Origin of the sequence: Rosenbergiella sp. YN46 (genome assembly GCF_036620675.1) — a bacterium.
In the GTDB taxonomy this organism is placed as follows: domain Bacteria; phylum Pseudomonadota; class Gammaproteobacteria; order Enterobacterales; family Enterobacteriaceae; genus Jejubacter.
Map to the genome: position 1 here is coordinate 1 of NZ_JAZHEE010000033.1, position 45,863 is coordinate 45,863.

Below are 45,863 nucleotides of genomic sequence, written 5' to 3' on the forward strand. Positions count from 1 at the left end.
CATAATGTCACCTGTTTTTGTCTATGAGGCGATGATATCACCTCTGTTCAGGTGGCCAGATTAACTATGCCACTACACTCCTTCTTACCGGCGTAGGTCTTAATAAAGTAAGAGAAGAACAGCGCAGGGTCTGCCGCGATCTGTTTTTCAGCAATATCGCCAAAGCTGAAGTAGCCAAAGTGCCATCCCAGACCTGGGCCATCAGGTGTGTAGCCGGGGTAGGTAAACATCGCCTTATCCGGAATCGGGGAATCCATAAATACCACTTTCTTAATATAACCCTGGTTGTTTGCGACCAGCGGATAAGAAGCGGAATTGCCCAGGTCGTGGCTGACAAAATAGATGGGTTCGTTGCCGACAATTTGCTTAATGGCCGTCAGCAGAATGCGTGAAACGTTTTCCGCTGAATAGTCGTCACCGCTAATGGACGATGATTGGCCAAGACCAGGTAAATCGATGGCAATAACTTTATGGTCAGCCTGGAATTTTTCCATCACCGGCTCCCACATTTTCCAGGTGGAGCCAAAACCGTGCAGAAAGACTATTGGAGTACCATGGGTTCCACCTTCAACATAGTGCAGACGAACCCCGTCCACGTTGATGAAGTTGCTGTGCAGGGTTTTGGCATACGCGTACTGGCCGCGTTTTTCCTGTTTGACTTTATCAAACTGCTGTTGCGATACGGCAGGCGGTGTATCGATAGATTTCAGGTTAGGATCGAATTCAGCATGTGCGGCACTAAGCGCCCCAACATTCAGTGCTGCTGCTATTATGGCAGCCAGTAAGCGATTCTTTTGGTTCATTGCGGTAGCCTTTGTACGTTTCATATTTGCTGAAAAAATAGGTTCAGCGTTGTTTTTACTGCAAATATTAAAGCCATTGGGAAGGGGATGCGCCGTGTGTGCGATATTCCCTCTGGTTTCTGTATTGAATGATATAGAATGTGATATTTTGGCGCCAATGATTTTTGTATCAATCGATAAAAATGGTGGGTTATGCACAGAGGTACAGTTCAGAAGGGAAGACCCCGGGACTTTGACAGAGACGTTGCCTTAGAAAAAGCGATGGAGACGTTCTGGCTTTATGGCTATGAAGGCACTTCGCTGTCTCAACTGACCAGCGCGATGGATATCCGTCCACCCAGCCTGTATGCGGCGTTTGGTAGTAAAGAAAAACTCTTTCTGGAGTCGGTAAACCTGTATCTTCAGCGTTATGGGGCTTATCGCGAAACGGCATTAGCGCACTCGGCGACGGCAAAAGAGGGCATAGAGGTGCTGTTCGAACGCACTATTCAGCAATTTTTCGCCGGTCGCGATCATAAAGGCTGTTTTGTCGTGCTGACCGCCCTGAGCGGCTCTCAGGATAGTTCCGAAGTGCAGCAGTTCCTTAGCGCGGAGCGGCGCCGTACGGTACAGCTCTTTAAGGCGCGCCTGGAACAGGGAAAAGTGGCGGGTGATATCGCTGCGCAGACGGATGTTGATGCGCTGGCCGAGTATTTTACCGCGCTACTGTTTGGACTCACTATCCAGATCAGGGATGGCCTGGATGAAGCATCGGCCAGATCCCTGGTCGCGGTGGCACTTTCGGTACTGTAACCCTTTATTATCCGGCGGGTGAGGTGTTATTCCGCGCTGTCATCCGTGGTTAGCCAACTCTGCGCGGGGCTGTTCGTCTTCCCGGGAGCCACGCCGCCGGATCGGGATATGAGCAGGGCGGCCAGCAACCAGAGTCCGCAGGTTATCGTGGACGATAACATCCTGGTGACCGGCGTGCGCGCCCATCTGCGCTTTGTGATGGACTACCTGCGAATCCGGGATAACGCCGCACCGGGCGCGTAAACGGTAAGCGGCCGGGGAAGGCTGGCCGCTGCTTTCCTTTTTCTACCGTCCTGCCATCAGAGTGCTATGATATCCGCCTCTTCTTCATGGTTTGCCTGAGCGGTAAACAACGGACCTTCCCGCGGCCCGCCCAGGTGGATGTTTTTAAGGTCACTCAGATGAGCACAGGAACAAAAAACAGCGACGCCCCTTTTGGCACGCTGTTGGGCTATGCCCCTGGCGGCGTGGCGATTTACTCTTCCAATTACAGCAACCTGACGCCTGCGCAGCGCCGAGATAAGACGGCGTTTCACAGCTATATCGGCAATGAGTACATGGGCCACAAGTGGCAGTGCGTGGAATTTTCGCGCCGCTTCCTGTTCCTGACCTATGGCATGGTGTTTACCGATGTCGGCATGGCCTGGGAGATCTTCTCGCTGCGCTTTTTACGCGAAGTGGTTAACGACAATATTCTGCCGCTGCAGGCGTTCGCTAACGGCTCCCGGCGTCCGCCGGAAGCCGGTTCGCTGCTTATCTGGGCGCAGGGCGGGGAATTCGATGAAACCGGCCATGTAGCGGTAATCACCCAACTGGTGGGTAATAAGGTGCGTATCGCCGAGCAGAATGTGATTCACCATCCGCTGCCGCCCGGCCAGCAGTGGACCCGCGAGCTGACGCTGGTGGTGGAAGAGGGCCATTACACCATTCGGGATACCTTTGACGACACCACCATTCTTGGCTGGATGATTCAGACCGCCGATACTCGCTACAGCCTGCCACAGCCGGCGCTGGCGGCACCGGAAATGGCTATCCGCGGCGCGCGTCTGGAAAATCGCGGCCAGTTCGACGGCCCCTGGCTTAACGAGCAGGATCCGCTGCAGCGCGCTTACGTACACGCCAATGGGCAGACCATCAATCAGGATCCGTATCACTACTATCAGATTTCTGAAAGTGCGGAGCAGGAACTGATAAAGGCCACCAACGAAACGCATCTGATGTATCTGCACGCCACCGACAAGGTACTGAAAGATGACAGCCTGCTGGCGTTGTTCGATATCCCGAAAATTCTCTGGCCGCGCCTGCGTCTGTCGTGGCAGAGGCGGCGCCACCATATGGTAACCGGTCGCCTGGACTTCTGTATGGATGAGCGCGGCCTGAAGGTTTACGAATACAACGCCGATTCCGCCTCCTGCCATACCGAAGCCGGGCTGATTCTGGAACAGTGGGTCAAAGCGGGCGGCTGTGCCACGGGCTATAACCCGGCCCAGGGACTGCTGGACGAACTGGCGGACGCCTGGCAGCACAGCCGGGCGCGCTCCTTTGTCCACATCATGCAGGATAAAGATCCGGAAGAGGATTACCACGCGCAGTTTATGCAGCGGTCGCTGGCGCAGGCCGGTTTTGACAGCAAGATTCTGTATGGCCTGGACGAACTGGCCTGGAACGCCACCGGCCAGCTTATCGACGGCGACGGGCGGCTGGTGAACTGCGTCTGGAAGACCTGGGCCTGGGAGACGGCGCTGGAGCAGGTGCGTGAAGTCAGCGAGCAGGAGTATGCCGCGGTACCGATCCGCACCGGGCATCCGCGCAACGAGGTGCGGCTGATCGACGTTCTGCTGCGCCCGGAGGTGCTGGTGTTCGAACCGCTGTGGACGGTGATCCCGGGCAACAAGGCGATCCTGCCGGTGCTCTGGTCGCTGTTCCCCAACCACCGCTATCTGCTGGATACCGACTTCGAAGTGAACGGCGAACTGGCGCAGACCGGCTATGCGGTGAAGCCGATCTCCGGGCGCTGCGGCAATAATATCGATCTGATCAGCCGCCACGAAGAGCTACTGGATAAAACCAGCGGTAAGTTCAGCGATCGCAAAAATATCTATCAGCAGCTCTGGTGCCTGCCGAAGGTCGACGGTAAATATATTCAGGTTTGCACCTTCACCGTGGGCGGCAGCTACGGCGGCGCCTGCCTGCGCGGCGATACCTCTATGGTTATCAAGAAAGAGAGCGATATCGAACCGTTGGTGGTGGTGAAGGACCGGGCCTTTTTCCGGAATTAACCATGCTCCTTACCGAAGAGCAGCAGCCGTTACGCTTTTCGCGTAACGGCTTTTTTATCGCCCTGGCGACAGTACTGCTTAAGCAGTCCGATATGTTGCGTCTGCGCCTGGTAGCGGTAGAGGGGTCGGCCGGTAGCACCGTAGTGGATGGTGGTCTCCAGAATATGAATCTGCGCCAGCCAGATCAGATACTTACGGCAGGAAACCCGGGATATACCCACCGCGTTTGCCAGCTCGTCGGTTGAAAATTCAGTCTGGGGATGGGCGTCGATCCACTGGCACAGGGTACTCAGGGTCTGAGCCGTTAGCCCCTTTGGCAACTGCCGGCTGTTGGTGGCCTCCGGCGCGTTGCCGTGCAGCAGGCGATCGATATCCGCCTGCTCGTAGTAGTCGTGGTTCTTCATCTGGTTTTTGCGAACCCGCCAGGCGGTCAGCGCCTCTTCAAAGCGCGGAAACTGGAAGGGTTTAATCAGATAGTCCACCACTCCGTAGTGCAGTGAAGTCTGGATTGTGGCGCTGTCGGAAGCCGATGAAATCATGATCACATCGATAGGGCGGCCGCTGGCGCGGATAGCTGGCAGTAGCTCCAGTCCGCTGTCTTGCTGCATATACACGTCCAGCAGCACCAGATCAACGGGCAGGGTGGGATCGTTGAGCATCTCCCGCGCCTGGGCAAGCGTGGCGGCGACTCTGCAGCAGTGAAAACCCTGGACTCTGGCGACGTAGCAGCGGTTCAGCTCCGCCACCATAGCGTCATCATCGACGATTAAAACATTTATCACCTACTGCTCCTTGCTCCGTCCCAGGGGATACGGGCGAAAAACTGGGTAAAGACGCCAGGCTCAGATTCCACGCTCAGGCTACCGCCCAGGTTTTCCAGCTGCTGGCGGGCCAGAAACAGCCCCAGACCGCGGTTATGGCCTTTGGTTGAGTAGCCTTTATCGAAGATAGCGTTGGTATGCTGCGGCGCGATGCCGGAGCCGTCATCGCTGACTTCGCAGTTCAGCCAGCCGTTCTGGTCGTGCAGCAGCAGGCTGATTTCGCCTTCCGGCTGGTCGGCCATGGCGTCCAGCGCATTTTCGATCAGATTGCCGAGCACGGTCACCAGCGCGGCTACCTGCTGTTCGTTGGGATTATCCGGCACCCGACTCTCTTCCGCCAGCGTCAGGCTGTGCCCGGCGTCGCGGGCACGGCCTGTTTTGCCCAGCAGGAATCCGGCCACGACCGGCGAGCGGATCTGGCGCTGAATGGCGCCGATATCGGTCTGATAGTGGCTGGCGGTCTGAATCACGTACTGCTCCAGTTTGTCGTAACGCTTCATGTTCAGCAGGCCAAGAATCACATGTAGTTTATTCATAAATTCGTGGGAGTGAGCACGCAATGCGTCTATGTAGTTGACCATGCCGTCCAGTCGCCGGGTCAGTTGGTCGATCTCGGTTTTGTCGCGAAAGGTGCAGATGGCGCCGATAATTCGGTTGTTGCTGCGCACCGGTACGGTATTGCAGAGCAGCAGGCGGCCGTAGTCGTTGACTTCGCGATCCTGGTGGGGCAGGCCGCTTTTCAGTACCTCGTTCAGGCCATCCAGCAGCGGAGCATGATCGCCATTGCCGGCGCTGGCGGACTGCAGCATCCGGCGGGCGGCATGGTTGAATAGCGTGACCCGGCCCCGGGCGTCGATAGCGATAACTCCTTCCTTCAGGGAATGCAGCATCGCCTGGCGCTGTTCGAACAGGCGGGAGATCTCGTAAGGCTCCAGCCCGAACAGAATGCGTTTAAGCACCCGTACCAGTGCCTGGATGCCCAGCGCTCCCACCAGGATACAGAACAGCAGCGCCCACAGAATATTCCAGCGGCTGTGGTTGATCTGCTCAGCGATGCCGCTCAGGGAAAGGCCGACAATCACCACGCCGAGCTGGCGGTGGTGCTCATCATAGACCGGGGTAAAAGCGCGCAGCGCCTGGGCCAGGACGCCGCGGTTTACTGCGATATTCTCTTTACCCTGAAGCGCCGGCGCCAGATCCTCGCCGATAAAAGCTTTGCCGATGAGTTCAGGATTGGGATGTGAATAGCGAATGCCGCGCATATCGGTGACGATTGCATAGAGCAGGCCGTTGCGTTGCGCCACCCGGTGCGCCAGGGGCGGAATGCTATTGCGGTTCGGGGACTGGCTCAGGCCACGCCTGACCTCCGGCGCGTCGGCCAGGGTTCGGGCGACGGCAAGGGCGGTTTCCTTTACGCCGTCATAAGTGGCCCGGCTAATCTGAATAAAGTAGAGCGTGAACACCACCAACAGTACCGGGATCACCACGCTACAGACCATGAGCGTAACCGCCGTGCTGAGCTTCATCGGACGCTGCTGCTGGAGTTGTTGTAAATCGCTCATCGACGCTCCGGCGGACAATATAAAAGGCTAATTATACCGCCAGCGGGGCGCACTGAAAGTCGAACAGGAAATCGCTGATTGGGATTCAGCCTGTGCACCAGCCCGCAAATGGTGCGGAAAGGGCTAAGTATTCGTGACCGAATTCGCATGTCGATATAAGGAAATTCTTTATAGTGAAGGGCAGTTACGACTAAAGGAGGGGTTATGAACAACAGTCTGAACGATAAGGTTACGGAAAGACGCAATGCCAGGACGGCGGATATCGACAGACTGTCCACCGGGGAGATGCTGGCGGTTATCCATCAGGAAGATATGCAGATCGCCAGCGCTATCGCCCCCTGTATTCCTGACATTACGCGATTAGTGGATAACGCCGTTGCGGCCGTGAGCCGGGGCGGGCGTCTGGTACTGGTGGGCGCTGGCGCATCAGGCCGTCAGGGCATGCTGGCGGCGGCGGAGTACGCGCCCGGCGCGGAGACTCAGATCGTGGCTCTGCTGGCTGGCGGCCCGGATGCCATGCTGAATACGTCGACCGAGGCGGCTATGGACTATGAGCGTGGCGCGCTGGATCTGGAAGCTATCGGTTTTAACCAGCGCGATATGCTGGTGGGCCTGACCGTGAGCGGCAGAACCCCCTGGGTCTGGGGCGCCCTGCGTCACGCCTGGTCGCAGGGCGCGCCGGTGGCGGTGATTAGCGGAACACATCAGAGCGAAGCCGCCCAACTGGCGGAGATCGTCGTGGTGCCGGAAGTCGGGCCGGAAGTGGTGGCGGGATTTGGCAATCCGAAAGCGCTTATCGCCCAGAAGCTGGTGCTGAATATGGTGACTACCGGGTTGGCGGTGCGTAGCGGCCGGGTTTACGGCAACCTGCGGGTCGATCTGGAGCCGACGGGCGAGCATTGTAGCGAGCGTCAGATTGCGATTGTCATGGAAGCCGCCGACTGTTCGCGTACGGCGGCCAAAGCGGCGCTGGCGGCCTGCAACAATCACTGCAAGACCGCTATTCTGATGGCGCTGACCGGGCTGGACGCCTGGCGGGCGGGCGATCTGTTGAACCGCAATCACGGTTATCTGCGTCGGGCGACGAGGGATGTGGCGCTGGCGGGATGAGGGTTAACCCGGCCCTTTCTCGCAGGAAGAGGGGAAACCAGCCACAGCCCGCGAGTCTCCCCTTTTTTATTTGGGGCATGGGGAAACGACATTGTTTACAAATTTCGCCTTGCCCGCTCAGATGGCTTATTTCTATTCTTAACGCCATGACAACCTCCAGTCCTTCACGCTTTCAGCGACGACGCCAGCTTAAAGCGCTGGCGTTTCTGATGCTGGCCGGCATAGCGATGATGATTTGCCTGACCCAGCGCGCCGGCGCGCTGCGCGATCTGCAAATCACTGCGGTGAGGGTTATTCATATTGCCGGGCCCCATGCGGATAAACAGCCGCTCTCTGCGGCGCTTTCACCCTGTCAGCTTAGCGCCCACTCGCTGCTTTCGGCATCGCCGCTGTTTTTTGACGCCATAGTGCCATTGCCTGGCCTGCTGGCGCTGCTGCTTCCCGCTCCGCTCGCGCGCCGGGTGCAGCTTGTCTATGATTCGTTCCTCCTGTGGCCGCTACGGCGAATACATCTGACAAACTGTGTATTTCGGGAATAACTGACGCTGAGGTAATGATGAATAACGATCCCCCCTATGCGTAAGTTCCGTGAAGGAGAAGCAATGAACAAATTTATCGCCGCGGCAGGCGCGATGCTGATGGGCGCAAACGCCCTGGCCGCGACTCCGTCGCTGCCCAAACCGGTGCAGCAGTTTGAAAAGCAGGGTATCCAGATTATTAAGCCCTTTACCGCCCCAGGCGGCGTGGAAGGCTGGCTGGGGAAATATCAGGATACCGGCGTCACTATCTTTCTGACTCCGGATAAGAAACACGCTATTTCCGGCTATATCTACGATGCGCAGGGCAATAACCTGAGCGAGAAGATCATTAATGATGAAATTTATATCCCGGCCGGGCGCGAGATGTGGAAGCGGCTTCAGGCCGCGCCGGGTCTGGTGGAAGGCAGTAAATCCGCCGCCTGCCAGGTGGTGGTGTTCGCCGATCCCTTCTGTCCCTACTGCAATAAGTTCTGGCATCAGGTTCAGCCCTGGGTCAAACAGCAGAAAATCAGCATCAAGACTCAACTGGTGGGGGTGATCCGTCAGGACAGCGCCCTGCATGCGGCGGCGATCCTGGCGGCGAAGGATCCTGACAAGGCCTGGCGTGATTTTGAAAATTCGAACGGTAAGGTAAAACCGCCGAAGCTGGAACAGACGCCGCGACCCGTTTTTAATCAGATTCAGCATAATCAGCAGTTAATGGATGCGCTGGGCGCCAATGGAACCCCGGCAATCTACTACCTGAATAAGGATCGCGTGTTGCAGCAGATTGTGGGGCTGCCGGATGAGCAGCAGATGAAGAATCTGGTGGCCTGCCAGTAACCGGATTTGGCCGCGTCTGTGGCGCGGCCAAAAAACCCATCGTGGATGAGCGTGAAGCTGAAGCCAATTGGGAACGGCGCCTTAATAAGACGGGTTGTTGTCAGCTTAACCTGTGATTAATGGTTGTACCTTGTATGGCGAGAATATGCTGGATACTCACACAATGAGGAAACGTTCACTAACTTGTGGTTGGGAATGTAAGAATCCGAGGTTATGCTTAAGTGGGTGACAATTTAATGAATGGAGACGTTTTTATCCCTCTGCGTGGAATCAGATGAGCCCGGAATACCAAAGGGCGATTTCTTGATTTTCCGGGACATATAAGCCGACTACTTACCCGAGTGACAAAAAGCTTAACTCTGCAGAGAGTCTTATGCGTGAATTGAGACGCTGCGATGGTAGCTGAAAGGTTGACTATTCGCTCTCGATGTCCACGCACATCATTACTGGTAGTACAAAGCCCTGAATCAGTAACGCGTTTTCCTTTATCCTGGACATATAAAAGTAGTTTATGCTATCCAGCATCATTTCGCTGACGATATTGGGCGGCGCGGTATCGTCCGGAGTTTTGGACATTTTTTTCTCAGCAATATAATAGATATTGCTACCTTTAAGTTTATCAACCTTGATCTGAAGGTTTCGGTCAACAAGCCAGATGCGATCGGCGCTTTTGAGTATTCCTTTATGAATAACCGTGATTAAATGGGGGGCATTGAATAAAAAAAAGGTGGAGACCTTGAGTTCATCAATGTCCCCATTCGAGCGAGTTTTGCTGATGCTGACATCGGACTGACATTGGAAATTCTGATTCTGTTCGCTATGGGGATAAAGCATAATTATCCCGGCGATCAGAACGATAAGCGTCATGACGGTGCTGATGATAATGTATTTTTTAAACATGACTTAACTCCCTGTCAGCGTCTTAAGGGATAGGCAGTTACTGTATTTTGCTGCATCCTGCGGAGCATAGCAGACGCCAAGAAAATAATTCTGGTATTGCGATTTGTTAAATTGTGAAAAGTAGATATCGGCCGGTTGACTGTCGCAGTCAACGCGCCAGCTATGCATTTCCTGTTTGATCCGCTTCAGATAAAACGAGGCGGGCTCATACATATTCTTATCGACCAGGTAGATTGTACACTGGCGCTCTTTGCCTATCATGTGAATATCAGAGATATCTAGTCGATCAAATGCTTGTCCTTTTAGCTCGATGAACAGGAATGCAGCAGCGGCGATGATAAGCACTACCAGTAATGTTACGGGTAACAAGACGATCCCTTTTTCTTTATTGGGATAAATATTGTCACTCGCTTCCTGAAGATACGGTGCTGGCGATTCAGTCGGAGGCCGGGAAACTGGCGGTCGAATAGTATGATGCTCAATATGTGCGGCAAGGCTGAACCCCTTGCCACGCACGGTTTTTATGAGGCCAGGATCGCGCCCAAGATTGCGGAACGCCTTACGAATTTCGCTTATTGCAACATTAAGACTTACTGACGAACCTGAGAAGCCATGATCCTCCCAAACCTTTTTGATTAAATCGTCGCGTTCCAGAATGCGGCCATTATTAATGATAAGTTCATACAGCAGGCGTGATGCCTGATTAGATAAACGCAATGAAGATTCCTCTTCACCATGGATCATAATAATACCGGTGTCAACTTCATAAAGCATTTTTAGATCAATGAGATACTTCATAGCTTCCATCTTAGTTTTATAAGAATCCACATTAATAGTGGGCAGTATCGATTTTATATAATTGTGGGTCAAGGGGAGTAAAGTTATTCAATTTGTTGCAATAGAAAATTCCATTGAAAATAATTTATTAAAACATTAAACATGCTGGATACAAAACTCGCCAAAAGATTAAATTCCTTACTTTATCATTATGACAAGATTATAATCTTTAAATTTCGTTTAAATCAGAATAATGTTTTGTTATGTCTTTTTTTGCGGCATTATGGTGTCGTTGACCAGTGAATCCTCTGAGAGATTCATCCGAGTTGTTGGTTAAAATTCTTTAGTAGAGCTGAGTGCTGAATGTGAAACATATGTAATTGGCTGGTAATCATACAGCCCTGGTATGACGCACATTCGACGCATTGTAGCGTGAATGGAGACGCGATCGCGGTTAACAGGAAAGGCTTCAATTAAAGCAGTAAAGCTATTCAATTCTTCTGTAGGTCTGAGGGAACAGCCGTAATGTTAATGGCATCCTTCAGGGAAAATATGTCATTTATTATATATAGGTAATGGAGTTTATTATGATGAAACAATTCGCCTCTCTCTCGGTGCTGGCCGCTGCGCTGGTTTCAGGTAATGCACTGGCTGCCGATAACGTCGCGGGTGGCGTTATTAACTTTACCGGTGCGATCACCGATACTACCTGTACGATTAACGGCGGTAAAAGCGCGGACTTTACTGTTGCACTGTCTCCTATTTCCGTGACTGACGCCGGAACGACAGTGGGGCCAATCACTAAGAATAAGAAATCTTTCTCGATGACATTTTCCGGCTGCTCTCCTGCAGCGGGTACGGACGGTCAGAAGTTAAAGATCTATTTCTCGTCTGCCGATAATGTTTCCACCGATGGGAAATATCTGTTGAATAATTCCGTTAACGAAAATGATGCCAGCGTGGCGCGTAATGTTGGTTTCTCGCTGGCGAAGCCGGGATCGTCCACGCCGATTCAGCTGGGTCAGCCCCTTATTACTGATATTCTGGGTAATAAAGCCGCACCGGACTCTGAAACCCTGACGCTGGATGTTTATTACTATAAAACCAATGCGGAAGCCGCCAAAGTTGGCGAGTTAAGCTCTAACGTTACCTACACCATCTCCTATCTGTAATATATTACCGGGCCCGGTCTCGGGCCCGGTTACAGGGTTGCGTCATGAAAAATTGCATTTATCTGGTCGCATTATTACTGGCGACGGGCTCGTCATGGGCAAATATCGTGATTAATGGCACCCGGGTTATTTATCCGGAAAAAAGCAAGGAAGCGATCGTTCAGTTAGTCAATAACGGCGATGACCCCTCGCTGGTTCAGGCCTGGATCGACGACGGAGACATTAATTCTACGCCGGAAACTGCACGGGTGCCTTTTTTACTTTCGCCGCCGGTGGTGAAAGTATCCGGACACAACGGCCAGCAGTTGCGGATAAAAAAACTACCGGCGTCGTTACCAGGCGATCGTGAATCGGTTTTTTATCTGAACGTTCTGGATATCCCGCCAGTACCGGAAAATCTGAAAAACCAGAATACCGTACAGCTGGCGATTAAGTCGCGCATCAAGCTGTTTTATCGCCCGTCGTCGCTGAGCGGCTCGCTGGACGGCGCGGTGGCGCAGATGGCGCTACAGGCCAAAGGCCGGGAAATCCGACTGGTGAATAACAGCCCGTTCCATATCACTATCGCCAATATTGAAACTTCAGGGAAAGAGCTGCTCCTGAACGATGCCGTGATGGTTAACCCCTTCAGTCAGGCCAGCGCCAGCGTTAAGCGCCCGGTCACGAAAGGGCAGACCATGCAGGTGAAGTACGTCGATGACTTAGGCGCTTATAAATCTAAATCCTTTGTGGCCCGCTGACTGGAATAGCTCGTCATGGAATGGAAACACAACAGACTCTGTCTGCTGGCCGTTTGTTCGCTGCTGCTTGCGCAGAAATCTGGTGCGGTAACGTTTGATACCAGCCTGTTGGCCGGTATGTCGGGGGAGTCCGATCTGTCGCGCTTTTATGAGAATAACGATATTCCTGCCGGAACTCAGGAGATGGATATCTACGTAAACAGCAACTGGAAAGGGCGCTATGCCGTGATTTTCGGTGAAAAGCGCGATGATATTCGGCTGGCCTGGAAAGATGCTTCGCTGTTAGGGATTGATACAGCCAGGCTTTCCGACGCCAAAAAACCGCAGCGGCAGGTTAGGCTGCACGATCTGGTGCAGGGCGGCAAAGTGGATGTGGAAGCCAGTACCCTGAGTATTCGTCTGACGGTGCCTCAGGCGTACGTTTCGCACATGGAAGCAGGTTATGTCGCGCCTCAGTTCTGGGATGAAGGGCTACCTGCGCTCATGCTCTCTTATAACCTGACTTACTATAACACCCGTGCCAAAACCGGAAATAAAGAGAGCGATGATGACTTTTATGCGGGGCTGGAATCTGGCGCTAACCTGTTCGGCTGGCAGTTTCGCGATAGCAGTTCGTGGCGTAAAACTTCAGGGCAGAGCGGTGAATGGCAGAATAACACCCGCTATCTGCGTCGTCCTGTCGCCGCGATTAAATCCAATCTGACCATTGGCGACTTCTATACGCCCGGAGATCTGTTCGACTCGCTGCGTATCCGCGGTGTGGCGCTTTCTACCGAAATGAAGATGCGCCCTAACTCCCAGCAGGGGTTTTCGCCGATCGTTCGCGGCGTTGCTCGTACTAATGCCCTGGTGAAGGTTATTCAGAACGGCAATATCATTTATCAGGAAAACGTGCCGCCCGGGCAGTTCACGCTGGATAATATTCAGCCTACCGGATCGGCGGGGGATCTGCTGGTGGTGGTTCGCGAGGCGGATGGATCCGAGCAGTCCTTTAGCGTTCCTTTCTCGGCGGTGCCCGGTATGTTGAAAGAGGGGGTGAGCGAATACAGCGTGATGGCCGGTAAGGTGCATCAAACGACCATTGATGACGACCCCGCCTTTGTTCAGGGGACCCTGCGCTACGGCTTTAATAACCTGGTGACCGGTTATGTGGGCTCCATTGTCAGCGATAACTACCAGGCCGGGCTACTGGGGGCGGGCTGGAACCTGCCCGTCGGCGCGATTTCCGTGGATGTGACCCACGCCCGCACGCAGCTTCAGGATCACAGCGACAGCGGTCAGAGTTTTCGCATTGCTTACAGTAAATTCGTGGATGTCACTTCCACTAACTTTACGCTGGCGGCTTATCGCTATTCTACCAAAGGTTATTACACCTTTAGCGACGCGCTCTATTCACGGGAAGGCTATCAGCGTCTGCATAAACAGTACGATGATTATCGCGATCGGTTTGGTGAAATGCCAGCCTTGGATCTCAACGCCTGGGATGCGCTGCGCGCTGCGCGCCCGAAAAATACCTTTACGCTTAACCTGAACCAGCGGCTGACCGGCGGCTGGGGAACCGTTTTCTTTTCCGGCACCCAGCGCGATTACTGGAGTACCAGCCAGAGCAGCCGTGAGTATCAGCTGGGCTACTCTAACGGGCTGGGGCGCGCCAGCTATACGCTATCCGCAAGCAGGGTCAGAAACAGTGAACGTGACGAAGAGACGCGTTTTTACGTCTCGCTCAATCTGCCGTTTTCGATGTTCGACAACAGCGCCTGGCTGACGACCAGCCTGACGGCCACTGACTCTCACTACGAACAGAGCAATATTGCGCTAAGCGGTAACGCCCTGGACTCGAATCGCTTGAGCTATTCACTTTCCGGCAGTAACCAGCGTGGCGGCAGCAACATGGCGAGTGTTAATACCGCCTATCGTGCCAGCTTCTCAACTCTGGGCGCCTCTTATAGCGAATCCTCCGACTATCGCCAGGCCGGCCTGAGCAGTCGCGGCAGTCTGGTGGCGATTCCCTGGCATCTGCTGACGTCGAACGAGATCGGCAGCACCATGACGGTGGTCGAAGCGCCGAAGGCTCGCGGTCTGATGGTCAACGGTGATGAAAGCATTGTGACCAATAGCGATGGCCTGGCGCTGGTGCCTTATGCCACGCCATATCGTAAGAATTCAGTGACGCTGACTAAAACGGATAACAGCAGCGGCGCGGAGATTCTGGGCAATATGGCCAACAGCGTGCCTTATGATGGCGCGGTGAATTATCTGCGTTTTGAAACGGATAACCGCAGTGCATGGCAACTGCGCGCCACCGCAGCGGACGGCAAACCGCTGCCATTTGGCAGTGAGGTCTTTAATCAGCGTGGCGATTCCGTGGGGTTTGTGGGGCAGGCCAGCACGCTCTACATCCGGGCGGACGCGCAGCCGACGCAGCTTAAGGTCCGGTTACGCAACGGCAGCTGTACGATAAACCATCCACAGTACGGGCTGAACAACGCCACATCTTACTGCCAGTAAAAACGGGATAGCATCATGATAAGGTTATTGATTTTAGTGCTGCTGGCGGGCTTTAGCGCTTCCAGCTACGCCACCTGCGCCAGCGGGAGCATCCAGTATGCCGCACCGATTAATGTCGATCTTTCCGATAAGCTGAGTCCGGCGACGCCGGAGTGGACGGGCACCTATAGCACCCAATATTCCGGGAGCTTTAACTGTACAACGGGTAACAGTCAGTTCGCTTATACGCCGATTCTCTCAACGGACAGCAGCTACGCGACCATACTGGGATTTAGCAATAATAAGTACAGTGTTCGGGCCGAAATTACCGACGAGCATCCCAATGTCACTCTGGATAAAGGCGGCAGCCATAGCGCGTCAGAGCTGAACACCAGTTTTACCGTGCGCTTCACTCTGGTGAGCAAACAGGGCACGGCGCTAACCGGAGATACGGCGACCCTGAACGATGTTTTGTTTGTCAGCGATATGAGCGGATTGTCATTCTGGGAAGTCATTACGTGGCCGATTAACCAGATTGGTAAGATCCTCCAGTGGCTGTTTAATGGCTTTAACTGGCCCTATGACAACCGCGATATGTTCGGCCAGCCGATGATCGTAAAGTATGCGCCGAAGCTGACTACCTGTGTGTTCGATAACGCGGGTCTTACCGTGACGCTGCCAACTCTGGGGATTGGCCAGGTTACTGCTTCCAGCCAGCCGGGGCTGACGCCTTTTACTCTGAATATGCGCTGTGAGTCGCTGGCGAAGAATAATACCTCTGATCGGGCCATCGAGATGTTCCTGTCGAGCAATAATCTGCTGTCTGGCGACAGTTCCGTGCTGGTGGATAACAGCAGTGATGCCGCCAGGGGCGTTGGGCTGCGGGTGGTAAAACGCGAAACGGGGGATACGCCTGTGACTTTTTCGAGCTCCACCACCAGCCGCGGTAGTGCTACTGCCATCTATAGCGTAGCGGCGGGCGGAGCGCTGAGCGAAAACTTTACCATTCCCATGGCCGTTTACTATTACCCCTATGCGCCGCAAAGCGTGACTCAGGGGAAAATTAATACCTCCGCTACTCTCAACATTATCTATCCATAATGGGGTGGGGCAGAGAATCTGCCCCGTCACTATCTGACATTTTCCATCAGCAACAGGTATTTCGCCAGTTCGCTGTTGCTGGTAACGCCCAATTTTTTCATCGCGTTATGCTTCTGAGTGGCGATGGTGCTGACCGCCCGGTGCTTGATTTGGGCGATTTCATTCAGCGTAAAGCCCTGGGCCATCATATGCAGAACTTCTCGTTCGCCTGGCGATAGCGGAAAGCGCTGTCTGCCAGCGCTGCGCGTTCTCGCTTTCAGATAAGCGGAAATAAAAGGTGCGCCGGGTTCGGGTTGCTGAAGATGTGCTATCGCTTTTTGCAGTTCAGCGCTGTTGTCATACAGACTTAAGGTCGCGTTGAACTGCATCGAGATAATATATTGAATCAGCCATGGACTGGCGCTGGGAACAATTATGACGCGCCGCACATCGCAGGTTTTGCAGTAGTGAGCTATATCGCCGTTTATGAATCGATTAAAAGATTTATGTGCGAACAGAAAACTAAACTCGCTAATAAGGATGTCGGGTGGGTTTGTTGAGATTATTGTGAATAGCGCATCAATATCGTCATTAAACAGAATGGACTGTTGGGGATAATGGCATTCATCTTCAAAGAATCGATTAATCATATCCCTGAAAATGTTATCCCGATAAAATACGGCTATTCTTGTGTTGCCTGGGGATTTATCCATTTTATTTTATTACACCATCATTGAATGGATGAATGATATGGGAATTGCACTGGCTCCTCAAGTCATGACACTGAGTTATCTACCAGGATAAATGCGTTGTTACAGTAAAAATCCTGGCGGCGTTGGCTAATGATGCGTGATAACCGCGACAATGCACACTCCTGATGCGAATGAGCAACTTTTTGTTGACGTTAAAAACATGGAGAAACGACCTGTTTGTGATATTAAAAACCTTATAAATATTAAAATTGGAATAAAAAACTGAATCTAATATTAATCAGGGGTTAATTTCATTGTTTAATATATTAACCCGATATTTTTATTTTATGTTGGCTGATTGTTGTAGAATCTATTTACTTACAGGTGTTAGGGGCTTATCTTTTATTAACGATTTATCTCAATGATTATTCCTGGTACAGGAATTAACTGGCTTTTCCGGCAGGGCTGGTAGAGATTGCTAATTAGCGTTGTGAGAAAGGCTGCTCATCACCGGGCAGTGCATTACCCATCCCTATCTGCATTATGCAGGATGGTTGATATAAGGAGGTTCGTTATGGGAACCAAAAAGGAAATGAATATTGCTGTTGTTGATACCTGTGAGTTTACCTTAATTGGTCTTGAGCAACTGGTAAGCAGAGATCCAGTGAAGTCTATGAGTATTCACTTCCATAGTTTTACGGAGATTACCGATTTATATAACAGCCAATGTGATTATGATGTTGTTATTTACGATCCGTTAAACATCCGGGATTTTATGGTTAATGTGGAACAGGATGTTCAGACGATCAAGCAGCGCTACCCGCAGACCCGTGTTTACATCTATTCGGCCTCCGTTGGCTTTCTTAAGGTATCGAGCGTGGACGGGATGTTCAATAAGAGCATTTCTCTGGGGGATCTGGAGGTGCTGTGGCGCATCATTATCGGTCGGGTTTTCAGCATTGGCGCCAGTTACCACCTGAATATCTCCGTCGAGACGGGTAAGCGCGCGAGCCTGACCAGTGAAGAGGCCAGCGTATTGCGGGGATATGCATGGAACCTGAAAACTAAACAGATCGCCCGGCTGCTGGGGTGTAACGTCAGGCAGGTGTACTTCTACAAAAGCAACGCCATGAATAAGCTCAAGATCATGCGCGGCCCGGCCTTCCACCAGCAGCTTCGCTGCATTTTGAACTGACTCGTGGCTGTGGGCAGGGCACTGGAGTCCTGCTCCGCTGGTTATTTAATGGCGCTTTCCGGAATATTCGGGAAGGTCCGGGGGGATATTTGCGTAGCCGTCAGCACTGTCTTCATAGATATGGTCAGCTTGACTTTATCTTTCAGTCGGCGGCATAGCCCCGGGAATCGCACGCCATACCGGTTGTGTCTCGTGGTCGCTGACAAACAAATCTTTACAGCGCAGTCATTGCGAAATCGCGCCGTCTGGCTAAGATAAGCCTCACTAATAACCGGGGGTGTCATGGTCAAACGGCAGCGAATCGCTGGCTGGTTTCTGGGTCTGGCATGCGTTGTGATGCTGGTTTGCATCGCACAGCGCGTGGCAGGTCTGCATGCCCTGGCGCAGGTCGCTCTGCCTGTGGCCGTTGCCGATACCGGAAACGCTAACGTGTCCGACGAAGCGCCGGTTTCCCCCTGCGAACTCAGCGCGAAATCCCTGCTGGCGGCGGCGCCGGTGCTGTTCGACGGCGTGGTGCTGGCGCTGGCGTTACTGCTGGCTCTGCTGGCGCCGCGTCCGCTGGGACGTTTACGTCTTGCACCGCCGCCCGCGGCCTCCCCTCCTTCCCTCAGAGTTCATCTCCGATTATGCGTATTCCGTGAATGAGTCGCAGCCTGTCTTTTTTTTCAGGTTAATGACTTAGTTACGGAGAAAATCTATGTCTGTTTTACTCAGGCGAGCGCTGCTCTGCCTGTTATGGCTGTGGCTGCCTGCAAGCTGGGCGGCGGACAGCGGTTGGCTGCGCGCGCCGGACAACCAGCATGCCAGCGTACGACTGCGCGCCGGGGGCCCCCAGGGCAACGATCGTATAAACCTGCTGCTTGATATCAAGCTGGAGAAGGGCTGGAAAACCTACTGGCGATCGCCGGGGGAAGGGGGCGTAGCCCCCTCTATCCGCTGGAACAGTGATGGTATTAATGCGCGCTGGCAGTGGCCGACGCCGCACCGTTTTGACGTGGCCGGTATCACTACTCAGGGGTATAAAGGCGACGTCACGCTTCCCATCGAACTACAGGGCCGTCTGCCGGGCAGGCTTTCCGGCGTGCTGACGCTCTCTACCTGTAGCAATGTCTGCATTCTGACCGACTACCCGTTCCAGTTGGATCTCACCAGCCCGACCGGGCCGCAGTTTGCCCATGACTATGCCCGGGCGCTGGGGCAGGTTCCGCCGGAGCAGGGGCTGACCCGAACCCTGAACGCCGGATATCGTTCGGGAGAACTGGTGGTAACGGCAACTCGTGACGGAGACTGGCGTCAGCCCGAACTGTTTCTTGATAACCCGGACGATGCCTCCTTTGGCGAGCCGGATTATCAGATTGAGGGCGAGCGGTTAACGGCGACGGTACCGGTGACCGATAGCTGGGGCGATAAGGCGCCGGATCTGCGAGGTCAGCATCTTTCACTGGTGCTGGCCGATGGTGATATGGCTCAGCAGAGCCAGTTAACGGTGGGCGCAGCAGGTCAGACTGTGTCTGGCGCGGGTGTCGGCCTGTGGCAGGGGATTCTGGCGGCGCTGTTGGGGGGCTTTATCCTCAACCTGATGCCCTGCGTGTTACCGGTGCTGGGGATGAAGCTTGGCAGCATACTGCAGGCCCAGGGGCAGAGCCAACGCCAGGTGCGGCGTCAGTTTATCGCTTCTGCCGCCGGGATCCTGGTCTCCTTTCTGGCGCTGGCCCTGATGATGACGCTACTGCGCCTTAGCAATCAGGCGCTGGGCTGGGGCGTTCAGTTCCAGAGCCCATGGTTTATTGGTGGCATGGCGCTGGTAATGGTGCTATTTAGCGCCAGTCTGTTCGGGCTATTTGAACTACGTTTGTCTTCCGGAGCCACCACATGGCTGGCTACCCGGGGCGGTCACGGCACCATGGGGCACTTCTGGCAGGGGGTTTTCGCGACCCTGCTGGCGACGCCCTGTACCGCGCCGTTCCTTGGTACCGCTCTGGCGCTGGCGCTGGCGGCGCCGCTGCCGGTGCTGTGGGGCATTTTCCTGGCGCTGGGGATCGGTATGAGCCTGCCGTGGTTGCTGATCGCCGCCTGGCCGACGCTGGCGCTGCGGCTGCCGCGTCCCGGACGCTGGATGAACGTGCTGCGTACCGTGCTGGGGTTGATGATGCTGGGCTCGGCCCTGTGGCTGCTGAGCCTGCTGGCGCTGCATATTGGGCGTGGCGCCGCGCTTGGGGTGGGCATTGCGGTTGTAGCACTTATGCTGGTGGCGGTGGCCTGGCGCTACGGCTGGCGTGTCGCCGGAATCAGCACCAGCGTGGCGGTGTTAGTGGTGGGCGGCGCGCTGTTTGGCGCTTCGCTGACCAGCGAAAAGCATCCGCTGCGCGACGACGTGAACTGGCAGCCGCTTAGTGAGCAGGCTATTCGTCAGGCGCTGGCCGACAATAAACGGGTATTCGTGGACGTCACCGCTGACTGGTGCGTGACCTGTAAGGCCAACAAGTACAACGTTCTGCTGCGCGACGAGGTTCAGAGGGCCCTGAAGGCGCCGGATGTTGTGGCCCTGCGTGGCGACTGGAGCCGTCCGTCCGCTGAAATTACCGCCTTCCTCAACCGGCGCGGCAGCGTCGCAGTCCCCTTCAATCAGGTGTATGGGCCCGGTCTGCCGCAGGGCAAAATTTTGCCGCCCCTGCTGAGCCGTGAAGAGGTCCTGAATACCTTGTCTGAATCCAAAGGAAAAAAATAATGAGAATACTGACTTTTATTCTGCTTTTTTGTCTGGCCCCGCTAAGTATGGCGGCACCGTTTACCCCCGAACAGGAGGCGCGCATTAAAGAATTAGTGCGTGAAACCATGGTATCCGAGCCGGATATTCTGGGCCAGTCGCTGGATGCCTGGCAGCAGAAGGGCAGCGCGGAACGCGTGCAGTCGGTGCTATCTTCTCACAAAGATGCGCTTTATTACGATGATGCCAGCCCGTCGATGGGGGCCGAAAAGCCGCTGCTGACTCTGGTGACCTTTACCGACTATAACTGCCCGTATTGCAAACGCTTTGACCCGGAGCTGGAGCGTATTGTGAAAAATAATCCGCAAGTGCGGCTGATCATTAAGCTGATTCCGTTCCGGGGAGAAAGCTCAATCACTTCGGCAAGGGAAGCGCTGACGGTATGGCGCAAGGATCCTCAGCACTTCTGGGCGCTGCATCAGAAGCTGATGGCGAAAAAGGGCTACCATGACGATGCCAGTATTCGTACCGCCATACAGAAGTCCGGTGCGATGGCGGTTGAGGCGGATAAGCAAAGTGAAGAGACGCTGCGCACCAATCTGAAGCTGGCTGAAGCGCTGGGGGTGCAGGGAACACCTGCGACGCTGGTTGGTGATGAGATGCTCTCCGGAGCGGTTCCCCGGGAAGAGCTGGAGGCGCTGGTAAAGGAGCAGCTGGCGAAAGCTCGTGGCGGCTAAATGGCGCCGTCGCTTGCGGGAACTGCTGATGATGCTGGCGTTAACGGCCGGGGTTGTGCTGGTGGTGGATACCCTGCGTTCGCCGACGGTTTCGGTTCGACAGCTGAGCCAGCCGCTGCATACCCTGGAGGGAAAGAGGGTGGATCTGGCGGCGCTTAGTCAGGACAAACCGCTGCTGGTCTATATCTGGGCCACCTGGTGCAGCATCTGCCGTCACACCACGCCGGGTATCGAGCAACGGGTTCGGGACGGGGATAACGTGCTCACCATCGCGCTGCGTTCCGGCGATGATGTCAGCCTGGGGCGCTGGCTGAAGCGCCGACAGCTGTCGATGCCCGTGGTTAACGATAGCCGCGGACGGCTGGCCGCCGCCTGGCAGGTGGGCGTGACGCCTACCCTTCTGGTGGTTTCCAGAGGGAAGGTGGTGTCCAGCACTACCGGTTGGAGCAGCGGCCCGGGCATTCAACTGCGGTTATGGTGGGCCAGGTTGATGCAGTAGAAAACAAGCCGGGGCACTGCGTCCCGGCTTTTTTGCGTAACGTTACGCAGGCTTAATTCAAAAATCTTACCGCAGTTCCATGATCTGTTAGCGTGGCGAAAAATTTTTCGGAGTCAGGACGATGAAGAAAACGCCAACGTCGGTACCCCATGATGGACTGTTTAAAACCTTTCTGACCGATCCGGCGGTCGCCCGGGACTTTCTGGCGATCCATTTGCCGCCTGCGTTATTGCAAATTTGCGATCTGAATACCTTGCAGCTGACGTCGGGATCCTTTATTGAAGAGGATCTGCGTACCTGGTTTGCCGACGTGCTCTACTCCCTGAAAACGATAAACGGAGAAGGGTATCTTTACGCGCTGATTGAGCATCAGAGTAGCCCGGATCGTCATATGGCTTTTCGCCTGATGCGCTACTGCATCGCCGCGATGCAACGTCATCTGGATGCAGGCCATGATCGGTTGCCGCTGGTGATGCCCATACTGTTTTGCCATGGGCGCGCCACGCCCTGGCCTCATACTTTGAACTGGCTGGAATTGTTTGACGATCCTGGCGTTGCGCATCAGTTGTACAGCCAGAGCTTTCCTGCTGTTGACCCAGGGACGCTGGCCGATGACGATATTATGAAACACCGACGTGTGGCGGTGCTGGAATTACTGCTCAAACACATTCGTATTCGGGAGCTGGCTGAGATTAAGGAGTCGCTAATTAGCCTGCTGAGCCAGGGATATAGTACTGAGACGCAGCGAATGGCTTTGCTTAACTGGATGGTGCAAACCGGTAATGCCGCTGAACCCACGGCGCTGTTAGAAGAACTGGCGCACCGGTTACCACAATACAAGGAGGAATTTATGACGATCGCACAGAAGCTGGAGCAAATAGGGCGGGAGCAAGGGCTGGTGCAAGGACTTAAGCAGGGACGTCTGCAGGGTGAACTGGAAACGACAAGGAAAATCGCCCACACCATGCTACAGAATAATATGGATGACGTGACCGTCATTAAAATGACCGGTATCTCAGAAGATGAGCTAAACCAGATTCGTCACAATGCACTTTAATGGTGCAAAAAAAGATTTGCGCGCACTATTATGGTGCGCATCGCTTTGTTTGCCGTCGATAAGTGTGCAATTTGCACACTTATCGCTATCCTCTGCGCCCTGTTTTCACTGGCACATTTCTTGCTAATAACAGTCCGTTTATTATGGGTTAATTGCAGAGGAATCGCCCTATGTCGGCCAGTAACGAATTTCCCCTGAGCGAAGCGCCTGAACACGGGCGCCGCGGACTGTTTTCCATCGCAATGGTGTTATTCAGCTTTACCTTCTTCACCGGCACCATGTTTGCCGGCGGCAAGCTGGGGGTGGCATTCCCCATCGTCGAGATGCTGTGGATTGCGGCGATTGGCAATACGCTGCTGGCGCTCTATGCGGCGGCGCTGGGCTGGATTGCGGCGCGCAGCGGCCTGAATACGGTACTGATGGGGCGCTTCTGCTTCGGAGAAGCAGGCAGCCGACTCTCCGACTTTTTGCTCGGGTTCGCCGAACTGGGCTGGTACGCCTGGGGAACCGCCACGCTGGCGATTTCGCTGGTTCGCCTGCTGGCGCTGCCGGAATGGCTGACGATTCCGCTAATGGTGCTGTTCGGGCTGGGATTCTGCATCACGGCGCTGGTGGGCTTTAAAGGGCTGGATATGCTGTCGCGGGTTTCGGTGCCGCTGATGTTTGTGCTGCTGGTGGTATCGATGTGGATTGCCACCCGCCACGCCGGCGGCTGGCAGGGGATGACCGCTATTGCGCCCAGCCAGAGCATGGGCTGGTCAGCCGCTATCACCATGGTGTTTGGCACTTTCGCCAGCGGCGCCACTCAGGCCACCAACTGGACCCGCATGGCGCGCGGCAGCGGCCCGGCCATCGGCGCCAGCCTGATCAGCTTTTTGATCGGCAATGGTCTGATGGTGGTGGCCGGCGCCTGGTGCGCCGTGGTGTATCAGCAGTCGGATATCGTCGCTGTAATGATGCTTCAGGGGCTCTCTGCGGCGGCGGTCATTATGCTGTGTCTGAATCTGTGGACGATTCAGGGGCCGACGATTTATAACGTTTCCGCCGCCGCCTGCCATCTGTTGCGCAGCGAGCGCCGTCGCACCCTGACGTTGCTCAGCGCCGGTATCGGTATCCTGCTGGCCATTGGCGGCATGTATGAAATGCTGATTCCTTTTCTGGTGCTGCTGGGCAGCATTATTCCGCCGGTGGGCGGTGTCATTATCGCTGACTACTGGTTCCACCGGCGCGGTCGTTATCCCTCTGTGCAGACTGCACAACTGCCGCGTTATAACTGGGCCGGATTAACCGCCTACGGCCTGGGGGCGCTGTGCGCCTGCTTTTCGCCCTGGGTTGCGCCGCTGGTGGGTATTGGCGTGGCGGCGCTGAGCTATATGATATTTACCGGACTGGCGAGACGCCCGGCCGCGGCGGCCCAGAGGCAGTAAGATGAGCATGACGATTGGCGATATCCTGGCGCTGGAAGGGCTGGGAGCGCTTCGTCTCAGGGCGGGAAAACATGCGCTGCACGCGCCGGTGCGCTGGTACTACGTGGCGGAAAACGAAGGCATTGCCGACTGGGTGATGGGTGGTGAGCTAGTCTTTGTCACCGGCATTAACCATCCGCGGGATGAGGCAAACCTGCTACAGCTGCTGCGCGAAGGGCGAGAGCGCGGCATCGCCGGAATGGTGGTGCTGACCGGGCCGGATTTTATTCGCGCGATTCCCCCGGCAGCCATTGCGCTGGCCGATAGGTTGAATATCGCCCTGATCGAGCAGCCTTATCTGCTGAAAATGGTGCTGGTCACTGAGCTTATCGCCACTGCTTTGGTGCGGCGCGATCAGGTGGAGCGTTCGCGGCGTGATATGCTGCTGCAACTGCTGACCGGAGATTACCCCGACGTGGAGATCATTCGCCAGCGCGCCCGTAGTCAGAACCTGGATCTGTCGCTGCCGCTGCGGGTGGTGGCTTTTCGGCTGACCGGCGCCGCTGCGCTGTTTCGCGAGCTGCCCGGTGAAACCGCAGAGGCGCGGCTGCAACAGGCGCGCCAGATCGCCAGCCAGCGGCTGGAGGTGCTGCTGGGCCAACTGGATAATCCCTTCCCGCTGCTGGTGACCGGGCAGATGTTTATTATGCTGCTTCCGGAGCCGGGGCTGTCGCGTCATAAGCAGCGCCTGCAGCAGTGGTTGCAGGAAGGAGCGGAAGACTCGCGCGAGCCGCTGGGGCTGCTGTGCGGCGCGTCGTCTGCCGTTACCGATTTACGTCACTGGTCGAATGCCCTGGCACAGGCGCGACGGGCGCTGGATGTGGCTGCCGGTCTGGCGCCGCGCCAGCGCCTGTGCGACTACGATCAACTGGGCGTGATTAAGCTGCTCAGCGCCGTGGGCGATAGCGCCCTGCTGGCGGATTTCGCACGTGACACTCTGGGGCGGCTGGTCGACCCCGGACGCCGCTCCCCTTATCTGCTGGTGGAAACCCTGGAGGCGCTGATTCAGGAAAACGGCAACGCGCTGCGCGCCGCTGAACGGCTTTCCATCCATCGCAACACGCTGCATCAGCGTTTGCAGCGCATTGAACAACAATCCGGCCATACGCTGGACGATCCGCAGTTTCGGCTGGATGCCGCCGTGGCGCTGCTGATCTGGCGTATGTCCCAGGCCAAACTACAGGAGTCCTGATGAAGATTATCAACGCTCGTTTACGCCGCCGCGAAGGCTGGTTCAGTATCGATCTGGACGGTGAACGTATCGCCGGCGTTACCCCGCAGTCCGCGCCACGCGCGCCGTTCGAAGGGGAGCTGGATGCCGAAGGCGGGCTGGTGATCCCGCCGCTGGTGGAGCCCCATATCCATCTGGATGCCACCCTGACCGCCGGAGAGCCGGAATGGAATATGAGCGGCACGCTGTTTGAGGGGATCGAGCGCTGGGGCCAGCGCAAGGAGACTATCACCCATGACGACACCAAAAGCCGCGCCCATTCCACCATTGGCTGGCTGCGCGATCACGGTATTCAGCACGTGCGCACTCACGTGGATGTTACCGATCCAAGCCTTGCCGCGCTGAAAGCGATGCTGGAAGTGAAAGAAGAGGCGCGGGATCTTATCGATTTGCAAATCGTCGCCTTTCCGCAGGAGGGGATCGAATCCTTCCCCAATGGCCGTGCCCTGATGGAACAAGCGGTGGAGATGGGCGTTGACGTGGTGGGGGGGATCCCGCACTTTGAAAATACCCGCGATCAGGGCGTCAGTTCGGTGAAGTTTCTGATGGATCTGGCCGAGCGTAGCGGCTGTCTGGTGGATGTGCACTGCGATGAAACCGACGATCCACAATCGCGCTTTCTGGAGGTGCTGGCCGAAGAAGCTCGGGTGCGCGATATGGGGGCGCGGGTCACCGCCAGCCATACCGTGGCGATGGGATCTTATGATAATGCCTACTGCTCCAAACTGTTCCGTCTGCTGAAGCGCTCCGGGATTAGCTTTGTCTCCTGCCCGACAGAAAGCATCCACTTGCAGGGGCGTTTTGACACCTGGCCGAAACGCCGCGGCGTTACCCGGGTGGCGGAGCTGGACAGAGCCGGAATGAACGTCTGCTTTGGGCAGGATTCGATTAAGGATCCCTGGTATCCGCTGGGCAATGGCAACATCCTGCGGGTGCTGGATGCCGGGATGCATATCTGTCATATGATGGGCTATGAAGATCTCCAGCGCTGTCTGGATTTCGTGACCGATAACAGCGCCAGAGCGCTTAACCTGGGCGACCGTTATGGTATTGAAGCGGGACGCCCGGCGAACCTGGTGGTTCTGGATGCGCAAAGCGATTATGAAGCCCTGCGCCGTCAGGCGAAGGCCAGGATCTCCATCCGCAACGGTAAGGTGATTCTGCGTCGCCACCCGGAGCGTCTGGAATATCCGCACTAGTTACCTGTGGCCGGTATCCGGCGGAGTCAAACCCGCCGCCGGCCTGCAGAGCCTGCGATTGTCGTTAAGCCGTATTGCTTGATGAGGCGGGAAGCATCGCTTCCCGCCCGTGCGATGCCTGATACGCCCCTTTGCTGTTTTTATTATCCTTATCAATACTTTCTTCATAACGTCGCACTATGATACCGCCTCTCATTTTCCATGAATTTCTATAAGGAGCTCCCGGTGAAAAACGGCCAGCCCTGGGTGAGTCCGCTGCGTCATATTCCCCTGACGCTCAGACCCATTGCATCAATGCAGCAAAAACACTTTGGCCTGGTACTGAACCCGACCCGCTGGTGGGGGCGCCTGCCGTGGTTGTTCTGGCTGGTGGCCCTGATGGTCGGTTTTCTGGAGCGCCGCCGGGCGCGCCTGGCGCCTGAACTGCGGGCGCTGTTAATGACCCGGGTGTCACAGCTGTGCGAATGTGCGTTTTGTATTGACGCGAACTCGCTGCGCCTGGCTCAGCGTAGTGGCTCACTGGATAAGGTTCAGTCCGTGGGGCAGTGGCGGCAGTCGTCGCTGTTTAGTCCGCAGGAGCGTGCTGCGCTGGAATACGCCGAGGCGCTGACCGCCACACCACCGAAGGTGGAAGACGACCTGAAAGCAGCGCTGAAGCGCCACTTTTCCGATAGCGCCGTCACCGAGATGACTGCGCTGCTGGCTTTTCAGAATTTATCGGCGCGCTTTAACGCGGCGCTGGATATCCCACAGCAGGGGCTGTGCGTCCGTGAGGGGAGGCGCGACGATGCTTGATCGACATATTCATCCGGCGCTCAAGCCGTATCTGAATCGCATGGCAGCAGCACTGGACAGACCCGCCGTTACACCGGACGGTTTAACGCTGTTGGGATTCGCGAGCGGCGTACTGGCGTTGCCCTTTCTGGCTCTGGGCTGGTATCGGGTGGCGCTGATAGCGATTGTCATTAATCGCCTGCTGGATGGGCTGGATGGGGCGCTGGCCAGACGCAGGGGGCTAACCAGTGCAGGCGGCTTTCTGGATATCGCGCTTGATTTTCTGTTCTACGCGCTGGTGCCTTTCGGCTTTGTTCTGGCAGACCCCGCGCATAACGCGCTGGCTGGTGCCTGGCTACTGTTTGCTTTTATCGGCACCGGCAGCAGTTTTCTGGCCTTTGCGGCGCTGGCGGATAAATATCATATCGCTAACCCAGGCTACTCCCATAAGTCATTTTACTATCTGGGGGGACTGACCGAAGGGGGAGAGACGATAATATTGTTTGTCCTCTGCTGCCTGTTTCCGGCGCAGTTTCCGCTGCTGGCCGGAATATTCGGCGTGCTGTGCTGGCTGACCACCCTGACCCGGATATGGGGAGGCTACCTGACGCTGAAGGAGGCGCAGCGCCAGGCAGGAAAGGATACCGCCTAACGCACGCTATCCGGGCTGCGTTCGCCGCGAACCACCGGATTGTGAGGGTCGCTGCTCCATTCGTACCAGCCGCCGTCATAGAGCGCAATATCAGGCCAGCCCATGGCGCGGGCATACATAAAGGCTTCGGCGGCGCGCCAGCCGGTGCCGCAATAGAAAGCGACTTTCTGAGCGGCTGTAATGTGCCATTCGCGCCACATTGCGGCGATGTCGGCGGCGCTGCGCATGGTGCCATCCGGGTTATGGAAATCTTCCATATGGGTGGCGTCGCTACCGGCATGTCCCCAGCGGGCGCCTGCGATTTCGCCTTTTGGCTTAATGTAGGTATAGCCGCTGGTCACACCGGTGAATTCCGGCCAGGAGCGAATGCTGACCAGGGAGGCATCCTGACGGTGCAGCATGGCGCGTGCCTGAGCGGTACTGACCATTAACTCGGGACTGCCAGGCATAGTGCCGCCGAAATCTGGAGCTGGCTGTACGTCCGGCGGCATTCCGCGCTCTACGGGGAGGTTACTGGCGGACCAGCTTTTCCAGCCTCCGTCCAGCAGGCGTACATCGCTTACGCCGGAGTACAGCATAATCTGCGCAACCCTTGCCGCGGCATAGACATCGCGCCCGTAGAGGATAACGGTGGTGTCATGGCGGATACCGTGTTTCGCCAGCATGCTTTTCAGTTGCGTATCTGAAACCTTATTCCACAGCGGCTCGCTTTCAACTTCATTGGTGTCGATATAATCCGCGCCGGGAATATGGCTCAGCAGATAATATTTCGGCGCGCCCCAGCCGGCCTCCAGGATTTTAAAATCCCCGGCGGGAGCGGCGGTAACGGCTTTACCCCGTTGAAGATCGTACAGCCATTGGGGATAGACCAGTTGTTCGAAATGAGCCAGCTTTTGCAGGCGCTGGGGTTGCGTCAACCCGTCGCTAAGTGTGGTGACCTTATGAAACCCGGCTTGATTCAGGCGCCCGGCGACGGTTTGAATATCGCGGGGCGCGCCGTACAACGCAATGGGCGTCGCTGTGTTGATCCGATGCTGGCGCGCCCAACTGGTGAGCTGTTTGTCGTTCATCTCGTTTAGCCAGGCGGCGGCCAGATTTAACGCATCGGGTTCGTGGCCGGATGTGGCTCCGGGCTGCTGCGGCCAGCCATTGTAAAAAGCGCTCGGGCGGGTATCTATCGCCACGCCGTTAGAGGCATGCAACTGCTCAAGGGTCAACGGCGCCATTGTGACGGCCGCCAGGGCAGAGAGGCTGGCGGCCAGACCAATAATCAAGGTCAGCGCACGCAGGGGAAGGTTTTTTTTCATCGGAATGCCTTCGGTTGTCGATAACCGGGGAATACTGGCCTGGCGTCTGGAAAAAAACGTTGCGCTAACGCAGATACGGCGCAGATTCATTGCCATTGCTCCATTCTCAGACAGCGGCCCCCCGGAGGAATGTCGGCGATATCGTGAGTGACCAGCACGACCGGAATTGCCAGCCGCGCCGCTTCGCTGAATACCCGGCGGCGAAAATTATCCCGCAGCGTGGCGTCAAGATGGCTAAAGGGCTCATCCAGCAACAGGGCGCGAGGGTGGGCAAGCAGGGCGCGCAGCAGGCTGACCCGGGCACGCTGGCCACCCGAAAGGGTTGCCGGATCGCGTGGGAAAAAGTCCGCCAGCCCGGCATTTTCCAGCGCCTGCTCGACAATGGCCCGCCGCGTGGCGCGATCGGCGTTCGGTGGTAGCGCCAGCAGCAGGTTGCGGCCGACGTTAAAGTGGTCGAACAGGAGCGGATCCTGGAGCAGCAGCCCCATCCGGCGCCGTTCTATGGGTAGACTATCGTAGCGCTCTCCACCTATCCATAGCTCGCCGCTGGCCCGGAATGCGGCATCGAGGGCACCCGCCATCCAGGCGAAGAGCGTTGATTTTCCGCTGCCGGAATCACCCATTAGCGTCAGCGTTTCGCCGGGGGCGACCTGGAAAGAGACGTTGCGTAACAAAGGGGCGGAGGCGACGGAGATAGTCAGATTTTTAACTTCGAGCATTAGCGTAACCCCCTTCGGTAATGGCCCGCGAGCCGGGTAAGCAACGCCGCCAGCAGGAAAAACAGTACGGGTAGCATCAGCTGCCACAGCGCCCGGGAGGCCAGAATCTGAGGCTGGCCTGCGCTACTCAGGGCCACAGCTTCGGTGGTTAGCGTGGTAATGCGGCCCGCACCTAACCACAGGGTGGGCATATACTGGGCAATGCTTACTGAAAAACCGATAGCCAGCGCCGTTAATAGTGGCCGCAGCAGCAATGGACACTTGATGGTCAGAAAAATGCGAACCTGTCCCCATCCCAGGCTGCGTGCGATGAGGATCTGGCGTGGATCGAGCCGTCTCCAGGCTGGCTGTATCACAAACAGCATCCAGGGAATGGCCCACAGCAGGTGTCCCCACACCACGGTGAGCCACTCGCTGTCTACCTGGAACGCCAGCGCCAGGCGATACTGTCCAGCCGCCAGCGGCAGGGCCGGCAGCAGCAGCGGCAACCAGACCCAGGCATGGCCGCGCCGGGGGCCCCATTCCAGCCACAACAAAATCACGATAAGCGCGCAGCCGCTAGCGGTCAGGGCCAGTAGCAGGCTGTTGAGAATGCTGGCAGGCCCGGGAAGCGAGTTTTCCGCCTGGAACAGTAAAAATAGCAGGCACAGCGCGCCACTCAGTGGTAGCAGAGCGGCGAGCGTTTTTCCGGCAGTCCACTGGAGACCGGGGCGACGTCGTCCGCTGAAGTCTGGCACCCGGCGACACCATATCCGCCAGAGCTGGTGGAGCGCGACAGCCAACAGCAGCGGCAGTAATACCAGCAGCAGACAGGCCAGCATGCCCTTATCCTGCTGCTGTGCGTCTCCCTGGTTAAGCCACTGCCACGCCAGTACCGCCAGGGTAGGAGGATTGCCGGGGCCAAGAACGAGCGCGACATCCACGACGGAAAATGACCAGGCGCAGGTCGCCAGCAGCGCGATACTTAATCCCGGCGCCATGGCGGGCAATAGCAGATACCAGAGGCACTGCCAGCGGCCATATCCCAGGCTTTGTAGCACCAGATGCTGTCGTCTCAGGTGAGGATCGCCGAGCAGGCCGTAACTGACCCATAGCAGAAACGCACTCTCCTTTAGCGCCAGAACCAGCCCCAGTCCGACACCGTAGCGATCGGCGCCCGGCGTTAGCAAAGGCCAGTGCTGCCATAGCCAGCCGCCTTCGGCAAACAGGAGCAGTGCGGCGCTGGCGCATGCGACATGGGGGATGGCCAACAGCCAGGGCAGGCGTGAAGCCAGGCGATGCCAGGAGGCGCCTGGCCACAGGGCGGCTACCAGCGTTAAGAGGATAAGCGTCGCGCCAATTACGGCAATGCCGCCGGAAACCAGCGTTGCCGTTAATGCCTGCCATAGCTGGACGTCGCATAGTAGCTGCTTCCAGCGCTGCGCCTTGAGCGCCGCAATGAGCAGTTGCCAGACCGTTGGCACCAGCGGCAGATAGATAACCCCCATCAGCCCCCAGGCGACCAGGGTCAGTGCGTGCCGTAACGGCGCAGCCATTCCTGCTCCAGTACCTCTATCCAGCCGGCATGGGGTTCGGCCAGTACCGGTGTTTTATCCTGCTCGCTAAAAGCGGCAAGGGCATGACGTTGCTCTTGCGTCAGGCGTTGCGGATCCAGCACGCTGGGGTCGCCCCAGTGTGTAGGGTCGGCCTTGCGAATTTGCGCCTCAGGGGACAGCAAAAAATTGGCGACCACCATGGCGCCAGCGCTGGCTCTGGCATTGGCCGGAATAGTGACAAAGTGCACATTGCCTATCATTCCCTGACGAAAACCGAAACCATAGCTTTCCTTCGGCAATTCGCCGCTTGCCGCTTTCTGGCGGGCATGCTGAGGGTTAAACGACAGTGAAAGACGAAGCACGCCCTGGGCGAACATCTGATCCATGCGGGCAGGGGAGAGGGGGAAATCGCGCCCCTTGCGCCATAGCCAGGGATGCAGCCGATCCAGATAGTCCCAGAGTGGGGCCGTTACCTGCGCCATGTTTTGGGGATCTGGTGGTTGTGCCAGCGCCTGTGGCCGCTCGGTAAGCGCCAGCAGCATCTGTTCCAGAAACGCGGTACCGGTGAAGTCCGGGGGGCGCGGATAGCTGATGGTTCCCGGATGATTGCGGGCAAAGTTTAGCAGCTCTTCGGGGTCGCCTGGCGGTTGCGGTGTCCGATCGCGGCGGGCAATAAAGGTGAGTTGCGCGCCTCCCCAGGGGGATTCCGCACCGTCAGTGGCCGTGGAGAAATCTTCGCGTACCGGTAGCCGGGTATCCACGTAATGCCAGTTGGGAAGGCGTTCGGCCCAGCCTGTGCGAACCAGGTGGTTTTGCTTCAGGGTATGGAAATTTTCGCCGTTAATCCACAGCAGGTCGATGGAGCCGCCGTGGCGACGTCCGGCTGCGGCCTCCGTCTGAATACGTTTTACCGCATCGGCTGCGTCGGCAAGCGGAACGATGCGCAGATCGATAGCGTAGTCGCGCTGCATTCTGGCGCTTACCCAGTCCAGATAGCGATTAACTGAGGGATCTCCGCTCCAGGCGTTAAACCAGACGGTCTGGCCCTGGGCCTGTTCTTTAATCTGCTGCCAGTTTTGCGTTGCAGCGGCGTGTCCGGCCAGTAACAACAGAATCCCTGAGAGATAATAACGCGCAAGGCGCATGGAGGCTCCTTAGTGAGATAGCAGACGTTTTAGCAGCCAACGTGAAACCAGTGGCAGCAGCCCGATAAGCGTAAACGCCAGCAGCATTCCCGGTGAAAGTATTCCCTTCAGTTCGCGTAGCTCGCCAAGCCGACAACCGGCATTCAGGTAGACCAGGGTTGCGGGCAGCATACCTAACTGGCTGACCCACCAGTAACGGGCGACGCTCAGCCGGATCACCCCAGCCAGTAAATTGACCAGGAAAAAGGGAAACAGCGGCATTAAGCGTAGCGCAAAAAGATAACAGGCTCCGTTACGTGCCATACCGGCGTTAATCGCCGCTATTTGACGCGGAAAGCGTGACGTTACCCACTCAGCCAGCATATAACGGCTAAAAAGCATTGCCAGCGTGGCGCCGGCAGTGGAGGCGAATGAAACCAGAACTCCCCCCGTCCACAGACCAAATACGGCGCCGCCAGACAGCGTCAGCAAAGTGGCTCCGGGGAGCGAGAGCGCCGTAACGGCCACATAGAGCGTAAAGTAGCCGAGTGCGGCGGTCAGCTGGTGTTGCTGATACCACTGACTAAAGGTCACCTTGTAATCGCGCAGAGCTGAAAGCGACAGCAAATCCTGAGGCAACAGCAGGCTAAACGCAACGATGGCGCTGGCAAGCAGCGCCAGAAACGTCAGTTTCAGGCGATATGATTTCATTGCTGAATTGAACCCCGGAAGCGGATACATGGGACGGTAACGCTTAACCTTCCTGACTGTAAGGAAAACAGTGTAGCGGCCTTTGGTCAGCGGGAACAGCTTCTCTTTGTTGTGAATTTATCCTGGCTGCCGATATCAATTTGTGGCGCGGGGATAAAATACCAGCTCTGATGCAGCCTTACCCTGAATCACCAGACGGACATCCGCACGGATAGCGGCAGAACATAAAACGTGGCTAAATATCTTTTTATTGCGATGGCGGATGAGCGTATGAAACTGCATCGAAAACGGGCCAGCCCTGGGGCCGACCCGGGAGAATTAGTCGCGGGTCTGTACCCAGAAGGCGTGAATCAGGCCCGGGATATAGCCCAGCAGAGTAAGGATAATATTCAGCAGGAATGCCCAGCCGAACCCTTTACCCAATAGCACACCCAGCGGTGGCAGGATGATAGTAAAAACAATTCTCCAGAAACCCATAGTACCTCCTGTATCAATACAACTCACTGTTTTAAATCACTATCTATTAGTTTAGCCGGGTGACGTCAGAGCGCCAGCGCCGCGTTAGCGATTTTGACCAGGCGACGTTTGAATCAGGCAGAAATCGCGGTTTCCTGCAGGAAGCGCCAGTATGGTTTTTGGTCAATGATTTCAATCATCGCCACTGACCAGCGAGCCTGAACGCTATCGCCATCATGGTGGGTTTCCCGATAGCGGCAGACGACCAGGCCTTTTTCCTGCGCCAGGGTTTCGCAGGCGTCAATGTCAATGCGTAACGCCGGGCGCGCTCCGGCCAGGCGCTGAAACAGCGCTTCTACTTCAGTTAGCCCTATGGTCTGGCCGCCGGTGGTGATCATAAGGAAATCACGGTGAAAACTGCCCATCAACCTCTCCCGCACGGCGACGCTATCGGGGGCGCCGCGAAATACCGCCTCGATCCACTGATGTAATTCCACCAGGCTACGGCGGGCGATCAGCGCGTTTTCTGTTGACATAAGGACTCCTGTGTTTGGTCGGAGCAGGGATTATCCGTAGTCGCCGTGTCTCCGGCAAGGGGCGAAAATGCCTGGTGATAGCTGCGTGGGTGAAAGCGCAGGTTAAGCAGCATCAGCCCACAGATAATCGCCAGGTGCAGCGCCCAGGCGCTATGCAGGGAGCTGGTCAGGGCGCGTAACTGACCGGCGACGAACGGCATGATACCGGCGATGATAAATCCTACGCCCTGAACGAAAGCGACCAGACGTGCAGAATGGCCCGGATGCGCCAGGTGATCCAGCGCCAGAACCAGCGTTAGCGGAAAGGCGCCGCCCAGTCCCACGCCGGCGGTGACGGCCCAAAGCCACGGAGCGGCGAGTGGATGAAACAGAAAACCGCTCAGCCCTACGGCCTGAAGCAGCAGACACAGCAGGATCAGAGCGCGTCTGTCCTGGCCGCGAGTCAGTAGCGGCAGAATCAGAGCGCCACAGACCTGGGCTGCGATCATCAGCGCCAGTAGGGCGCCGCTGGCCTGAGCGGGCCAGCCGTTGCTCATAAAACTGTCCGGTAGCCAGGCTATCAGTGAAGCGTAGGTGCCGTTAACCAACCCGAAGCTGAGCGCCAGCGCCCAGGCGCGGGGAAAACGGTGTAGCGCGGTACGCATTCGGGGCCGCTGTGATTCAGTACGGGCGGGCTCCGTCAGCCGTACCGCCAGCCACAGCAGCAGAGCCAGCAGCACCAGAATGCTCCAGCCGGAAAGGGCGAGGGAGGTCGAGAGTCGTTCCGCCATCCATGGGGTCAGCGCCGCCCCCAGGCCGCCGCCGCCCATTAACGCGCCTGACCACAGGCCGGTGACTGCGGCGCTACGATAAGGGAAGCGTTGACGAATAGCGCCCGGCATCGCCATTTGAACCAGCCCTATTCCTGAACCGCCCAGTGCGGCGGTGATCAGCAGCGCGCTACCGGACTCCGTCCACTGGCGCGCTGCCGTACCGAATAACAGTAACGCCAGTCCGGTGATGAGAATCCGACGAGCGGGATAGCGCTGCAAGAGTCCGCCCGCCAGGCAGGCGATAGCGCCCATCATGACCATTGGCGCTGCCGCCAGCAGCGATGCCGGCGCGTTGCCGACGCCCATAGCACTTTGCAGATGCGGCAGCAGCGTGCTGACAGAGGTAAGAAGCGGGCGCATGGTCAGACCCGCCGCCACCAGCGCCAGCAGCGTTAACAGGGAGGATTCTCTCTTCACTGGAACTCCGGGAGGTTAAAGATACCGGTCAAGGGCACACTATGCGCCAGGCCGGTAGCTATCTGGAAATTAAATCCTGGCATGGCGAGCAGTGGGAAAATGAATACTAATCAGAGATGGGATATCTACCGGGACGGGGGCAGCCCAACATTGAGGGAGAAGCGTCTATGCTTTTATTTCCAGTGAATAGATGAACTTTAAAATTTATTTTTGGGCATAGCCAGAAGATAAAGTAAGGAAAAAAATAGCGATCCCCAGTAAGTTGAATCATAGCGGTAGGGATCAAAGTTGATATGTAAGAAGTTTTTTACAAAGTCGTATCCATTGGCAAATATATTAATTTGAATTGCTGCGATGGCAATCACGAAAAGGGAATAAAAAATAAATAAAGAATATTTATGGGCCTTGTTTACTTTACTTTTTCCAATGTAAAGTAGTACGAAAATTAAGATGGATACTACAAAGTAGAGCACTACAGGCCAGAAGGGGGGCTGAAAAAGATCAATACCTTGTTGCATCATTAATTCTCTTTAGACAATTGACTGTTTTTGATAATTGGTACATTTGCCACCCGGTAATACTGCTACTGGTAAGGCCCAGTGCCAGTGATGTGTTAGTCAATGCCTCCCTGATAAGTCAGACAGTTCGATTCTATATCGCGCTTTATTCGTGCGATAAATCTCATGGCGTCACAATAGAGATCGGAGGCTCCGTACAGTATATGTTTTGTTGAAAGAGTCTGTGACAGCTTATTCCATTCTCCGGCTCTGTTTTCGAATTGATCTTTATCCCGGTTGTGAGAATACATCTTACAGCCCTTACTTTCCTGGATTTTGTCAGCATATTATCTTATTTATCATATGTGTTGCAAAATTGTGATAATCAGGAGGGAGACGGCGAGTAAACCGCCTGTAACCTTAGTCAGATCACGCTCCCGGGAGAAAATCCCTGAATAAAGATTGCCCCTTTCCCTCATCGGTTACTATCATAAAACCCAATTTCAACATCCCCAGCAGTGGAAAAATGAATCGTTATCCGATGTTTAACGCACAGCAGCTGGTGAGCTTTGTGGCGGTGTGCGAAACCGCTAGCTTTACCCGCGCCGCTGAGCGGGTCTGCCTGTCACAGTCAACGGTCAGTCAGCAGGTGCGGCGACTTGAGGCATCGCTGGGTAAGGCGCTGCTGTTGCGCTCTTCTCATGACGTGCAGCTAACGGAAGAAGGGGAAAAACTATTGGGCTACGCGCGACGGATTATCGCCCTGAACGGCGAAGCCCATGACATTCTGAGCGAGCAGTGGCGCGATGGTGTGGTGCGCCTGGGGGTGCCGGAGGATTATGCGGCGCCCACGACGCCGCTGCTGGCGGAGTTCAGCCGCCAGCATCCCCATATGCGGCTCGATATTATCAGCGGGATGAATGTGGAGCTGCGCCGGGCCTGGCAGCGCGAAGAGCTGGATATTATGTTGATCAAGCAGCCTGGAGGGGAAAAACCGCAGGCGGCGCGCCCGGAACCGCTGTTATGGCTCGACAGCCGGGAACGTCCGGCATTTGAACTGTCGCCTGTGCCGCTGGTGGTTTTTCCTCAGGAGGGGCTGTATCGCGAAGAGCTATGTCAGGCGCTGGATGAATGCGGGTTAAGCTGGCGCATCAGCTACTGCAGTGCCAGCCTGCAGGCGCTTGTCGCTGCCAGCGCCGCGGGGCTGGGGGTTACACTGCTACCCGCCAGTTGCCGTCAGGCCCAGCACCGGGTGCTGGGCGCTACTGAGGGTTTGCCGATGGTTGATCATTTTGAACTGGCTCTGTTTTGCCGGGAGGGGGCAACGCAGCTTCAGCAGGATCTGGCCGGAGCTCTAATTCGGTTCTGTGGCCTGAGCTGAATCACTATTCGGTTTACCACTAGCCGGTAGTGGCAAATATCGCTGCGCGGTTAATCCGGGTCGGTCAGGATAAGACAAATCACCGACAGGAGACCTCTGATGACCTCTTCTATTTGCGGCAGTCGCCGCGACTTTCTTTGTACCGGGGCCAGGCTTACGGCGGCTGGAACGCTGCTGGCTGCGGGGATGAGTGGCCCGGCCTCCGGCGTACAGCCCCGAATCAACGATGCAGAAAAATTGACGCTCCCTACCCGTTACCGCCTGCATAATGTGCGGCTGGAAGAGAGCTTTGAGAAAGAGGGAGAGATTGTCGTGGCTACCCAAACCGGGTTGTACGACGTTGATGTCGACGGCGGTAAGATTGTCGCGCTACACCCCGTAGGCGCCAGTCCGGGGGAGGCAGGGCCGGATGCCCGCGGCGCGCTGATGCTCCCCGCCACCCGGGATATGCATATTCATCTGGACAAAACCTTTTATGGCGATCCCTGGCAGGCGCCGCGCCCGCGTAAAAGCGTGCTGGAGATGATCGAACGCGAGCGGCGTTTGATCCCGCAGCTGCTACCGCGATCCGTCGAGCGGGCGGAAAAGCTGATTGCGCTGTTACAGTCGAAGGGCAGCACCTTTGCCCGTAGCCACTGTAATATCGATCCGGTCAGCGGTCTGAAGAGTCTGGAGCATTTGCAAATCGCGCTACAGAAACATCAGGCCGACTTTGAGTGTGAGATAGTCGCCTTTCCGCAGCACGGACTGCTGCGCTCGCACTCTGAGAAACTGATGCGCGAAGCGATGCAGATGGGGGCACATTATGTGGGCGGACTGGATCCGACCGTGGTCGACGGCGCCATGGAAAAGTCGCTGGATACCCTGTTTGCTATCGCGCTGGACTATCAGGCCGGGGTCGATATCCATCTGCATGAAACGGCGCCGTCCGGCGTGGCGGCCATCCGCTATATGCTTCGCACCGTGCGCGAGAATCCGGTGCTGAAAGGAAAGGTAACTTTGAGCCACGCTTTTGCACTGGCGACGCTTCAGGGCGAAGAGCTCCACGACATGGCGGCGGAGCTCGCGGAGCAGGGGTTTAGCGTCGCCAGTACCGTGCCCATTGGCCGTCTGATTATGCCGCTTGCGGAACTTAAAGCGGCAGGGGTGAAGGTGATGAGCGGTACCGACAGCGTGACCGATCACTGGCAGCCTTACGGTACCGGCAGTATGCTGGAGAAGGCCAACCTTTATGCCCAGATTTATGGCGGCCCGGATGAGTTTTCCTTGAGCCGGGCGCTGGCGCTGGGCAGCGACGATACGCTGCCGCTCAGTCATGACGGTAAGCGCCAGTGGCCTGTTCTTCAGCAGAGTGCGGATTTTATGCTGGTGGATGCCAGCTGTTCCGCCGAGGCGGTGGCGCGTATCTCGCCAGTCGTCGCCACCTTCCACCGCGGTCGTCAGGTTTACGGCTCGCTGTAGAGGGTGAAAAGCGGCCTTTCCGGCAGGGCGTTGATAACCAACGTAATGCAGGCACAACCCAGTGCTTGCATTCACGGCAATATCTCCGGTGGCTGTGTCCTGGAGCGCTGCTGTCATTCGGGCACGGTGGCTGGAATATCTCTGACAACTCATTTTCGGTGATTACCAACTCTTCAGGCAAGTAAGCCCGGTAGCCGCTCCCGCTGGGGTGGCTTCCTTACTTTTGGTCATAGCCTTTTCTTATCTGATCCTGATGACAGCAGCCCGGCGACCGGTTTTTCTTTATGCTGGAAGACGGCTGCAAAATCTTGATTTCGCGATCCCGAACGCTTTGTCCGGGCGCGGCGGCTGATTACACTATCTTAAAACGCGCCTGAGGGACCGGGTGACACATAACACCTGCATTAAGGAGCCCCTATGGCGAACTATACCCTGCGCCAGTTAAAATATTTTGTTGCCACCGTGGAAAGCGGCAGCGTGGCGGAAGCCTCGCGAAAGCTCTATATCGCCCAGCCTTCGATCTCGACGGCGATAAAAAATCTGGAAGACAGCTTCGGCGTGCAGCTGTTTATCCGTCACCACGCTCAGGGGGTTTCCCTGACGCCTTCCGGAGCGCGCTTTCACCATAAGGCTCTGCGCCTACTAAGGATGGCGCATGAATTCGAACAGGATGCGCTGGCGGATAACGATATGATCTCCGGGAAGATCGATATCGGCTGTTTTGAAACCGTCGCGCCGCTGATCCTGCCGAAGCTGCTGCGCGGTTTTAAGGCGAGTTATCCCGGGGTGGAGATAGTGATCCGCGACGGCGAGCAGCACGAACTGGTACAGGGGCTGACCGCCGGCAGTTTCGATCTGGCGCTGCTGTTTAATCACGATCTGGACGACAGCATCAGCGTCGATCCGCTGGTGGCACCGAGTCGCCCATACATCTTGCTGCCCGCCAGCCATAGGTTCGCCAGCCAGCCCTGTATCTCGCTGGCGGATCTGGCGGATGAGCCGATGATCCTGCTGGACGTACAACCCAGCCGTAACTACTTCGTTAACCTGTTTACCCGGGCCGGGATTACCCCCAACATCGTTTTTAGCTCGCCTTCCATTGAAATGGTGCGCGGCATGGTAGGGCAGGGATTCGGGTTTGCCGTGCTGGTGACCCGCCCGCACGGCGAGCGCAGCTACGACGGCCAGCCGCTGGCGGCGGTCGAACTGGCTGACGAGGTGGAAGGATCTGGTCTGGCGGCGGCCTGGCTGCGCCGCAGCCGGTTAACCCGACCGGCGCAGCTGTTCGTGGAATTCTGTAAGGCGGAGCTGGCAGAGGCAGTTTAAGCCGCCATCCAGCCTTTCAGGCTGGCCAGCATCGCCATACAGCGATCGAGCTGCTCAATCTCGACATACTCATCGGCTTTGTGGCCCTGTTCCATGCTGCCTGGCCCGCAGACCAGGGTGGCGACGCCCGCTTCATCGAACAGTCCGCCTTCGGTACCGAAAGCCACGGTGTCAAAGCTGTCGCTACCGCACCAGTCGGCCAGCAGTTGGGCGAAGTCGGATTGCGGATCGGTCAGCAGCCCGGGATAGCGGCTCAGCGGCTGAAAGCGAATATCGCAGCCATCGTCGATGCGATGCATGGCGGGCAGCAGTTCGCTCTCTGCATAGCGGCGCAGCGCGTCGAAGGTCGTTTCCGGCGCGTGATCCGGCAGATGGCGAATTTCGATATCGAAGCGACAGTGTTCCGGCACGATATTCAGGGCGCTGCCGCCACTGATGGTACCCACCTGTAGCGTGCTGAATGGCGGATCGAAACGCGAGTCCTGGCGCTGGCGGAGTTCTTCGCCAAGAGCGCCAAGTTTGCCGATAAGCTTCGAGGCGTAATCGATGGCGTTGACGCCCTGCGGCGCATACGCCGAGTGGCAGGGGTGACCCTGTACCTGGCAGCGCATTGCCATCTTTCCTTTATGACCGAAAACCGGTCGCATCCGGGTAGGTTCGCCGATAATGCACAGGGCGGGCTTATCGGGGCTGGCCTGAATATGAGACACCAGACTGCGCACGCCCAGGCAGCCCACCTCTTCATCGTAGGAGAAGGCCAGATGCAGCGGCAGGCGCAGCGGCCGGGCGGTGAAATCCGGTATGGCCGCCAGCACGCAGGCCAGAAAGCCTTTCATATCGGCGCTGCCCCGGCCATAGTAGCGACCGTCTCGCTGGGTCAGGGCGAAAGGCGGAACGCTCCACTGCTGGCCATCCACCGGCACCACATCGGTATGGCCGGAGAGGATCACTCCACCGCCACCCTTCGGGCCAAGGGTGGCGTACAGATTGGCCTTGCTGCCGCTCTCGTTGTAAAACAGCTCGCTATCGATGCCGTGTTCCGCCAGATAGTCGCGTATGGCGTGAATCATCGCCAGGTTCGACTCGCGGCTGGTGGTGTCGAAGCTTAGCAGGCGCGCCAGGATCTCTCGCAGGTTGTTATTCATCGCCCGGTACTCCGTATCCCGGCGCCTCCCGCGGATCGATAGCGCGGGTAATATAGTCCTGCATCTGGGGAGCATAGGCCTGCCATAATTCGGCAAGCTGTCCGATGGGATCGCTATCGGCCCAGTCCACCCGCAGGTCGACTATCGGCCAGCTGTAACCGCCTACCACCTTCAGGGCGGCGGAGTGCACCGGCCCGGCTTCTCCGCCTTTGGCCAGCGCGGCCTGAAGGGCGGACACCAGCCGACCGGGGAGCGGGCCGCTGCTCTGCTCAAAATGGCTTATCAGGGTATCGACAACCGTCGTATCGGCCAGCATATTCCCTGCCGCCACGCAGCCGCGCCCCCGGGCCTCATGCCAGGTACCGAGCGAGCGGGCACCGCTAAAGACCGCCGTTTCGCCGCGACTGTCGATAACCGTAATCTGACGGTATTCGCTGAAGTCCCGACCGGCCAGCACCTGCTTCAGGGCCTGCTGAGGCGTCGCTCCCTGTGCCAGGGCATCAAGAATGTCCGGGCCGAGCTGGGGCAGGGTGATATTCTGGCTCGATACCGCTCCCACGCCGGAACGTGCCCAGGGGCAGCGCGCCCCAACGGCGATGCTGGATGAGCTGACGGCGATGCCCAGTTGCCCGGTTTCCGGGCAGCGTGCCGCAATAGAAAAGGTCATGGCGCCTCCTGTTACTGGTTATCCGGAATTACGGCGATAACGTCAATTTCCATCAACCACTCGGGCTGGGCCAGGCCGGCAACCACCAGACCAGTGGAGATAGGAAAGACCCCTTTCAGCCATTTGCCCACCTCGCGGTAGACCGGCTCGCGAAAGCGCGGATCGGTAATGTAAGTGGTGGTCTTTACGATGTGCGAAAGGTCGCTGCCCGCCTCTTCCAGCAGTTGTTTCACGTTTTTCATCGCCTGCTCCGCCTGGGCCTGAGGGTCGCCCAGCCCCACCAGATTGCCTTCGAAATCGGTGCCGACCTGGCCGCGCACGTAGACGGTATTACCGGCGCGCACCGCCTGGCACAGATCGTTGTCCAGGGTCTGGTTGGGGTAGGTGCTTTTGGTATTAAACATGCGGATACGGGTATGGGTGGGTGAGCTCATGTGTGACTCCTCTGTTCTTCTTTCCTGTACGGCGCCCGTTCAGGCGCCGTGTTTTATTCAGCTTATGGGATGTTGCAGCCCGCTCTGGCGGCGGCGATAGGCGGTGTCACGGGTGGCCAGCCAGTAATAGAGCGGCGAGGTCACCAGCAGGCCAATCAACCATGAAAGATCGGCGCCATTGATATAGCGCGAGATGGGGCCGACGTAGAGCGGGGTATTCATAAAGGGGATCTGCACCAGAATCCCAATGGCGTAGGCCAGCAGCGCCTGGGGGTTATAGCGACCGTAGATGCCGCCATCGACCCGGAAGATCGACTGAATATCGTAGCTGCCCTTGTGGATAGCATAGAAGTCGATCAGGTTGATGGCGGTCCAGGGCACCAGAACCACCAGCAGCGCCAGAACCAGATCGACAAAGTGGCTGATAAAGTCGGCGGAGGCGCCGATCGCGGCAATACAGCAGCCGATCAGCACGATGATGGAGATCCAGGTACGACTGCGGTGCCCGGGGATCCAGCGCCAGACGAAGGTCTGCACCAGGGTGATGATAGAGAGCACGGCGCCATACAGGTTAAGGGCGTTATGGCTGATTACGCTCAGCAGGAACAGGATCAGCATTAGCGGGCCAATCGCGCCTGTGGCAAGTTTCACCGCTTCCATGGTTTCCAGCCCCGGCGGCGTTGCCAGTACCGCCATGGCGCCAAAAATAAACGCCAGGCTGGAGCCCAGGGTCGATCCCAGCCAGGTAGCCCAAAAAGTAGAGGCAACAGAGACCTTTTCCGGCAGATAGCGGGAATAGTCGGAAACGTAAGGGGCAAAGGCGATCTGCCATAGCGCCGCCAGCGAAACCGTCGCCAGCCAGCCGGAGAGATTAAAACTGCCGCGGGTCAGGAAGTCCCCGGTGTGGATATGGGTCAGGATATAGCCGAAGCCGACCAGGATCCCTATCCCCAGCACCCAGGTACCGATGCGGTTGAGAACGTGAATAAAGCGGTAGCCGATAATGCCGATCGCGCCAGAGCCCACGGCGCCGAGCATAATGCCGACCGGTAGGGGGACGCCGTCGGCGATGCCGTGCAGCGACTGGCCCGCCAGCACGATATTGGAGGCGAAGAAACCGATGTACATGATCCCGGCGATGACCACAACCAGCAGCGATCCCAGCGAGCCAAACTGGGCGCGGCTCTGAATCATCTGCGGGATCCCCATCTGCGGGCCCTGCGCGGAATGGAGCGCCATCAGTACGCCGCCGATCAACTGACCGACCAGAATGGCGACGATGCCCCATAGCAGATTCAGGTGAAAGAGTTGAATGCCAAGGGCGCCGGTGACGATCGGCAACGGCGCGATATTGCCCCCGAACCAGAGCGTAAACAGATCCCTGACTTTTCCGTGCCGATCTTCCGGTGGAATATAGCCGATAGTGTGTTTTTCAACGAGCGGTGGCGATATTTGTGTGTTGGACATAGCAAACTCCAAAGCGACAAAGAGACAGGTGAAGTCGTGCTGGTGCCGCATCATGATGGCGGCTTTTTGTTATCGAATTGATAATGCGCACTGTTGCGGCGGTGGGTAAATTAGTAAGTTTGTTCTCAGGGGTTAGAAAAAAACTATATCTGCTTATTCACCCGAAATAACAGGGTAACTAGTTGTCAGTAATATGAATTTGTGATGGATGAACGCGGCGTCAGCGCGTTTAGCTATTACCGTCTGCAAGCCTGGGAATCCCCTTTTAAAGGGTGCAGGTAATTGTAAGGTAGCTGATTTGTTAATTTATGGTCAGTAACCAGCTTAATACTATTTTACCCTCCCACGGCGGCTCCATAGTCTTGAGTTATTCCCCATGACTCAGGATACAGAGATGACGCCAGAAACAATTCAAATCGACACATTAGTGGTGGGCGCGGGGCAGGCCGGTGTGGCGATGAGCGAACACCTGACCCGTCTGGATATCCCGCACCTGGTGCTGGAAAAAAATCGGATAGCCGAAGCCTGGCGTAGCGCGCGCTGGGATTCGATGGTGGCGAACGGCCCGGCCTGGCACGACCGCTTTCCCGGTATGGCGTTTCCCGGCGATCCTGACGGCTTCGTGCCGAAAGAGCAGATCGCAGATTACTTTGTCGCCTATGCGCAGCAGTTCAACGCGCCGATTCGTACCGGAGTAGAGGTGAAACGACTGCGTCGCAACCAGGGGCGCCCCGGTTTTACCGTTGAAACGTCGGAAGGAACCATCGAAGCGCTGCATGTGGTGGCCGCGACCGGCCCGTTCCAGCGCCCGGTTATTCCGGCGATAGCACCCCAGGATCCGGAACTGTATCAGATTCACTCGGCGCACTACCGTAACCCGCAACAGCTTCCTGAAGGGGCGGTTCTGGTGGTGGGCGCAGGATCTTCAGGCGTACAGATCGCCGATGAACTGCGGCGCGCCGGGCGCGAGGTGTATCTGTCGGTTGGCCCTCACGATCGACCGCCGCGTTCTTACCGTAATCGTGATTTCTGCTGGTGGCTGGGCGTTCTGGGGCTATGGGATCTGGCCTCCAGCGAACCGGGCAAAGAGCACGTGACCATCGCCGTAAGCGGCGCCAGAGGCGGGCGCACCGTCGATTTCCGGCATCTGGCGCATGAAGGAATTACGCTGGTGGGCAGAACCCAGGCCTTTGAGCAGGGGATCGCTACATTCAACGCCGATCTGGCGGATAATATCGCCCGCGGCGATGAAAACTATCTGGGGCTGCTTGATGCCGCAGATGCCTGGGTGGAACGTAACGGTGCCTCCCTGCCGGAAGAGCCCGAAGCGCGGGAAATGTTGCCGGATCCCTCATGTGTTACGGATCCGATTCTGAGTCTCGATCTGGCCCGTTCAGGCGTGACTTCGATTATCTGGGCGACCGGTTACGCCACCGATCACAGCTGGATGGAGGTCGATGCTTTTGATGAGCTGGGCAAGCCGCGTCATCAGCGCGGCGTTTCCAGTGAATCAGGCATCTATTTCCTGGGGTTGCCCTGGCTGTCGCGCCGCGGCTCCACTTTTATCTGGGGCGTATGGCACGATGCGAAGCATATCGCCGACCATATCGCCACCCGACGTAATTACGAGCATTACCAGCCGTCGGGGGAGTAGGGGGCTTTTGGATAAGGTATAAAAAAACCCGGCGCAGATGGCGTTAATGCCGATCAGTTAAGGATCGGTTGATCGATCCAATAGTTGTGTAAGAATCCGGAAACGCTCACTCGTTTCCGGA

44 protein-coding genes are annotated in these 45,863 nt (G+C 56.7%); 25 read left to right on the top strand and 19 right to left on the bottom strand.

Going from position 1 to position 45,863, the window contains the following annotated elements; translation table 11 throughout:
* Nucleotides 1–47 precede the first annotated feature (47 nt).
* Complete coding sequence (locus V3W49_RS18050; protein ID WP_500147356.1) at nt 48–803, bottom strand: alpha/beta fold hydrolase; 756 nt, start codon at nt 801–803, stop codon at nt 48–50.
* 261 nt (nt 804–1,064) lie between these two features.
* Here V3W49_RS18050 and V3W49_RS18055 point away from each other — a divergent pair, with 261 nt between their 5' ends.
* The 3 genes from V3W49_RS18055 to gss all read left to right on the top strand — a co-directional run bounded on the left by V3W49_RS18055 (nt 1,065) and on the right by gss (nt 3,874).
* Nucleotides 1,065–1,595 (top strand): TetR/AcrR family transcriptional regulator, encoded by a 531-nt coding sequence (locus tag V3W49_RS18055; protein WP_500147357.1) that lies wholly within the window; start codon nt 1,065–1,067, stop codon nt 1,593–1,595.
* Nucleotides 1,596–1,640: 45 nt separating this feature from the next.
* Nucleotides 1,641–1,838 (top strand): hypothetical protein, encoded by a 198-nt coding sequence (locus V3W49_RS18060; protein ID WP_500147359.1) that lies wholly within the window; start codon nt 1,641–1,643, stop codon nt 1,836–1,838.
* A 158-nt stretch (nt 1,839–1,996) separates the two neighbouring features.
* Nucleotides 1,997–3,874, top strand: coding sequence for a bifunctional glutathionylspermidine amidase/synthase (gene gss / locus V3W49_RS18065; RefSeq protein WP_500147360.1), 1,878 nt, complete (start codon nt 1,997–1,999; stop codon nt 3,872–3,874).
* Nucleotides 3,875–3,903: 29 nt separating this feature from the next.
* Here gss and dcuR read toward each other — a convergent pair whose 3' ends face one another.
* Nucleotides 3,904–4,656, bottom strand: coding sequence for a two-component system response regulator DcuR (gene dcuR, locus V3W49_RS18070; RefSeq protein WP_500147362.1), 753 nt, complete (start codon nt 4,654–4,656; stop codon nt 3,904–3,906).
* Entirely contained in the window at nt 4,653–6,257 is a 1,605-nt protein-coding gene (locus V3W49_RS18075; RefSeq protein WP_500147363.1) for a sensor histidine kinase, read from the bottom strand. The genes dcuR and V3W49_RS18075 overlap by 4 nt, the downstream gene beginning before the upstream one ends.
* 204 nt (nt 6,258–6,461) lie before the next feature.
* Here V3W49_RS18075 and V3W49_RS18080 point away from each other — a divergent pair, with 204 nt between their 5' ends.
* The 3 genes from V3W49_RS18080 to dsbG all read left to right on the top strand — a co-directional run bounded on the left by V3W49_RS18080 (nt 6,462) and on the right by dsbG (nt 8,728).
* The gene (locus tag V3W49_RS18080) at nt 6,462–7,367 is read left to right on the top strand and encodes an N-acetylmuramic acid 6-phosphate etherase (protein ID WP_500147364.1); all 906 of its coding nucleotides are present in this window, start codon (nt 6,462–6,464) and stop codon (nt 7,365–7,367) included.
* Nucleotides 7,368–7,513: 146 nt separating this feature from the next.
* Nucleotides 7,514–7,906, top strand: a complete 393-nt coding sequence (locus V3W49_RS18085) for a copper-binding protein (protein ID WP_500147366.1) — start codon at nt 7,514–7,516, stop codon at nt 7,904–7,906.
* A gap of 63 nt (nt 7,907–7,969) precedes the next feature.
* A complete protein-coding gene (gene dsbG / locus V3W49_RS18090) occupies nt 7,970–8,728 on the top strand; it encodes a thiol:disulfide interchange protein DsbG (RefSeq protein WP_500147367.1) in 759 nt (252 codons plus the stop codon).
* A 414-nt stretch (nt 8,729–9,142) separates the two neighbouring features.
* On the opposite strand, the gene V3W49_RS18095 is transcribed toward dsbG, so the two are convergent.
* Together V3W49_RS18095 and V3W49_RS18100 are read right to left on the bottom strand one after the other, a co-directional pair.
* Nucleotides 9,143–9,628 (bottom strand): FidL-like protein, encoded by a 486-nt coding sequence (locus V3W49_RS18095; RefSeq protein ID WP_500147369.1) that lies wholly within the window; start codon nt 9,626–9,628, stop codon nt 9,143–9,145.
* Nucleotides 9,629–9,631: 3 nt separating this feature from the next.
* Nucleotides 9,632–10,426: a winged helix-turn-helix domain-containing protein gene (locus V3W49_RS18100; RefSeq protein ID WP_500147370.1), complete on the bottom strand. Its 795-nt coding sequence runs from the start codon at nt 10,424–10,426 to the stop codon at nt 9,632–9,634.
* Between the two features lie 566 nt (nt 10,427–10,992).
* Here V3W49_RS18100 and V3W49_RS18105 point away from each other — a divergent pair.
* From V3W49_RS18105 to V3W49_RS18120, 4 genes are read left to right on the top strand one after another with little or no spacing between them, the layout of a single operon-like run.
* Nucleotides 10,993–11,577, top strand: coding sequence for a fimbrial protein (locus tag V3W49_RS18105; protein ID WP_500147371.1), 585 nt, complete (start codon nt 10,993–10,995; stop codon nt 11,575–11,577).
* A 44-nt stretch (nt 11,578–11,621) separates the two neighbouring features.
* Complete coding sequence (locus tag V3W49_RS18110) at nt 11,622–12,317, top strand: fimbrial biogenesis chaperone (RefSeq protein ID WP_500147372.1); 696 nt, start codon at nt 11,622–11,624, stop codon at nt 12,315–12,317.
* Nucleotides 12,318–12,332: 15 nt separating this feature from the next.
* Nucleotides 12,333–14,825, top strand: a complete 2,493-nt coding sequence (locus V3W49_RS18115; RefSeq protein ID WP_500147373.1) for a fimbria/pilus outer membrane usher protein — start codon at nt 12,333–12,335, stop codon at nt 14,823–14,825.
* Between the two features lie 15 nt (nt 14,826–14,840).
* Entirely contained in the window at nt 14,841–15,905 is a 1,065-nt protein-coding gene (locus tag V3W49_RS18120) for a fimbrial protein (protein WP_500147375.1), read from the top strand.
* Between the two features lie 29 nt (nt 15,906–15,934).
* Here V3W49_RS18120 and V3W49_RS18125 read toward each other — a convergent pair whose 3' ends face one another.
* Complete coding sequence (locus tag V3W49_RS18125) at nt 15,935–16,333, bottom strand: LuxR C-terminal-related transcriptional regulator (RefSeq protein WP_500147377.1); 399 nt, start codon at nt 16,331–16,333, stop codon at nt 15,935–15,937.
* 817 nt (nt 16,334–17,150) lie between these two features.
* Between V3W49_RS18125 and V3W49_RS18130 the strand changes: the two genes are divergently transcribed.
* From V3W49_RS18130 to V3W49_RS18180, 11 genes are all read left to right on the top strand, one after another.
* Complete coding sequence (locus V3W49_RS18130) at nt 17,151–17,771, top strand: LuxR C-terminal-related transcriptional regulator (RefSeq protein ID WP_500147379.1); 621 nt, start codon at nt 17,151–17,153, stop codon at nt 17,769–17,771.
* A gap of 282 nt (nt 17,772–18,053) precedes the next feature.
* Nucleotides 18,054–18,416, top strand: a complete 363-nt coding sequence (locus V3W49_RS18135; protein WP_500147380.1) for a copper resistance protein — start codon at nt 18,054–18,056, stop codon at nt 18,414–18,416.
* A gap of 52 nt (nt 18,417–18,468) precedes the next feature.
* A complete protein-coding gene (locus tag V3W49_RS18140; protein ID WP_500147381.1) occupies nt 18,469–20,499 on the top strand; it encodes a protein-disulfide reductase DsbD family protein in 2,031 nt (676 codons plus the stop codon).
* The gene (locus tag V3W49_RS18145) at nt 20,499–21,215 is read left to right on the top strand and encodes a DsbA family protein (RefSeq protein WP_500147382.1); all 717 of its coding nucleotides are present in this window, start codon (nt 20,499–20,501) and stop codon (nt 21,213–21,215) included. Before V3W49_RS18140 ends, V3W49_RS18145 begins: the two co-directional genes overlap by 1 nt.
* Nucleotides 21,205–21,714 carry a redoxin domain-containing protein gene (locus V3W49_RS18150; RefSeq protein WP_500147383.1) on the top strand — a complete coding sequence of 170 codons (510 nt, stop codon included), beginning with the start codon at nt 21,205–21,207 and terminating at the stop codon, nt 21,712–21,714. The genes V3W49_RS18145 and V3W49_RS18150 overlap by 11 nt, the downstream gene beginning before the upstream one ends.
* A 121-nt stretch (nt 21,715–21,835) precedes the next feature.
* Complete coding sequence (locus tag V3W49_RS18155; protein WP_500147385.1) at nt 21,836–22,771, top strand: Rpn family recombination-promoting nuclease/putative transposase; 936 nt, start codon at nt 21,836–21,838, stop codon at nt 22,769–22,771.
* Between the two features lie 170 nt (nt 22,772–22,941).
* Nucleotides 22,942–24,198: a cytosine permease gene (codB, locus tag V3W49_RS18160; protein ID WP_500147386.1), complete on the top strand. Its 1,257-nt coding sequence runs from the start codon at nt 22,942–22,944 to the stop codon at nt 24,196–24,198.
* Between the two features lies 1 nt (nt 24,199).
* The gene (locus tag V3W49_RS18165; RefSeq protein WP_500147388.1) at nt 24,200–25,429 is read left to right on the top strand and encodes a PucR family transcriptional regulator; all 1,230 of its coding nucleotides are present in this window, start codon (nt 24,200–24,202) and stop codon (nt 25,427–25,429) included.
* Nucleotides 25,429–26,667, top strand: a complete 1,239-nt coding sequence (gene codA, locus V3W49_RS18170; RefSeq protein ID WP_500147389.1) for a cytosine deaminase — start codon at nt 25,429–25,431, stop codon at nt 26,665–26,667. The genes V3W49_RS18165 and codA overlap by 1 nt, the downstream gene beginning before the upstream one ends.
* Before the next feature lie 225 nt (nt 26,668–26,892).
* Nucleotides 26,893–27,462: a carboxymuconolactone decarboxylase family protein gene (locus tag V3W49_RS18175; protein WP_500147390.1), complete on the top strand. Its 570-nt coding sequence runs from the start codon at nt 26,893–26,895 to the stop codon at nt 27,460–27,462.
* Nucleotides 27,455–28,093 (top strand): CDP-alcohol phosphatidyltransferase family protein, encoded by a 639-nt coding sequence (locus tag V3W49_RS18180; RefSeq protein ID WP_500147391.1) that lies wholly within the window; start codon nt 27,455–27,457, stop codon nt 28,091–28,093. Before V3W49_RS18175 ends, V3W49_RS18180 begins: the two co-directional genes overlap by 8 nt.
* Here the strand turns inward: V3W49_RS18180 and V3W49_RS18185 are convergent.
* From V3W49_RS18185 to V3W49_RS18225, 9 genes are all read right to left on the bottom strand, one after another.
* Nucleotides 28,090–29,400 (bottom strand): rhodanese-like domain-containing protein, encoded by a 1,311-nt coding sequence (locus V3W49_RS18185; RefSeq protein WP_500147417.1) that lies wholly within the window; start codon nt 29,398–29,400, stop codon nt 28,090–28,092. The genes V3W49_RS18180 and V3W49_RS18185 overlap by 4 nt on opposite strands.
* 86 nt (nt 29,401–29,486) lie before the next feature.
* Nucleotides 29,487–30,119, bottom strand: a complete 633-nt coding sequence (locus tag V3W49_RS18190; RefSeq protein WP_500147392.1) for an ATP-binding cassette domain-containing protein — start codon at nt 30,117–30,119, stop codon at nt 29,487–29,489.
* Nucleotides 30,119–31,654, bottom strand: a complete 1,536-nt coding sequence (locus V3W49_RS18195) for an ABC transporter permease family protein (protein WP_500147394.1) — start codon at nt 31,652–31,654, stop codon at nt 30,119–30,121. The genes V3W49_RS18190 and V3W49_RS18195 overlap by 1 nt, the downstream gene beginning before the upstream one ends.
* Complete coding sequence (locus V3W49_RS18200) at nt 31,627–32,799, bottom strand: ABC transporter substrate-binding protein (RefSeq protein WP_500147396.1); 1,173 nt, start codon at nt 32,797–32,799, stop codon at nt 31,627–31,629. The genes V3W49_RS18195 and V3W49_RS18200 overlap by 28 nt, the downstream gene beginning before the upstream one ends.
* Nucleotides 32,800–32,808: 9 nt before the next feature.
* Nucleotides 32,809–33,489: a TVP38/TMEM64 family protein gene (locus V3W49_RS18205; RefSeq protein WP_500147398.1), complete on the bottom strand. Its 681-nt coding sequence runs from the start codon at nt 33,487–33,489 to the stop codon at nt 32,809–32,811.
* Between the two features lie 318 nt (nt 33,490–33,807).
* Nucleotides 33,808–33,966: a YqaE/Pmp3 family membrane protein gene (locus V3W49_RS18210; protein WP_016535928.1), complete on the bottom strand. Its 159-nt coding sequence runs from the start codon at nt 33,964–33,966 to the stop codon at nt 33,808–33,810.
* 113 nt (nt 33,967–34,079) lie between these two features.
* Nucleotides 34,080–34,481, bottom strand: a complete 402-nt coding sequence (locus tag V3W49_RS18215; RefSeq protein ID WP_500147400.1) for a hypothetical protein — start codon at nt 34,479–34,481, stop codon at nt 34,080–34,082.
* Entirely contained in the window at nt 34,460–35,710 is a 1,251-nt protein-coding gene (locus V3W49_RS18220) for a cyanate transporter (RefSeq protein WP_500147401.1), read from the bottom strand. Before V3W49_RS18220 ends, V3W49_RS18215 begins: the two co-directional genes overlap by 22 nt.
* Nucleotides 35,711–35,907: 197 nt before the next feature.
* Nucleotides 35,908–36,231 carry a hypothetical protein gene (locus V3W49_RS18225; protein WP_500147403.1) on the bottom strand — a complete coding sequence of 108 codons (324 nt, stop codon included), beginning with the start codon at nt 36,229–36,231 and terminating at the stop codon, nt 35,908–35,910.
* 502 nt (nt 36,232–36,733) lie between these two features.
* On the opposite strand from V3W49_RS18225, the gene V3W49_RS18230 reads away from it, so the two are divergent.
* The 3 genes from V3W49_RS18230 to V3W49_RS18240 all read left to right on the top strand — a co-directional run bounded on the left by V3W49_RS18230 (nt 36,734) and on the right by V3W49_RS18240 (nt 40,375).
* Nucleotides 36,734–37,588 carry a LysR substrate-binding domain-containing protein gene (locus V3W49_RS18230; protein ID WP_500147405.1) on the top strand — a complete coding sequence of 285 codons (855 nt, stop codon included), beginning with the start codon at nt 36,734–36,736 and terminating at the stop codon, nt 37,586–37,588.
* Between the two features lie 99 nt (nt 37,589–37,687).
* Nucleotides 37,688–39,049: an amidohydrolase family protein gene (locus V3W49_RS18235; RefSeq protein ID WP_500147407.1), complete on the top strand. Its 1,362-nt coding sequence runs from the start codon at nt 37,688–37,690 to the stop codon at nt 39,047–39,049.
* 417 nt (nt 39,050–39,466) lie between these two features.
* The gene (locus V3W49_RS18240) at nt 39,467–40,375 is read left to right on the top strand and encodes a LysR substrate-binding domain-containing protein (RefSeq protein ID WP_500147408.1); all 909 of its coding nucleotides are present in this window, start codon (nt 39,467–39,469) and stop codon (nt 40,373–40,375) included.
* Here the strand turns inward: V3W49_RS18240 and argE are convergent.
* Genes argE through V3W49_RS18260 form a run of 4 tightly spaced genes read right to left on the bottom strand, consistent with a single transcriptional unit; the run spans nt 40,372 to nt 44,088 of the window.
* A complete protein-coding gene (argE, locus tag V3W49_RS18245; RefSeq protein WP_500147410.1) occupies nt 40,372–41,520 on the bottom strand; it encodes an acetylornithine deacetylase in 1,149 nt (382 codons plus the stop codon). The two genes, V3W49_RS18240 and argE, sit on opposite strands and share 4 nt — an antisense overlap.
* On the bottom strand, nt 41,513–42,187 hold the full coding sequence (locus tag V3W49_RS18250) for a DUF1028 domain-containing protein (protein ID WP_500147411.1): 675 nt from the start codon (nt 42,185–42,187) through the stop codon (nt 41,513–41,515). Before V3W49_RS18250 ends, argE begins: the two co-directional genes overlap by 8 nt.
* Before the next feature lie 11 nt (nt 42,188–42,198).
* Nucleotides 42,199–42,621 carry a RidA family protein gene (locus V3W49_RS18255; RefSeq protein ID WP_500147413.1) on the bottom strand — a complete coding sequence of 141 codons (423 nt, stop codon included), beginning with the start codon at nt 42,619–42,621 and terminating at the stop codon, nt 42,199–42,201.
* A gap of 57 nt (nt 42,622–42,678) precedes the next feature.
* On the bottom strand, nt 42,679–44,088 hold the full coding sequence (locus V3W49_RS18260; protein WP_500147414.1) for a purine-cytosine permease family protein: 1,410 nt from the start codon (nt 44,086–44,088) through the stop codon (nt 42,679–42,681).
* A 394-nt stretch (nt 44,089–44,482) separates the two neighbouring features.
* Here V3W49_RS18260 and V3W49_RS18265 point away from each other — a divergent pair, with 394 nt between their 5' ends.
* Nucleotides 44,483–45,742 (top strand): flavin-containing monooxygenase, encoded by a 1,260-nt coding sequence (locus tag V3W49_RS18265; RefSeq protein WP_500147415.1) that lies wholly within the window; start codon nt 44,483–44,485, stop codon nt 45,740–45,742.
* Nucleotides 45,743–45,863 lie beyond the last annotated feature (121 nt).

What these genes read in the sequence shown, in the direction of transcription:
- V3W49_RS18085 (WP_500147366.1), top strand. Translation starts at nt 7,514, where the DNA reads ATGACAACCTCCAGTCCTTCACGCTTTCAGCGACGACGCCAGCTTAAA.
- V3W49_RS18110 (WP_500147372.1), top strand. Translation starts at nt 11,622, where the DNA reads ATGAAAAATTGCATTTATCTGGTCGCATTATTACTGGCGACGGGCTCG.
- V3W49_RS18115 (WP_500147373.1), top strand. Translation starts at nt 12,333, where the DNA reads ATGGAATGGAAACACAACAGACTCTGTCTGCTGGCCGTTTGTTCGCTG.
- dsbG (WP_500147367.1), top strand. Translation starts at nt 7,970, where the DNA reads ATGAACAAATTTATCGCCGCGGCAGGCGCGATGCTGATGGGCGCAAAC.
- V3W49_RS18140 (WP_500147381.1), top strand. Translation starts at nt 18,469, where the DNA reads ATGTCTGTTTTACTCAGGCGAGCGCTGCTCTGCCTGTTATGGCTGTGG.
- V3W49_RS18190 (WP_500147392.1), bottom strand. Translation starts at nt 30,119, where the DNA reads ATGCTCGAAGTTAAAAATCTGACTATCTCCGTCGCCTCCGCCCCTTTG.
- V3W49_RS18135 (WP_500147380.1), top strand. Translation starts at nt 18,054, where the DNA reads ATGGTCAAACGGCAGCGAATCGCTGGCTGGTTTCTGGGTCTGGCATGC.
- V3W49_RS18205 (WP_500147398.1), bottom strand. Translation starts at nt 33,489, where the DNA reads ATGAAATCATATCGCCTGAAACTGACGTTTCTGGCGCTGCTTGCCAGC.
- V3W49_RS18075 (WP_500147363.1), bottom strand. Translation starts at nt 6,257, where the DNA reads ATGAGCGATTTACAACAACTCCAGCAGCAGCGTCCGATGAAGCTCAGC.
- V3W49_RS18200 (WP_500147396.1), bottom strand. Translation starts at nt 32,799, where the DNA reads ATGCGCCTTGCGCGTTATTATCTCTCAGGGATTCTGTTGTTACTGGCC.
- V3W49_RS18260 (WP_500147414.1), bottom strand. Translation starts at nt 44,088, where the DNA reads ATGTCCAACACACAAATATCGCCACCGCTCGTTGAAAAACACACTATC.
- codA (WP_500147389.1), top strand. Translation starts at nt 25,429, where the DNA reads ATGAAGATTATCAACGCTCGTTTACGCCGCCGCGAAGGCTGGTTCAGT.
- V3W49_RS18145 (WP_500147382.1), top strand. Translation starts at nt 20,499, where the DNA reads ATGAGAATACTGACTTTTATTCTGCTTTTTTGTCTGGCCCCGCTAAGT.
- V3W49_RS18050 (WP_500147356.1), bottom strand. Translation starts at nt 803, where the DNA reads ATGAACCAAAAGAATCGCTTACTGGCTGCCATAATAGCAGCAGCACTG.
- V3W49_RS18185 (WP_500147417.1), bottom strand. Translation starts at nt 29,400, where the DNA reads ATGAAAAAAAACCTTCCCCTGCGTGCGCTGACCTTGATTATTGGTCTG.
- V3W49_RS18225 (WP_500147403.1), bottom strand. Translation starts at nt 36,231, where the DNA reads ATGATGCAACAAGGTATTGATCTTTTTCAGCCCCCCTTCTGGCCTGTA.
- V3W49_RS18235 (WP_500147407.1), top strand. Translation starts at nt 37,688, where the DNA reads ATGACCTCTTCTATTTGCGGCAGTCGCCGCGACTTTCTTTGTACCGGG.
- V3W49_RS18240 (WP_500147408.1), top strand. Translation starts at nt 39,467, where the DNA reads ATGGCGAACTATACCCTGCGCCAGTTAAAATATTTTGTTGCCACCGTG.
- codB (WP_500147386.1), top strand. Translation starts at nt 22,942, where the DNA reads ATGTCGGCCAGTAACGAATTTCCCCTGAGCGAAGCGCCTGAACACGGG.
- V3W49_RS18055 (WP_500147357.1), top strand. Translation starts at nt 1,065, where the DNA reads ATGGAGACGTTCTGGCTTTATGGCTATGAAGGCACTTCGCTGTCTCAA.
- V3W49_RS18215 (WP_500147400.1), bottom strand. Translation starts at nt 34,481, where the DNA reads ATGTCAACAGAAAACGCGCTGATCGCCCGCCGTAGCCTGGTGGAATTA.
- V3W49_RS18180 (WP_500147391.1), top strand. Translation starts at nt 27,455, where the DNA reads ATGCTTGATCGACATATTCATCCGGCGCTCAAGCCGTATCTGAATCGC.
- V3W49_RS18250 (WP_500147411.1), bottom strand. Translation starts at nt 42,187, where the DNA reads ATGACCTTTTCTATTGCGGCACGCTGCCCGGAAACCGGGCAACTGGGC.
- V3W49_RS18120 (WP_500147375.1), top strand. Translation starts at nt 14,841, where the DNA reads ATGATAAGGTTATTGATTTTAGTGCTGCTGGCGGGCTTTAGCGCTTCC.
- V3W49_RS18265 (WP_500147415.1), top strand. Translation starts at nt 44,483, where the DNA reads ATGACGCCAGAAACAATTCAAATCGACACATTAGTGGTGGGCGCGGGG.
- V3W49_RS18095 (WP_500147369.1), bottom strand. Translation starts at nt 9,628, where the DNA reads ATGTTTAAAAAATACATTATCATCAGCACCGTCATGACGCTTATCGTT.
- V3W49_RS18155 (WP_500147385.1), top strand. Translation starts at nt 21,836, where the DNA reads ATGAAGAAAACGCCAACGTCGGTACCCCATGATGGACTGTTTAAAACC.
- V3W49_RS18130 (WP_500147379.1), top strand. Translation starts at nt 17,151, where the DNA reads ATGGGAACCAAAAAGGAAATGAATATTGCTGTTGTTGATACCTGTGAG.
- V3W49_RS18080 (WP_500147364.1), top strand. Translation starts at nt 6,462, where the DNA reads ATGAACAACAGTCTGAACGATAAGGTTACGGAAAGACGCAATGCCAGG.
- V3W49_RS18230 (WP_500147405.1), top strand. Translation starts at nt 36,734, where the DNA reads ATGAATCGTTATCCGATGTTTAACGCACAGCAGCTGGTGAGCTTTGTG.
- V3W49_RS18105 (WP_500147371.1), top strand. Translation starts at nt 10,993, where the DNA reads ATGATGAAACAATTCGCCTCTCTCTCGGTGCTGGCCGCTGCGCTGGTT.
- V3W49_RS18165 (WP_500147388.1), top strand. Translation starts at nt 24,200, where the DNA reads ATGAGCATGACGATTGGCGATATCCTGGCGCTGGAAGGGCTGGGAGCG.
- V3W49_RS18255 (WP_500147413.1), bottom strand. Translation starts at nt 42,621, where the DNA reads ATGAGCTCACCCACCCATACCCGTATCCGCATGTTTAATACCAAAAGC.
- gss (WP_500147360.1), top strand. Translation starts at nt 1,997, where the DNA reads ATGAGCACAGGAACAAAAAACAGCGACGCCCCTTTTGGCACGCTGTTG.
- V3W49_RS18210 (WP_016535928.1), bottom strand. Translation starts at nt 33,966, where the DNA reads ATGGGTTTCTGGAGAATTGTTTTTACTATCATCCTGCCACCGCTGGGT.
- argE (WP_500147410.1), bottom strand. Translation starts at nt 41,520, where the DNA reads ATGAATAACAACCTGCGAGAGATCCTGGCGCGCCTGCTAAGCTTCGAC.
- V3W49_RS18100 (WP_500147370.1), bottom strand. Translation starts at nt 10,426, where the DNA reads ATGAAGTATCTCATTGATCTAAAAATGCTTTATGAAGTTGACACCGGT.
- V3W49_RS18195 (WP_500147394.1), bottom strand. Translation starts at nt 31,654, where the DNA reads ATGGCTGCGCCGTTACGGCACGCACTGACCCTGGTCGCCTGGGGGCTG.